The organism is Janthinobacterium sp. HH104 (genome assembly GCF_001758715.1).
Lineage (GTDB): Bacteria > Pseudomonadota > Gammaproteobacteria > Burkholderiales > Burkholderiaceae_D > Janthinobacterium > Janthinobacterium aestuarii.
On record NZ_LRIB01000013.1, the window covers coordinates 456,722 to 514,392 of the forward strand.

A 57,671-nucleotide genomic window follows, 5' to 3' on the forward strand; every position below is an offset into this window, starting at 1 on the left:
AGTACCGCAGCCTGATTTCCGCAGCGGGCGAGAAGGAAGTGTTCGAGCGCTTCCTGGCGCTCAACGATGAATTCATGCGTCTGCATGCAACCATGCTGAGCCTGTCGCGCGAGATGAAAAAGGAAGAGGCGCGCGCGCTGGCTGTGGGGCCGTCGGCCAAGGTCATGACGGACATGATGGCGGCCCTCGATAAACTGGTGTCGATTAACACGGACGGCGGCGTGCGCTCGAGCGCCAGCGCCGATGCAACCTATGCGGCCTCGCGCGCCAGCCTGATCGGCTTGGTGGTAGGTATCGTCGTCATCGGCATGTTGCTGGCGCTGTGGGTGGCGCGCAGCGTGGCGCGTCCGCTGATCGAGGCCGTCGGCGTGGCGCGCCAGGTGGCCGCTGGCGATCTGACCGCACAGATCGTTGTGCAATCGCAAGACGAAACGGGGCAGTTGATGCAGGCCCTGAAAGACATGAATGCCAGCCTGCAAAAGCTGGTGGGCCAGGTACGCAGCGGCACCGATACCATCGCCACGGCGTCGAGCCAGATCGCGGCCGGCAACCAGGATCTGTCGTCGCGCACGGAAGAGCAGGCCAGTTCGCTGGAAGAAACAGCTTCGTCGATGGAAGAGCTGACGTCGACCGTGAAGCAGAATGCGGACAATGCGCGCCAGGCCAACACCATGGCGCAGACCTCGTCGAGCATCGCCATCGAGGGCGGCAAGGTCGTCGGCGAAGTGGTGGGCACGATGGCGTCGATCAACGAATCGTCGCGCAAGATTGTCGACATCATCGCCGTCATCGACGGCATTGCTTTCCAGACCAATATCCTGGCCCTGAATGCGGCCGTCGAGGCGGCGCGTGCGGGTGAGCAGGGGCGCGGCTTTGCCGTCGTGGCCACGGAAGTGCGCAACCTGGCGCAACGCTCGGCCGCGGCAGCCAAGGATATCAAGGTCCTGATCGGCGATTCGGTCGAGAAAGTCGAGGCGGGCTCGAAACTGGTGGACCAGGCGGGCCGCACGATGGATGACATCGTTGCCAGCATCACCCGCGTGACGGACATCATGAGCGAGATCACGGCCGCCAGCAGCGAGCAGAGCGCCGGTATTGAGCAAGTTAACCAGGCCATCGCCCAGATGGACCAGGTGACGCAGCAAAATGCGGCCCTGGTGGAAGAGGCGGCCGCGGCAGCCGAATCGATGCAGGAACAGGCTGCCAGCCTGAGCGCCGTCGTCAGCGTCTTCAAGCTTGACGTGGCCAGCGCCGCCGCGAACCGGCCGCGCGCACCCGTCACCGTCACCGTCAAGACGCCGGCAACCGTGACGCCGGCACCGGCGCCGCGTCAACTGGCCAGCACGGCGCGTTGCGCGGCACCAGTCGATGAGTGGGAAAGCTTTTAAGTGAATGAAGTCAAGCGCGCTTGCGCGGCTTCTTGACGCCTGGGGCCGCGGGCGCGGCAGCGGCTTGCTGGCGCTGTTGCCAGGCCCTCAGGGCCTCTTCGTAGGCGGCCAGGTCTTCCTGGTACATTTCCAGCACGCAAAAGGTGCAACCGCTATGGCAGCACTCGTCATTGCCCGGTTTGCTGGGTGGCTGCGGTTGCGGATCGTGGGCTAAGGGCGGGGTGGACATGGTGAGGGCAGGGGATGGAGCGGCAGGGATCGGAGCAGGCATTGGAACGGCATCATACGGCATTCCCGCAGGCCATTGCTGGAATGCTTTTTGCTCAAAAATCACGGTTTCCGTGTACAGTTGCGGTGAATTAGGGTATCGTTTACAGCACTGATATTGTATCTTCTGCGCGCGATGTTCCGCCGGCGCGATCTCCGCCGCCATCGCAGCACATCTCTTCGACGCTCCCGCATACGCCATCCAGCATGTCCCGGAGCACAGAGGTGCCGCAAGAACAATGATCCATGGCTTGCAAGACGGAGCTGCCTGTGCCCCGAAATGTTGTTTATTGAGAAAGCATGGCTTCCGCAGTGCGGAGGCACACCAGAAAATTTATGTCTGAAACCGAATCGACTCCTACGCCCAGCCCGGCGATTGCCCCTGAAGCGGCGCCCGTCGCCGCTGCGCCTGCACCAGCACCTGCCGCATCCGCTGCTCCCAGCCTGACCTTTGCCGACTTCGGCCTCGCGCCTGAAATCCAGCGCGCACTGACCGACCAGGGCTACACCCATCCGACACCGATCCAGGAACAAGCGATCCCCGTGGTGCTGCAAGGCCGCGATGTGATGGGTGCCGCGCAAACGGGCACCGGCAAGACGGCCGGTTTTTCCTTGCCGATCATCCAGTTGCTGATGGCGCATGCCAGCAGCAGCATGTCGCCGGCACGCCACCCGGTGCGTGCGCTGATCCTCACGCCGACGCGTGAACTGGCGGTGCAGGTGGCCGAAAACGTCAAGGCCTACGCCCAGCACACGCCGCTGCGTTCGACCGTCGTCTTCGGCGGCATGGACATGAAGCCGCAAACCGTCATCCTGCGCGGCGGCGTGGAAATCGTCATCGCCACGCCAGGCCGCCTGCTCGACCATATTGAGCAAAAGAACATCAGCCTGAGCCAGGTGCAGATGCTGGTCATGGATGAGGCGGACCGCATGCTGGACATGGGCTTCTTGCCGGACTTGCAACGCATCATCAACTTGCTGCCGAAGCAACGCCAGAACCTGATGTTCTCGGCGACGTTCTCGCCAGAAATCAAGAAGCTGGCGGCGACCTTCCTCAACGATCCGCTGACGATCGAAGTGGCGCGCAGCAACCAGACGGCCGACAAGGTCACGCAAGTGGTCTACAAGGTCACGGAAGACCAGAAGCATGCCCTGGTCGCCCATCTGCTGCGCCAGCGCGACCTGAAGCAGGTTATCGTCTTCTCGAACACCAAGATCGGTGCCTCGCGCCTGGCCCGCGTGCTGGAACAGGAAGGCATGAGCGCCACGGCGATTCACGGCGACAAGAGCCAGCAGGAACGCATGGCGGCGCTGGAAGCGTTCAAGAAGGGCGAGATCGACGTGCTGGTGGCCACCGACGTGGCGGCGCGCGGCCTGGATATTTCCGACTTGCCTTGCGTCATCAACTTCGACTTGCCGTACAACGCGGAAGACTATGTGCACCGTATCGGCCGCACGGGCCGTGCCGGCGCCTCGGGCGACGCCATCTCGATCTACTCGGATAAAGACGAGCGCTTGCTGGCCGATATCGAGAAACTCATCAAGCAAAGCATCAAGCGCGGCGAATTGACGGGCTTCAATCCCGCTCCTGCCCGCAGCAGCGACAGCGAGCGCCGCCCACCGCGCCGCACCGAAGGTGGCGAGGCGCGTCCCGCACGCGCCCCGGAGAGCCGCCATGCCGGCGAGAGCCGCGACAGCCGTTCCGCCGAGCGCGGTGCGCGTCCCGCCTTTGGTCCTGGCGCCCGCCGCGAGAAGGCCGATCCCTGGTTCCTGAAGCCATATGAGCCCGCCAAAGCAGCCGCTCCCGCTGCCGCCAGCATGGCGCCTGCCGCGGCCAAGCCGAAGCAGAAAATTGCTGCTTTGCTTGGTGGACTAGTCAAACATTAAACGTGGATGGCATGGGGTTGGACAAGTACTAACGTTTTACAGAGAAATGATGAACAGCCAGGTTTTACCTGGCTGTTTTTTTGCTGGGGCGGAAGCTACATGCATCAGGCAGCTTACGCATTTCCTCGGCATGAGCGAGGCACTGTTGTGCATCTGTCGGCGACTGTTTTGTCTAAAGTATATCTCGCAGAATACAGGCATGACATAGGGCGCTTACTTGAGCAGACTGAGGTTGTTTTCGCGCCACCAGTTGCGGCCAATAACAAATATCAGGGAAAGGAGCAGGCCGAAAAGTGCGGCCTTACCGACGACATGCGAGAGTCGGTCGGCACGATTTTCTGGCAAGCTTGGACCTGCAATGAAGCGGCTCTTTTCCAAGTAAATATTCAGTGCATTTTGATTGTCGATCGTGATGGAGTTGTAAACTTGCTTGATCACTTCGTCATCCATATTTTTTCCCTTGAATACTTCGATTTTCAGGGGTTCCAGTCCACGCAGCACTTCCTCCCCTGAGCGGGTGTTGTCGATCAGGTCTTTGGCCTTTTTATAGTATTCGAGGAGCAAGACATTTTTACTTTGTTCCGTTTTTGCCTGCAGAATGGCTTCGTTGGCCTCTGAAATCTCTACTTCGCTGGTCATTAATTGCGTGACTGGCGACAGATAGCGGGCATTGTCATCATTGATCGTGACGATCTGGCGTGATGGCTGACTGGCAGGCTCGGGATAGCGGTTGACGATCTGCTTCAGGTCACCACCCTTGCGCTTGAATTTTTCCAGCCGTTCTTTTTCCTCGATGATATCGTTATCCAGCTTGGTGATTTTTGTGGTAATTTCGGTTTGCTTGAAGCGCAAATTATCTGAATAAATCAGGTAAATGATCGTATCGATCGTATAGCGCCCCATCAGCGCAACCATGCGCTGGGCTCCCTCTGGAGTATCGTTGATTGCGCTGATCCGCAGGCCGATGACATTGTTATTTCCGTCCTTTACTTCACCGGCTAATTCCTTGGCATCGAGCTTGGTAAACGGAAAAACAGGTTCGATCATTTGGCCAATGCCTTCGCGCGCAGAGAATACGCGGCGCATTTTTTCGAAATCCTTCGCATCAAGCGTTTTGTTTTTTTCCGAAAATTCGCTAAAGCGTCCGCTGGTATTGAACGCGGCAGCATAGCGTTTGTAGTTCGCCAAGCTGATGCCAGGGTTGGGTTCTGAATCTTTGATGCTCTTTTGTACGGTAACGGGAATTGGGCCGCCAAATTGAAAGAATCCTTCGCTGCGATACTTTGGGAAAGCATACACAGTGGCAGCGCCAATGGCGGCACTTAATATGGTAATGCCAAGAATGATGCGGCGGGAATGCCACAGGGAAGCCAGGAAATCGTTGAAATTAATGCTTTCGTCTGCAGGATGATTCCCTTTTTCCCTTAGTTGCGAAGATTGGTCCATGAAATTTTCTTTAATAAAAACGTTTGAGGTGAGCTGGGGGCGCAGAGGTCCAATGCAGCTGGCAAAAATGATCATTCAGTGACCTTGCTGACTTGCGGGCCTTCCCGTCGGAGCCAAGTCTGGCAGTCAAGCGACTGCTCTGCGCAGTCCTGCGTGGCAGTGAGAGACGCAATATGGACGTACTATCCATGAATACCGCAAGCGCACATTATAAATGGCGCTGGCAGGGACAGGATGCCAAATTGTGAGGATTTGTTAGGCCGCCGGGTGAGCTCGGCGGTGCCGTGTGCCATGTCCCACTGAAAAGGCTTATTTTTTCTTGCGTAAACGCTGCCTTAGAATCATCCATTGCGGCGATTTAAAACGCACAATTTGCGTATACAGCCACACGTAGGTGACGATAAACAGCATTGAAAAGGCGACTAGTACCCATTGGTAGCGCCAGAAGAGCGTAGCAGGGATCACGGCAGTCAGTGACAGCAGCCACAGGTAGGGAGCCGTCAATGAGTTGCGGCGCGTCAGCGCATGAGCGTCGCGCTTGCCTATCGTCCAACGCACTAGACGCTTAAATACCAGCATGTGCAGGTGGATACCATCGGGTAATCCAGGCGAGACGCCGCGAATGAATTTCCGGCGGTAGATCGAAAAGATGGTCTCAAAGACGGGATAAATCATCAGCAAGACCGCATACCAGGCAGAAACTTCTTTGTTGCGCACAACCAGCAATACCGCCAGTTCGCCGAGCATGAAGCCGATGAAATACGCGCCCCCATCGCCCAAGAAAATCAGTCCGTTCGGATAATTCCATACGAAGAAGCCTGCAATCGCGCCAATCAGTATCAGGCAGGCTGCCATGACATGAAAGTCCCCGACCAGAAATGCGACATACGCCATGGAAAGAAGCATGAAAATAGACACGACACTTGCCAGGCCATTAAAGCCATCGATGATGTTGATGGCATTTGCGATGCCGGCCACCGCAAGCACTGTCAACGGCAATGCAATCCAGGCATATTTGAGCCAGGCATCCACCAGAGGAATGTCGATACGGACGATCTTCGCATCCATTACATAATAACCAATGACGACGGATATCATCGTCAGCAGCAACCGGCGGAATGCACTGACTTGCTTGGTGAAGTCTTCGACAATGCCGCAGCCAAATGCCAGACTGGCACACAGGACCAACAGAAACACCCATGCGCCCACCTCTGGTGTTCTCCAGAAAGTGACCGCAGTGCCTGTTAGTGTCGCCGCATAAATTGCCAGCCCACCGATACGTGGCACGGGTCTGGCATGAATTTTTTGCACACTGGCCAGGTCATGATCCAGCATCTTCTTCATGTTTCTGGATAGCTTAACAATAAAGAGTGTTGCAAAGAATGCGGTGATGAAACTGACTACAACTGAAAGCATAATATCCAATTAAAAAATGACTAAGAACCCCGGCTGGGAGCGCCTGTTGCAACTTGCTGCGGACCTTTGTTCCGTTACGCTGTTACCGCAACATCTCTGCACGCTACGGTTTGTCAGGCGTTATAACTTTATGGAGCGGACTAAATCAATAAATCTGCTTGCCGTACCGGCCACGCGGCGCAGTTTGCGACTGTGGCGGGGAGCTGACTTGAGGTAGGCAAGGCCCGCGCTGTGAGATGGGTAGCTAACGTCGCATCTGTTTGCCTCGTTCCCTGCATCGGTTCCAGGGCCTGCGTGTTCATGACGGTGACTGCCTGTTCGGGCGCATGCGACAGATTGATCTGTTCCCGGAAACAGTCAAAGCGCAGCCACGCCAGGCCTGGTATCCGAAGTTCGGGATTGAAAAAATACCATGCCCCAGTCAGTCCTGATCATAGCCGATTCTACGGTTGAGCAGAAGAACTGTAAAACAGATAGTGCCGATAGTGTGTAATTTATTTTATTTCTTCATTTCTAAAAATATTTAATTGGATACAGTTGTTACTGGACGTAACCAAGCTTTTATTTTATTTAAAAATGTTGTAAATTCCGTAAAATTTTTTTGAGTTATCAGGTGGTAAATTGCGTCGATGTGAAAAAAGCAACCGCCTGGATTGATCAAGTATATATTTTACGCTATGCGAAGTGTTCTGCTGCGGATGATTCCGCAAGATATTGTGCGCAGGATCGCTGTTCATCTGAATGAGCGTACTTTTGCAGGGTAAGTATATTTTCTTTTTGGAATTATTGCTTTGGATGTGGCATTTTCTTTGGCCATGTCTGCGCAAGTATTTGCCGCAACTCCATGTGGCTGCGTAAAATGTGGGGTCGGCCCTAGAGGGCCTGATGAAGCCGTGGAAATATTGCAGTCGTCCGGGGGCGGCGTAATTCCAGTAGGTGTCATGAGATCGCAGTATTTTGCTTGAAAAGACACTTCCATGTATTAAAATTGTTGTATTTTTCTGACGTATGGGGTATAGAGATGATTGTAGTGACCGGCGGTGCTGGCTTTATAGGATCAAATTTCGTAAATGACTGGCTTGCCTTCAGCGACGAGCCGATTCTTAATCTGGATAAGCTAACTTATGCAGGAAATTTGAATAATCTAAATGCACTGAGCGATGATGCCCGGCACGTGTTTGTGCAAGCCGATATTTGCGATCGCGCTCAGCTCGAGGCGTTGTTTTTTAACAACATGCCGCGCGCCATTGTTCATTTCGCTGCAGAAAGCCATGTGGATCGGTCCATTCTCGGCCCTGGTGAGTTTATCAATACAAATATTAACGGCACATTCAGCTTGCTCGAAGCCGCACGCACCTATTGGTCTGGCCTGCCTGACGAGGAGCGTGCCACTTTCCGCTTTCTGCACGTCTCAACCGATGAGGTCTACGGTACGCTGGGACCAGATGATGCGCCCTTCAGCGAGACGACCCCGTATGCGCCCAATAGTCCTTATTCAGCCTCCAAGGCCGCGTCGGATCACCTCGTTCGCGCCTATCATCATACGTATGGCTTGCCGACGCTGACTACAAATTGTTCGAATAACTATGGACCGTATCACTTCCCCGAGAAGTTGGTTCCCTTGATCATTGCAAATGCGCGGGCAGGCAAACCCCTGCCGATTTATGGTGATGGACAGCAGATTCGCGACTGGTTGTATGTCAGTGATCATTGTGCCGCCATTCGCCGCGTACTCGAGGACGGGCGTTTGGGGGAGACTTATAATATTGGCGGATGGAACGAGAAAGCCAATATGGATGTCGTACATACTCTATGCGACATGCTCGATGAGCTGTCGCCGAAGGCGGCTGGCGGATCGTACCGGGAGCAAATCACGTATGTGGCGGATCGTCCCGGCCATGATCGCCGCTATGCCATTGATGCTCGTAAAATCGAGCGGGAATTAGGTTGGCGGCCGGCGGAAACGTTTGAGAGCGGCATCAAAAAAACGGTGCAGTGGTATCTGGCTAATCAGGAATGGGTGGCCGATGTGCAATCGGGTGCTTATCTGAACTGGATGGAAAAGAATTATGCGGCGCGCAAGGAGGCGCCATGAGCGCGCCAGCGTTGGCGCGCAAGGGCATTATCCTTGCAGGCGGTTCCGGCACCCGCTTGTATCCCGTGACGATGGCCGTGTCCAAGCAGTTACTGCCTGTTTATGACAAGCCGATGATTTATTATCCGCTGACCACCTTGATGTTGGCGGGCATTAAAGAAATATTGATCATTTCAACGCCGCAGGATACGCCGCGCTTTCAAGAGCTGCTGGGAGATGGCAGCCAGTGGGGCATCAGCTTGAGCTATGCGGTGCAGCCTACGCCTGATGGCCTGGCGCAGGCATTCATCATTGGCCGCGACTTCATCGGCGATGCGCCGTCGGCACTCATATTGGGCGATAATATTTATTATGGTCATGATTTTGAGGCGCAGCTGTGTGCAGCGAGCAACCGTCATGAAGGCGCCACGGTGTTTGCCTACCATGTGCACGATCCGGAGCGCTACGGCGTGGTGGAATTTGATGCGCAGCGCCGGGCAATCAGCATTGTGGAAAAGCCAACGGCGCCGAAGTCTTCCTATGCGGTAACCGGCTTATATTTTTATGACAAGCAGATTTGTGATATCGCCGCTGAGATCAGGCCGTCGGAGCGGGGTGAATTGGAAATTACCGATGTCAATCGGGTCTATCTGGAACGCGCCCAGCTCAATGTCGAACGCATGGGACGTGGCATGGCCTGGCTGGATACCGGTACACATGAATCCCTGCTGGAAGCGGGCCAATTCATCGCCACCATCGAAAATCGCCAGGGTTTGAAAGTGGCTTGTCCTGAAGAAATCGCGTATCGCAAGGGGTATATCGATGCGGAGCAATTGCTTCAGCTTGCCCAGCCCCTCAAGAAAAATGCATACGGGCAGTATCTCTTGCGTTTATTAAATGAAAAGATCTTCTGATTATGCAAATCCATACGACTGCAATACCCGATGTACTGATTATTGAACCCAAGGTGTTTGGCGACGACCGGGGATTCTTCTTCGAGAGCTACAATGCCGCCCAGTTTGAAAAACTGACGGGAATTGCGCCCCATTTCGTGCAAGACAATCATTCCAAGTCCGCAAAAAACGTACTGCGCGGTTTGCATTACCAAATCCGCCAGCCACAAGGCAAACTAGTTCGCGTGACTGCGGGCAGCGTCTACGATGTTGCAGTCGACCTGCGCAAGAACTCGCCCACTTTCAGTCAATCTGTTGGCGTAGTCTTGTCTGCGGAGAACAAGCGGCAGTTATGGATACCGGCTGGCTTTGCACATGGCTTCATGGTGACCAGCGAAAGCGCGGAATTTCTCTACAAGACGACGGATTACTGGGCGCCTGAATTCGAGCGCTGTATTTTATGGAATGATCCTGCACTGAACATCGTATGGCCACTCCATGAGGGAGAAGTTCCTCTCTTGTCCGCCAAGGATCAACTTGGCAAGTTGTTGGTTGATGCCGAGGTATTTGAGTGAAGATTTTGCTTACGGGAAATACGGGCCAGTTGGGCTATGAGCTTGAGCGCAGCTTGCAGGGGCTTGGCGAGATCGTAGCCCTGGGACGCGGCAAACTTGATTTGTCGAATCTCGACCAGATCCGCGATGTCATTCGCACGGTAAAGCCTGGGTTGATCGTCAATCCTGCCGCATATACGGCGGTTGACAAGGCGGAAACCGAGTTTGAACTGGCCATGCGCATCAATGCGGAAGCTCCGGCCGTCATGGCGCAGGAGGCGAGGAAGCTTGGCGCGGCAATGATCCATTACTCGACCGATTATGTCTTTGACGGCACTAAATGCAGCCCGTACGTGGAAGATGACCCGACTTGCCCGATTAATGTGTACGGCCGCAGCAAGCTTGCTGGTGAACAAGCTATCCAGGCCGCTGGCATCCCCCATTTGACCTTCCGCACGAGCTGGGTCTATGGCATGCGCGGAAAGAATTTTTTGCTGACCGTGCTGCGTCTTGCGCAGGAGCGCGAGGAATTGCGTATTGTTGGCGACCAGCATGGATCGCCAACATGGTGCCGCTCCATCGCCGATACGACAGCGCATATTCTCGCCCAAACACAGGCCAGTGACGATCTGCAGTCCTGGTGGCAGCGGCATTCCGGCGTTTATCATCTGACGGCACAGGGGCAAACAACGTGGGCTGGTTTTACACAGGAAATTCTGAACAATGCCGCATTGCCCAAGTCGCCAATTGTCACGGCAATCACGACCGATGCGTATCCGTTGCCAGCGTCTCGCCCAGCGTACTCTGTCTTGTCTTGCGAGCGCCTGAAACAGGCATTTTGTGATTTGCCAGCATGGGACGATGCTCTAAGATTGTGCATGCATTGATGCCCACAAGGCCGTCCGCGTGCGAGTGGCGGCCGTATTGGGTAGATACGAATCGAAGTGGCATTTTTGACAACCATGATTGCAAGGCCTTTAATGACTGAAAAAAAACATATCCATTCCCACGCGATTGTCGAGCCAGGAGCGTCGATTGGCACCGCGACCAATGTATGGGCGTTTGCGCATGTATTGGGCGGTGCGCGCATTGGTGCCGAGTGCAATATCTGCGATCATGTGTTCATTGAAAATGACGTGGTGCTAGGGGATCGGGTCACCATCAAATGTGGCGTGCAATTATGGGATGGGATCACCATTGGCGACGATGTCTTCATCGGCCCGAACGCGACCTTTGCCAATGATAAATTCCCCAGGAGCAAACAATATCTGGCAGAAGTCGCGCGGACAAGCATTCGCCGTGGCGCCTCCATTGGCGCCGGCGCTGTCATCCTGCCAGGTATCGTCATTGCCGAAAATGCGATGGTGGGTGCCGGTGCGGTCGTGACCAAGAACGTCCCGCCCCATGCCATCGTTGTGGGCAACCCTGCGCGCGTGGTCGGATATACAAACGCTAGTCCGAATGCAGTGCAAGCGCCGTTGCTTGGCACCGCTGGCGCGTCGGAATTTACCAAGGACGGAGCGCCTTCTCACGTCAATGGTGTGCGTCTGTACAAGTTTCCTTTGATTAAGGACATTCGCGGCTCCTTGTCGGTGGGTGAATTCCAGAAGGAAATCCCCTTTGATGCTGCACGCTATTTCCTTGTCTTTGACGTTCCCAGCAAGGAGCTGCGCGGCGAACACGCACACCATGCATGCCATCAATTCCTCATTTGCGTTCATGGGTCTTGCGCTGTCGTCGCAGATGATGGCAATGTGCGCCAGGAATACATGCTGGACGCTCCCAACCTGGGTATTTATTTACCGCCGCTGACGTGGGGGGTGCAATACAAATACTCTCCGGACGCCGTGTTACTGGTTTTCGCATCCCATGTGTATGATGCAGACGACTATATTCGCGATTACAGCGATTTCCTTTGCATTACCGCATCCTTATCCGGTGCGGATCCGATATCTTCACTGATTGAGCAGAAAAAATAATAATGGCTATCCCCTTCCTTGATTTAAAAGCAATTAATCTTGAACACGCAGCAGCACTTGAAAGCGCATTTCACCGTGTGCTGCATTCCGGCTGGTATGTGCTGGGCAAAGAAGTCGAGGCTTTCGAGCAGGAGTTTGCTCGTTATTGCCAAGCGGACCACACGGTCGGCGTGGCCAATGGCCTTGATGCCATCTTCCTGATCCTCAAGGCATACGGCATCGGGCCTGGCGACGAGGTGATCGTTCCCAGCAATACCTATGTGGCTACCTGGCTGGCGGCGACGCATTGTGGCGCCGTTCCTGTGCCAGTCGAGCCGGACGCGCGTACCTACAACATCGATCCGGCGAAAATTGAAGCGGCCATTACCGCGAATACCAAGGCCATCATTGCCGTCCACCTGTACGGACAGCCTGCCGACATGGATGCCATCAATGCCATTGCGCAGAAGCATGACTTGAAAGTGATCGAGGATGCGGCCCAGGCGCATGGCGCGTTATACAAGGGCCGCCGTGTGGGCAGCCTGGGCGATGCCGCTGCATTCAGTTTCTATCCGGGGAAAAATCTCGGCGCGCTGGGCGATGCGGGCGCGGTGACGACCAATGATGCCGTCCTTGCGGACAATCTGCGCGTGTATCGGAACTACGGCTCGCGTATCAAATATCACAATGAAGTGGCGGGCTTCAATTCGCGTCTTGATGAGTTGCAGGCGGCACTATTGCGCGTCAAATTACCGGATCTTGATGCGTCGAACAGCAAGCGTGGCGAGATTGCCCGCATGTACAATGACAAATTGAAGGATGTTCCCGGCATCGTCCTACCCCATGTGCCCGAGTGGTGCGACCCCATCTGGCATCTGTATGTCATTTGCACGCCAGAACGCGGCGCCTTGCAAGCGGCATTGGGCGAGGAGTCCATCGGCACCATGATTCATTACCCGGTACCGCCGCATCTGCAGCCCGCCTATGCCGAGCTGGGTTACAAGACTGGCGATTTCCCTATCGCGGAACAGGTGCACCAGCAGATTATCAGCTTGCCCATGGGGCCAACCATGTCGGAAACGGATGTTCAGCAAGTCGTCGATGCCGTGATCAGCAGTTTGAAATGATCCAGTAGTGAAGAAATTACTGACGGTCACTTTGTTCAGTGGCTTGCTGACGTTGCTGCGCATGGCCAGCGGTTTTGTCATTGCCAAGGTTGTTGCGGTGTACACAGGACCGAGCGGCATCGCCATGCTCGGGCAAGTTCAAAGCCTCATCGCCGCTCTCAATGGCGTGGTGGCGGCGCCTGCGGGCAACGGTGTCGTGCGCTATACGGCTCAGCACCATGAAGCTGGTCCGCAGGCATGCGCACCGTGGTGGAAGGCGGCGCTGAACTGGATCTGCTTGTTGATGGCCGTCATGATTCCTGTGATTTGCCTGTGCGCGCAGCCATTGGCCATCTTGGTGTTCGGCGAGGCGCGCTATTTCTGGCTGGTTATCATGGCGGCCCTGGCTTTGCCATTTTCTGCTGCGAATACCTTGATCGCGTCGATTCTCAACGGCCAGCAGCAATATCGTCGCTACGTGGGCTTGGGCATTGTTTCCGTGATGATTGCCACGGTGATTATGGTTGTGCTGGTGGTACACGAGAACCTGAATGGCGCCCTGATTGCGGCAGTTTTATTTTCCGGCATATCCGGCCTTATCATGTTGCTCGGTGTAGTACGGCAGCCATGGTGCCGCCTGCGATTCTGGTGGGGCCGGGCCAGCAAGGCTGAGTTACGTGGTATTGGCGCCTATGTGGTGATGGCGGTGACAACGGCATTGACCATGCCGATGGCCTTGCTTGTAGTACGTAACATTCTGGTCAGCAAAACGGGATGGGAGCAAGCCGGCCAATGGCAGGCGGTGTGGAAGATCTCCGAAGTGTATCTTGGGGTGATCACAATGGCGCTGAGCACGTATTTCTTGCCGAAGCTGGTGTCACTCACCGGTAGTGATGCCATCTTGAAAGAGATCCGCAGCACCGCCAAGATCGTCATGCCGATCGTTGCGCTGCTTGCGCTGAGCGTCTATGTGTTGCGCGATGTCGCGCTCTCCTTGTTGTTTACCGAAGCATTCCGTGCTGCACGTGATCTTTTCGCCATTCAGCTTGTCGGCGACGTGTTAAAAATACTGTCTTTTCTGTATGCCTATCCTATGGTATCGAGAGGCGCCACACGTTGGTTCATGGCTGCCGAAGTGATTTTTGCCCTGCTTTTTATCGTGTTGTCCTATTTTTTGATTGGCCAATATGGCGCGCATGGCGCAAACATTGCCTATGCGGTCAGCTATTTTTTTTACCTGATATTTGCCTGGGCAAACGTTCGGAATTTTTCCCGCTGAGAGGCACTGCGCCGCTCAATTGAAAGCGGACGGTTCCGAAGACCGCGCCGCTGGAGCGTAATACCAGGTAGTGCATTTTCATTCGTTCGTATATATATACCCTGAGAAAGTTACATGAAGATTCTGATTCCTATTTTGATTTTTGCCCGTTCAGGCGGTAGCAGGGTATTGTCCGAGCTGGCGAATGAATGGGTCAAATCAGGAAACGACGTGGCGTTCTTGTGTCCCGACAGTAGCGACGCCCCCTACTTTCCCACCATTGCCCGCATCCTGTGGGTGAATGACAAAGGACAGATTGCGGCCGAGCGCAATCCACTGGCCAAGCCAAGTGGCCGCTATCATTTGCAAGCGCTGTATGCGGGACTGAAGGCCGTGGGGGCGGAATACGAGCTGATTCTGGCTAATCAATCGCTAACGGCATGGCCCGTGGCGCTGGCATCGTGCGGCAACGCCAGGAAGGCCTACTACGTCCAAGCGTATGAGGCGGAATACTATGTCAACATGAAGACCGCCAAGGACCTGGTTTTGGCAGCGATTTCCGCCCTGTCATACCAGTTGCCACTCAAGAAAATCGTGAATGCGCCGGTGTATTTTCGTTATAAAAATCTGCGGGCCAGCGATTTTGTTCCACCTGGAATGGATCTTGACGTCTTTAAACCTTTGGCGGCGCCCCGCGATATCGATAGCACCGAGACCATCATCATCGGCTGTATTGGGCGCCATGAACCTGAAAAAGGCACCATTTACGTATTGCGGGCATTTGAGCAACTGGCGAAACTCGATCCGCGTTTCCGCTTGCGCGTAGCGTATGGAAATTTGCCACAAGGATGGCAGCACGAAAAATGTGAAGTCGTTGTGCCAAAAAGCGATGCGGAGCTGGCCGACTATTACCGCAGCGTCGATATTCTTGTTTCTCCTGGTACGGTCCAGCATGGCGCGCCGCATTATCCCGTGCTGGAGGCACTGGCAACGGGCGCGGCCGTCGTGACAACCGGCTATATGGGTGCGACGCAAGATACTGCCTGGCTTGTGAAAAACAAGGATGTGCAAACCATTGTCGAGCGCATACAGGAATTGGTCCGGGATGGCGCCGCGCGCCGGGCGAAGATCGCCGCCGGATTGCTGACTGCACAGGCGTTTTCGTGGAAAGCCGTTTCGGCCAAGATGATGGCGATTTTCGTGCGTACCCTGTTTGGCGACAACGCGAAAAAATGAAGCCAATACGTTTGACGGACAAATCGCAAATCCGCCTGCTGCTGGGAATTGCATTTTTGCTGGTATGCATCGCCGGTTTTCGGCAAGTGGGATTTGACCGTGATTCCCTGCAATATTTGGAGAGCTACCAAGAATTTGCAGGACTGCTGGGCGCTGACTTGCGGACCCGGGAGCCAACCTTCTGGCTGATCACGGCGATAGCCAAGATGTTGCCCGGCGATGGATTCCGCTGGGTCCTGTTGGCGTATGCTGTTTTGGGAATGGCGATCAACGTCAAGGCCATCCAGAAAATCTCGCCATATCCCATCATGGCGCTGATTTGCTTTGCCTTTTTGTACTTCCCGTTGCATACCATGACACAAATTCGGGCCAGCATCGCTTGTGGCCTGTTGTTGCTGGCGATCCCCGATATTGCGGATCGCCGTCTCAAGGATTTTCTCATCAAGGTGGGGATGGCAACCTTGTTCCATTATTCGGCGATTATTCTGGTTCCCCTTTACCTGATCCGCTTGAACAGGCTCGACTTCAAGCTGTATGCGATTCTGCCGCTGGCCACGCTGGCATTTTCACTGGTGAATGGTTTGCTGTTGCAGGCAATGGCTTTTCTCGCGCTGGCGCTGCCGGAAGTGCTGGGTTACAAGATTTCGATCTATCTGACATTATTGGAGAGCGAGGAAAAGGCGCCCATTAACCTTTTCAGCCTGTACTACCTGAGCGTGCTTTTTGTTTATTATTTGTGCATTTTTAATATAAATAAATTCAGTTCGAAATATGAAGTGCTTTGCATAAAAATACTGGGCTGGTCACTGGGGATTTATTATGCGATGTCTTTCCTGCCGGTAGTCGCTGTGCGTATCTCGGAAATGCTGGGAGTGGTGATTGTCATTGTCATCCCGGCGCTGGTGCACAAGATCAAGGGACGCAATGAGGTGTTGTTGATTACTTATGCATGGCTTTTTGCCATATTTTTCAATAATGTCATCTTGCATGAATTATTCAATTTTTAGGAAAATCGATGGTTTATGATATCGATGCTGTCTTTGTAACATATAGGCCGGATTTTTCTGTCTTTGAACAGGCATTGGATAGTATAAAAAACCAGGTCCGCACAGTTTATATCGTCGATAATTCGGCAAGTGCTGACGTGGCCAACAGATTGCGGGCGCTGGAAACCAGGGTGCCGAATGTGCGCCTGTTGCTGCTGGAGCGTAATGCCGGCATTGCCAAGGCCCAGAACATGGGCATAGCCAAGGCCATGGAGGAGGGCGCGCAGCTGTCCTTGCTGAGCGACCAGGACACTATCTATCCGCATGATTATGTGGCAAACATGCTTGAGAACTACCGCGGTCTTGGCCACGCTGACCGCCTGGGGGCGATTGCCCCGGATTTTCAGGAGGAAAACAAGGCCAGCGGCGAGGGAGAAGGTTTTTTCGAGCTTCAGGGAGTCAACTCGGTCAAGGTGGCGTCTACCCAGTCCTTGGTCGAGGTTGCGCAGGTGATTGCCTCGGGGATGATCATCAATAATGCGGCCCTGGCCCACGTGGGCATGATGGACGAGGAGCTGTTTATCGATTGGGTCGATTTTGAGTGGTGCTGGCGCGCGCGTGCGCATGGCTATCGTATCATCGGCTGCCGCAATGTGGTCATCCGCCATACCTTGGGTGACGGCGCCGTGAAGGTGGGAGCTAAGACGTATTCGCTGCATACACCGCAGCGCAATTATTATATTGTCAGGAATGGTATTGCCATTGCATTGGGCAAGAAATATCTGGGAGCGGGTGTGCGCCTGGGGATTTTTCTCAAATCGTTACGCTATATGGTGGCGTTCAGTATGTTTGGTGATCAGCATCTGAAAAATCTTGTGTATTGTTGCCGGGGCTTTGCGCATGGTGTCATTGGCCGCCTGGGACCGCTTGAAAATTAGAATAAGATGATAGCCGTATGCCGAAAATAAGCGTTTGCATGGCCGTATATAACGGCGAAAAATATATTCTGGAGCAAATTGAATCGATACTCGGACAACTGTCCGCTGACGACGAATTGATTGTATCGGATGACGGGTCGACCGACTTGACGCTGGAGAAGATCCGCTCATGTGGCGATGCACGCATTCGTATGATTGCCAATGAGCTCGACAAGGGGTATAGCGGCAATTTTGAACATGCCATTCGGCACGCGACAGGCGAGGTGATCTTTCTGTCCGACCAGGATGATGTCTGGCTTGCCGGCCGGGTACAGAAAATGTTGGCCGCTCTGGAACGTTGCGACATGGTGGTGTGCAACGCGCAGTTTACGGACGATGTATTGACACCACTGGATACGACTTTGTTTTCCCTGCGTGGCGGCGGCCAGGGGTTCTGGAAAAATCTGTTTAAATCCCGGTATCTGGGCGCTTGCATGGCCTTTAAGCGTAGCATTCTGCGCAAGGCGCTGCCCTTTCCCGGCAATCGAAAACTGTGCCCGCACGACCTGTGGCTGACCCTTGTCGCCGAACTTTATTATCGGGTCGAACTTATTGAGGAGCCGTTGATCCTGTATCGCCGTCACGGTGCGAACGTCTCGAGTGGCGGTAGTGCCAGTACTAATAGTTTCTTTAACAAAATGCAGTTCCGGGCATATTGCCTGTTGAAAGTGCTCGGCAGGGCATAATTCCAACCATCAGATTCATTACGTAAGAAAGAAGAATGGCATGAACCAAACAGTACTCATTACGGGCGGCGCGGGTTTTATCGGACAACGCTTGTGCCGCGCCTTCCTTGGCCAGGGTATGCAGGTGCGCGTGCTGGACAATTTCAGCCCGCAGATTCATGCGAGCGATGTCCTGCCTGACGATCTGGCCGGGAAGGTTGAACTGATCAAGGCCGACGTACGTGACCGCGATGCGATGAAACAGGCACTGACAGGTGTCCATGCCATCGTGCACCTGGCTGCGGAAACAGGCACCGGTCAATCCATGTATGAAATCGACCGTTATTTCAGCGTTAACGTGCAGGGGACCGCCACGATGCTCGATCTATTGCAGAACGAAGATTGCACCAAGGATTTGCGCTCCATCGTCGTCGCCTCGAGTCGCGCCGTATATGGAGAAGGTGCTTACCAGTGCGCATCGCATGGCACCGTGTTCCCGCACCAGCGTACGCGCGAACACCTGTCGGCTGGGATGTTTGAGCCTGTCTGCCCTGTCTGCGTCAAGCCGGTGGCGCTGCTGCCGACGACGGAGACGGCACCGTTCCTGCCGATGTCGATGTATGGCCTGACCAAACAGGTACAGGAACAGGCCGTGCTGTTATTTGCGCGTACCCGCGGCATCAACGGTTTTGGTCTGCGCTATCAGAATGTGTATGGCCCGGGCCAGTCGTTGAAGAACCCGTATACCGGGATCCTGGCGGTGTTTTCGAATCTGGCGCGGCAGAATCAACTGATCGAAATCTATGAAGATGGCGAAGAGTCGCGCGACTTTGTGTATATCGACGATGTTGTTGAAGCAACCGTGCGTAGTGTCAACCACGCTGGCCCTTTTGTCGGCGCGCTCAATGTCGGTTCCGGACAAGCCACCAGCGTGATGACCGTCGCGCAAGAGATCAAGCAATTCTTTAACAGCGATAGCGAGATCACCGTCACTGGCGCATTCCGCGTCGGCGACATTCGCCATAATATCGCTGATGTTTCGGTTGCCGCTGATGTCCTGGGCTTTACGCCGGGCGTGCAGTTCAAGGATGGCCTGAAGCATTTCCTGACCTGGGCCTCGCAGCAGCCGGCAGAAGACAAGGCCGCCTATGCGCGTTCGGTCAGTGAACTTGCCGACAAGGGGCTGATGGGCTCCAGCCGTCAACCATGACGTTAAAAAAAACCTTGCTGGCCGATCTGGCACGGCAATATGCGGCCAATGGCCAGCCTGGCCGCGTGCCGGGCATCATGGGCGTGATGCTGGGGGCCCTGTCGCCCCGCTTCGCGCCGGTGGTGATTTTTCGGCTGTCCCACTGGTTTTATCAGCATAAGCTGTCACCGCTGGCCAAGCTGTTCTCGTTGCTGAATTTTGTCGTGTTCGGTCTTGAAATCGCCATTCGCTGCGATATTGGCAAAGGCTTGTATCTTCCGCATACCCAAGGCACGGTGATCGGTGTGAACAGTATTGGAGAAAATGCCACGATTTATCATAATGTCACCTTTGGCGCGCGAGAAATCGATGTGAATTTCTCCGAGCAGTCGCGTCCCACGGTGGGCGATAACGTGATCGTCGGTTCCGGCGCCAAGATTCTTGGCGGCGTCATGATCGGTAATGGTGCCCGCGTGGGCGCCAATGCCGTGGTGCTTGCCGATGTACCAGCAGGCGCCACCGTCGGCGGTATTCCAGCAAAAATTCTCAGGCAAGGCGAAGTCACATGATTCAACAGGGAGCGCGCGTTTTATTTATTTCTCCGCGGACGTTCGATTACGAGAAAGAAATCAAGGCTGAATTGGAACTGGCGGGCTGTCAAGTCGACTGGCATGATGACCGTCCAGCATCGACGCCGCTGGTAAAGGCATTGATACGTTTTCGGCCAGAGTTGGTGGCCACCATGTGCGACCGTTATTTCGACCGTATCATTCATGACGCACGTGGCATTGTCTATGATGTCGTGTTTGTCATCAAGGGCGAAGCTATCTCTGCGGAGCGGCTCAGGATGCTGCGCGAAAGCCAACCAACAGCACGGTTCCTTTACTATTCGTGGGATTCCTTAAAAAATTTCAAGAATGGCGAAGTCAAGCTATCGTACTTTGACAAGGCATACAGTTTCGACCGGCTAGACACCATCAATATCCGGCACGTGCGGCACCTGCCCCTGTTTTATATCAGTGTCTATGAAGCGATGGCGGCCAAACAGGCGGAAAAAAACACCAACGATATTGGCATGCTGTTTCTTGGCACCGTGCATTCCGACCGCTACGCCGTAGTCCGGCGCATTGTGGCGGCGGCGCAACGCGTGGGCATGACGCTGCCCGTCTACACGCATTTTTATTATCAAAGCAAATGGGTGATGGCGGTCCGAAAATTGTTTGACCGGGATTTTCGCGCCATACCGTGGAAAGATGTCCAATGGCACTCGCTGAACAAGCAACAGATTCTCGACTTGTTTTCGCGTAGCGAGATCGTGCTCGACATTCATCATCCTGGCCAGACGGGTTTGACGATGCGTACAATCGAATGTCTGGGGGCCGGTAAAAAAATGATCACGACGAATGCCGATGTCGTCAGTTATGATTTTTACCGCCCCGAGAATATCTTGGTGGTGGATCGCCAAGCGACCGACTTGCCCGTAGATTTCTTGCGCACACCCTGCGTCCGCTTGCCTGAAGATATGTACCGCCGCTATAGCCTAAGAAGTTGGTTGGCTGAAATTTTTGCCTAGTCAGGCTGAGATTGCTACGGCCAGCTTGGGGCCGTAGCGATCTCAGCTCGTCTTTTCCCCGTAACAATGCGGGCAAGACACCTCATACACATATTCCGGCGCCAGTTGCTGGCGCGGGGTGACGACGGCGCGGCAGACGAAACATTGCACGGTTTCCGTCGGTTCCAGTTTCGGGTTCAGGGCCGTGCGGTAGTCGAACACGAAGCAGTCGCCCGTGTAGTGCTCGCCGCCCACTTCTTCGAAATACTTGAGGATGCCGCCGTCGAGCTGGTACACGCTGTCGTAGCCGATTTCCTTCATGTGGATGGCGGCCTTTTCGCAGCGGATGCCGCCCGTGCAGAAGGTGACGACGGTCTTGCCTTCCAGCTCGTCCTTGTGGGCGGCGGCCACGGCCGGGAATTCCGTAAACTTGTCGATCCGGTAATCGAGCGTGTTGTTGAACGTGCCCACGTCCACTTCAAAGGCGTTGCGCGTTTCCATCATGACCACGGGTTTGCCCGTATCGTCGACGCCGGCGTCCAACCAGCGCTTGAGCGTGTGCGCGTCGACGGACGGGGCGCGGCCCAGTTCCGGCTTGATCAGCGGCATGCGCATGGTGATGATTTCTTTTTTCAGCTTGACTAGCATGCGCTTGTGCGATTGCTCGTTCGACAAGCTTTCCTTCCATTCCAGATCGGCCAGACGCTCATCGCTGCGCACCCAGGCGAGGAAGCTGTCGATATGCTCGCGCGTACCCGACAGGAACATATTGATGCCTTCCGGCGTCAGCAGGATCGTGCCCTTCAGCTCCAGCGCCAGGCATTGCTCCTGATACAAGGGGCGCATGGCTTCCGTATCGTCGAGCGTGATGAATTTATACGCGGCGATATTGACAAACGTGGCGGCCAGCGGGCTGGCGGCGGCGGAAACAGCGGGTGTTGCTGGGGTGATGGCTTGCATGATGGCGATCGGCTTAGACTGAACAGCCGATATTATAAGCCCGACAGGCCTGGCAGGATACCCGGTCCGCACGCGCGACGCGGTAGAATAGACCCCATTGAATTTTGCACGAAACGGTACACAGGATGGAAATGGTAATGCAAGAGGCCGGCGCTCCGGCAGGTTCACAGCAAGCGATGCAGCCCGGTCCTGCTTTCGTCCATTTGCGCGTGCACTCGGAGTACTCGATCGTCGATGGCCTGGTGCGCATCGACGACGTCGTCAAGGCGGCGGCGAAGGACAAGCAGGTGGCGCTGGCCGTCACCGACCTGTCGAACCTGTTTGGCATGGTCAAGTTCTACAAGGAAGCGCGCGGCAAGGGCATCAAGCCCATCGTCGGCGTCGACGTGTGGATCACGAATGACGATAACCGCGAAAAACCGTCGCGCTTGCTGTTGCTGGCGAAAAACCGCATGGGCTATCTGCAGCTGTGCGAACTGCTGTCGACGGCCTGGCTGACGAACCAGTACAAGGGCCGCGCCGAGTTGCGCATCGAGTGGCTGCAGGCGCTGGCGACGAATACCTACGACCTGTACCCGGGCGAAAGCGCGGCCAATGGCTTGATCGTGCTGTCCGGCGCGCACTTCGGCGATGTCGGTACCGCCATCGAGAATGGCAACCTGGCCCTGGCCGAGCGCAATGCGCAGCGCTGGGCCGAGATTTTCCCCGGGCATTTCTATATCGAAATCCAGCGCGGCGGCCAGGCCAACCAGGAAGCGCAGGTGCGCCATGCGGTGGCCCTGGCGGCCAAGCTGGGCCTGCCAGTGGTGGCCACGCATCCCGTGCAATTCATTTCCCCTGAAGAATTTATTGCCCACGAAGCCAGGACCTGTATCGCCGAAGGCGAAATGCTGGCCAACGCCAAGCGCGTGAAACGGTTTAACGACAGCCAGCGCTTCCTGTCGCAGGCCGACATGGCGGAACTGTTTGCCGACTTGCCGGCCGCGCTGGCCAATTCCGTGGAAATCGCCAAGCGCTGCAATCTGACCCTGACCCTGGGCAAGCCGCAACTGCCGAACTTCCCCACGCCGGACGGCATGACGATCGACCAGTTCCTCGTCGCCGAATCGCAGGCGGGCCTGGAAAAACGCTTGTTGCAGCTGTATCCCGACCCCGAGCGCCGTGAAAAGGAGCGTCCGCGCTACGAGTCGCGCCTGAAATTCGAGACGGATACGATTTGCAACATGAAATTCCCCGGCTACTTCCTCATCGTGGCCGAGTTTATCCAGTGGGCCAAGGAAAACGGCGTGCCCGTCGGTCCGGGCCGCGGTTCGGGCGCGGGTTCGCTGGTCGCGTATTCGCTGCTCATTACCGACCTTGATCCATTGCAGTACAACCTGCTGTTCGAGCGCTTTTTGAATCCCGAACGCGTCTCGATGCCCGACTTCGATATCGACTTTTGCCAGGAAGGGCGCGACCGCGTCATTCAGCACGTCAAGGATTTGTATGGCAAGGAGGCGGTCTCGCAGATCGCCACCTTCGGTACCATGGCGGCCAAGGGCGCGATCCGCGACGTGGGCCGCGTGATGGATTTCGGCTATAACTTCTGCGACGGCATCTCGAAGCTGATCCCGTTCAAGCCGGGCAAACCCGTGTCGATCGCCGACGCCATCGAGGAAGAACCGCTGCTCAAGGAGCGCCTGGAAAACGAGGAAGAGGTCAAGCAGCTGCTGGACCTGGCGCAGCAAGTCGAAGGCATCACGCGCAATATCGGCATGCACGCGGGGGGCGTGTTGATTGCTCCCGGCAAGCTGACGGATTTCTGCCCGCTGTACACGCAGGGCGGCGATTCCGGCGTCGTGTCGCAGTATGACAAGGATGACGTGGAGGCCGTCGGCCTCGTGAAGTTCGACTTCTTGGGTCTGACGACCCTGACGATTCTCGACCGCGCCGTGCGCTACATCAAGCAGCTCGATCCCGCGCAGGCGAATTTCGACCTGGCGACCTTGCCGCTGAACGACAAACCGTCGTACGACTTGCTGACCAAGGCCAAGACCGTGGCCGTGTTCCAGCTTGAGTCGCGCGGCATGCAGGGCATGCTGAAAGACGCGCGTCCCGACCGTTTCGAAGACATTATTGCGCTCGTGGCTTTGTATCGTCCGGGCCCGATGGACCTGATTCCCGATTTCTGCAAGCGCAAGCACGGCGAACGCTTCGATTATCCCGATCCGCGCACGGAATCGATTCTGTCCGAAACCTACGGCATCATGGTGTATCAGGAGCAGGTGATGCAGATGGCGCAGATCGTCGGCGGCTACTCGCTGGGCGGCGCCGACATGCTGCGCCGCGCCATGGGTAAGAAGAAGGCCGAAGAGATGGCCGAGCACCGCGAGATCTTCCGCGCCGGTGCGGCGAAAGATGGCTTGACGGCGGAAAAGGCCGACGAGATCTTCGACTTGATGGAAAAGTTCGCCGGCTACGGTTTCAACAAATCGCACGCCGCCGCCTACGCCTTGCTGTCGTACCACACGGCTTACCTGAAGGCGCACCACACGGCCGCCTTCATGGCCGCCAACTTGTCGCTGGCCATGGACGACACGGACAAGATCAAGATCCTGGTGGAAGACTCGCTGGAAATCTGCAAGCTGACCTTGTTGCCGCCGGATATCAACGAATCCGATTACCGCTTCACGCCGAGCGGCGCGCCGCCGTCCGTGAGCGGCAAGAAAGTCACGCAGATCCGCTACGGCCTGGGTGCCGTGAAAGGCTCGGGCCAGAACGCCATCGAAGCCATCATCGCCGCGCGCGAAGCGGGTGGACCCTTCACGAGCCTGTTCGATTTCTGCAAGCGCGTGGATAAAAAACAGATCAACCGCCGCACCATCGAGTCGCTGATCCGCAGCGGCGCCTTCGATTGCCTGAAGGTCGACCGCGCCATCCTGCTCGCATCCGTCGCGTTCGCCATGGAATGCGCCGACCAGGCCGCCAAGGCGGCCAACCAGGTGAGCCTGTTCGGCGGCGACGACAGCGACATGGTGGCGCCGCCCGAGTACGTCAAGGTACCCGTGTGGACCGATAAACAGCGATTGACGGAAGAAAAGATCGCACTGGGCTTCTACCTGTCCGGCCACCTGTTCGATTCGTATGCGCCCGAGGCGCGCCGTTTTGCTCGCACGAAATTGTCGGAACTGTCGCCGTCGCGCGAACCGCGCATGATGGCCGGCGTCATCACGGGCTTGCGCACGCAGATGACGCAGCGCGGCAAGATCCTCATCGTCACCCTGGACGACAAGAGCGGCACGGTGGAAGTGACGGTGTATGGCGAATTATTTGACTCCAACCGGAAAATCTTCAAGGAAGATGAATTCCTGGCCGTCGTGGGCAAGGTGTCGGAAGACCGTTTTTCGGGCGGTTTGCGCATCACGGCCGAGAGCGCCTTCGACATCATCGCCGCGCGCGTGCAGTATGGCCGCCAGCTGGGCCTGACCTTGCCGGCCACCCTGGATGCCAAGCGCATCCGCGACGTGATCATGCCGCACCGCGCCGAGACGGGATTGCCGATCGCCGCGCGGGTCAGCCCGCAAGGCGTCAGTTGCGTGCTGCAGTTTGGTGACGAGTGGAAAGTGGCGCCATCGGATGAGCTGCAGATGGCGCTCGAGCAAATGCTGGGCGCACAAGAGGTGGCGGTCGAATACTGACCGGCACCGTCTGGCGCATACAACAAAGCCAAACCGCAGACATGCTGGTTTGGCTTTTTTCGTTTACATGTCTTTCAGGCCCGTGATCGCATAGCCTTTGGCGGCGATCTGCTGGTGCGGCTGTTCGATATGGTAGTCGGGCAAGATCTCGGCATCGTCGGCCACTTCGCTGGCGCGTGTTTCGAGCTGCCAGTCGGTATTGGTTACTTCTTCCGGAATGAGCTTTCCTTCCGGCACGGCGAGGTAGGAAAAAATGCCGTCGTGCTCGGCCCGGCGGTAGATGTCTACGCGCATGAATGCCTCCTAGTAAGCGTTGGGGGAACCGGTGCACCGCAGTGCATGCCGATAGCGCTAGCGTAACAGGATTGTGCCGTGCACGGGTTGTAGCGTGTGCCGCAGGAGCAGGGACGCTCAGGCGATGGCGGAAGCGTAGTCGTCGTCTTCGCCGAGCATGGCCGATTGCCGCACCCCGCCGGCGGCGGCCGCAGCGTTTGCCGTGGCGACTCGCAACGGGCTGCGATGGGCGTCGAGGCCGCTGCGCAGGCTGGCGATCATGGCCAGTGTCAGTTCGTGGCGCTTGCGTGCTTCCGAGCGTTTTTTGGAAGGAATGTCTTGCAGCGCAGGCAAGGGCAGGTTTTCGCACGCTAATTCAAAATCGCCATCCTGGCGCACTTGCGCGCCCAGTTCTTGCCATAGCGCATTGTAGTCGGCGAATAGACGGCCTTTCTTGGCGGAATGATGCACGGCGCGGTTGATATTGCCGACAAGCAGCATCTTGCGGCAGCCGTGTTCGTATCCCAGCTGGCGCACCAAGCGCACCATCAGGGTCTTCGGACGCATGCCGTGCAAGTCGCGCGTTGCCTCGCGCACGCGGTGCGCGCTGTCCTCGCCCTTCGGGCCTTGCAGGCAGCCGATGCGCATGCCCAGGGTGGCGCGCAGCTGGCTGCCGAAGAAGGAAAAGGCGATCGAATACAGCACGTCGTCGTCATGCATCAGCTGCAGCACCATCTCGCCTTCGCGGTCCATCGGATGCAGCGAACACAGTTGCAAATGGTAGGGTGCACCCGACTTGCCCGCCACCGTGCCCAGGCGTACGGGCCCGTGCGCCGCTTGGCTCATCAGCTTGCCCCAGCCCTGCTGCAAGATGAAATGGTAGTGCTCGGTCAGCAATTCCACGCGCTGCTGGCAATTCAAGGTCAGGCTCAGGTACGGGCGGTAGACCTTGTGGATCATGTGCGGATAGGCTTGCACCAGATCATGAAACACCGGATGCGAGTTCAGCAGTTGTAGCCAGCGGCGGGTCTGGCGCTGTTGCACGCGGGCGCGCAGATGCAGCTTGAGCAGTTCGCGCCAGCGGCGCATGCCACTCGGCATCGCCATCAAGCCGTCAGACAGGGTAATAGTTGGCATCATCGTGGCGTGGAGTTACAAGGCAAGGCGTGCCGCATGCATGGGAGGGATGGTCATGGTCGGAAAACCATGTCATCTTATGCACGCCATCTCCTCCTGTAAATTGGCGAAACAGCGTACGGGTTCCCCTTATGCCAGCCCTGTTTTAATAGCGGTAGGTGACATACACGGCGCCGATTGGCGAGGTCTTGCGCTGCACGATGGGGCTCTTGGCCGCGTCGCCCAGGCGGCTCTCGACGCCGATCAGCGTATTGATACCCCAGCGCGCATCGAAGCGGTGCTCCCAGTTGACGGTGGCTTGCGCTTCATAGAAACCGGCCTTGGGCGTATATTGCTTGAACGAGGTGTTCGCGGCCTGGGTGGCCGTGACGCCATACATGGTCTGCACGTATTTGCGCTCGCCCCAGGCCAACTGGCCGCCGATGGTTACGCTATCCTTTTGCATGCCCTTGGCATCGGACCTGCCGTAGACCTGGCCCGTCGCTTCGAAATGCACGTTCGCACCGTTTTCGCGGTTCGACAGGGGAATGTCGCTCGACACGCTCAGCGACAGGCCCGGCAATGGCGAATAGCCCACGCTGAGCAGGGCGCTGGCGTTGCCCTTGACTTCGCCCATGCCCTTCAGATAATCGCTGCCGCCCCAGCCGTTGGCGCCATTGCGTTTGTGGTCTTCGCGGTTGCCGCGGTAGCCCAGCGCCGCGCTGTAGCTGAGGGGGCCTGCCTGGCCGCCATAGCCGATGCCGCGCGACGTGCTGAAGAACAGGCCATTGGCCATGGCGTAATCGAGAATGATCAGCGGCGAGGCCGACAGCTTGTCGGCGCCGGAATAGCTGGACACGGCGGCAACACCGCCGCCGATGGTGAAGACATTTTCCGCAGCTGGTTCGGCCGCCGCGGCAGCCAGGGGATTCAAGCTCAGGCCGCAGGCCAGCGCCAGCGAGGTCAACAAGGTTGTAGATGCGTGCATGGAGTTTTCCGTCAGGTGGAGAACCGAGTCCGGAGTGGCTCGATTGACTGCCGACAGTATCTGTCCTTGCCATGAAGGAAAAATGAGCCTTTTATTAAGATTGCATGAAGAGTGCTTCTTTACCCTTTCTTCAGCTTGCGGTGGTTTAATACTGACCATGAAGATACTGCTGATTGAAGACGATATGGACCTGGGCAATGGCGTGCGGATCGCCTTGCGCGACCAGGGCATGCAAGTGGTCTGGGTGCGCAGCCTCGAGGATGCGGCGCGCAGCATCGAGCACGACAGTTGCGAGCTGGTGCTGCTGGACCTGGGCTTGCCCGATGGCGATGGCCTCGATTTGCTGGCCCGGCTGCGCGCGGCTCGCCTGCCGGTGCTGATCCTCAGCGCCCGCGACACGCTGGAACAGCGCTTGCGCGGCCTCGACGGCGGCGCCGACGATTACCTGGTCAAGCCCTTCGTGCTGGCCGAGCTGCTGTCGCGCGTGCGCGCGCTGGCGCGCCGCAGCTATGGCTTTGACGGCGACACCATCGAGTTGCGCGGCCTGCTGCTGCAGGTACCCACGCGCCGTGTCAGCGTGCATGGCCGGCCTGTGGAACTTACCGCCAGTGAATATGCGCTGCTGAAGACCTTGCTGATGCGCGCCAACCGGGTCATCACGCGCCGCGTGCTGGAAGAACATATCCTGCCCGGCGGGCTGGCCAATGCCAGCAATACCCTCGATGTGCACATGGGCAACCTGCGCCGCAAGATAGGCGAAGGGTATATCCGTACCGTGCGCGGCGTCGGCTATGTCATCGACCAGCAGGGCGAACCTTCCACCGCGCCAGGTGCTGGCGCATGATGGGGCGTTTCTGGGCCATGCTGCGCCGGCCTACCCTGGTGCGCCGCCTGATGATGGCGCAAATGCTGATGCTGACCATGGTGTGGAGCCTGGCCGTGGCGTATGTGATGGTCGAGGGGGCGGACGAAGCGAGCAATGTGAGCCGCGGCGTCCTGCACGCCATTATCAGCGTGGCCGATAACCTGGCCGAGCAGCCGCAGCGCCAGGAACAAAGCTTGCGCGCCATCGACGAAGCCTTGCGCGAAGAGTTTGAAACGGGACAGGTGCCGGAACTGGCGCCGCGCATCCTGGTCTGGCGCGAAGGCAAGCTGGTCTACAAGTCGCCCGATGCGCCCAGCGGTATCCGCAGCGCCGGCCCGGAGCAGATGGAAGTGGTGTACATCAAGGGCCAGGCCTGGCGCAGCCGCAGCCTGGCCGAGGGCAACACGCGCGTGACGGTGCTGGAAGCGGGAGGCGCATGGCAATTGTTCATCACGATCAATTCACGCGGTTACTACCTGCTGCCGTTGCTGATCAGTCTGCCGTTCCTGCTGGTGCCGGCCTGGCTCTCGATCCGCCTTGCCATGCGCCCGTGGCGCAAGCTGGCGCAGGAGGTGGCGGCGCGCGGGCCGCAGGATTTGCGGCCGCTGGCGTTCAAGCCGCCGCATGGCGAACTGGCGGCACTGGTCGACAATATCAATGCACTGCTGCAGCGGGTCGACGCCAGCGCCGCGCGCGAACGCAGCTTCATCGCCGATGCCACGCATGAGCTGCGCACGCCTCTGGCTGCCATGCGCGTGAATGTCGAGGCCTTGCAGGGCCAGGTACATGATGCGCGCCAGCAAGAGCTGCTGGACGGTATCTTGAATAGCGGCAACCGGGCCGCGCGCCTGGTGGGCCAGCTGCTGCAGCTGACGCGCAGCGAAGTGCAGGCGGGCGCGGGCGAGTTGCCGCGGCGGCAGGCGCTCGATACCTTGCTGCAAGACCGCCTGGCGGCCCTGTCCGGACTGGCCCAGGCGGGCGAGATCGAGCTTGAGTTGCAAGCCAGCGTCTCGCTCAGCGTGCCGGGACAGCGCGAGAGCCTCGTTTCGCTGATCGACAACCTGGTGGAAAACGCCATCAAGTACAGCCCGCGCGGCAGCAGCGTGACGGTGTCGCTGCATGCGGAACGAGGCCAGGCCGTGTTGCATGTGGCGGACCAGGGACCGGGCATCGCGCCGGCCCTGTATGAGCGCGTGTTCGACCGCTTTTTCCGCGCGCCGCAGCAGGTGCAGCCAGGCAGTGGCCTGGGCTTATCCATCGTCGCTTCCGTCGTGCGCCAGCATGGCGGCACGATTCAGCTGCACAGAGGGAATGGTGGCCTGGGCTTGCTGGTGGAGGTGCGCTTGCCCTTGGCCGTGGCCTGACTGCGCTGATAGGTCTTGCGATATTGCATGAAAATTATTTCATGTGCATATAACGCAAGATGGCATGGCGTGGCGCACGCTTGCGATGCATAATGCGGGACAGTTAAAAAAACACCGTTATGCGTCCATTCCTGTCCCGCTACCTGCCGTATCCCGCCTTTGTCGGCCTGTATCTGCTGTTTGACTGGGCCACGTATATCGACCCGATGTACGGGCTGAACATTACCCCGTGGAATCCCGATCCCGCGCTGGGCCTCGTGTTTTGGCTGATCCATGGCCGCAAGGCGGCGCTGCCATGGTTCATCGCCCTGGTGGCCGGCGAGGTGCTGGTGCGCGGCATGCCGGCAGGCCTGCCCCTGACCTTGCTCTGTTCGGCGTGGCTGGTGCTCGGCTATGGCGGTATCGGCGCAGTCCTGCGCCGCAGTTTCAGCAGCAGCGACATCTTCGACAACCGGCGCCGCCTGAGCGCCTGGGTCCTCATCGTGCTGCTGGGCACCGCGCTCAATGCGCTCGGCTATATTTCATTGCTGTCGCTCACGGGACGCATACCGGCCGGCGAATGGGGCACGGCCGTCTGGCGTTTCGGCATCGGCGACACGGTCGGCATGTTGGTGTCGATGCCGCTGATCTGGGTGCTGTTCAGCGAGCGCGGGCGCGAACGCCTGCATGCCGCCGTCTGGCGCTGGGAAACCCTGGCCTACCTGGCCCTGGCCAGCTTCGTGCTGTGGAGCCTCTTCGGTTCCATCGTGCGTTCCGAATACAAGCATTTCTACTTCCTGTTTCTTCCCGTCATCTGGGCCGCCTCGCGCCAGGGCTTGCATGGCGCCATGCTGGCCGTGTTTGTATTGCAGCTATGCATCATCACTCTGGTGAAATGGACGCATGCCGTCGATATCCAGTTTTATGAATTGCAGTTGCTCGACGCCGTGCTGGCGCTGGTGGGCTTTTTTATCGGTATCGTCGTCGATGAAATGCGGCAAGTGGCCGACGAACTGAAACACACGCTTCGCCTGGCGGCCGCCGGCGAAATGGCGGCCGCCCTGGCGCACGAGCTGAACCAGCCACTGACGGCCTTGTCGACCTATGGCAAGGCATGTGAATACCTGCTGGAACGGGGCGAGAGCGGCGCCTTGCTGCAAGGCGCCATCGGGCACATGATCGTCGAATCGGGACGCGCCGCGGACGTGGTGCGCCGCCTGCGCGACTTTTTCCGCACGGGCGCGATGCAGCTCGAGGCGGTGCGGGCGAGTGAGCTGATCGAGGGCCTGGCACGCCAGTTCACGCCGCTGTTCCATGAACACGGTATCGAGCTGGCGCTTGCGCCGCCGTCGCCGCTGGCCGTCAACGCGGACCGCCTGCAAATCGAACTGGTATTGCGTAACCTGCTGGCCAATGCACAGGATGCGGTGATGGGCCAGCCGCGCGGCCAGCGCCGCATCACGGTCTCGGCCGAGCCGCTAGAGGGCGGGCGGCTGCGCCTGTCCGTGGAAGATAGCGGGCCCGGCATTTCCAACAGCCTGGCCGCGCGCCTGTTCGAACCGTTCGTTTCGACCAAGGCCAGCGGCCTGGGGCTGGGCCTGGTGCTCAGCCGCAGCATCGTCGAAGCGCATGGCGGCCAGCTCTGGGCCGAAGTGGGCAAGCATGGCATGTTTCGTTTTATCCTGCCCCTGGCACACGCCGGTGCAGGCGCTACGGGAGGGTATGGTGACAAGTAATTTGACGGTGTTTATCGTGGACGACGATCCCGCCGTGCGCGATGCGCTGGGTTTGCTGTTGGGCATACGCGGCTACCGCACGGCCCTGTTTTCCTGCGGCGAGGATTTCCTGCACAGCTGGCGGCCCGAGTGGGCCGGCTGTCTGCTGATCGATATCCGCATGTCGGGCATGGATGGCCTGAGCCTGCAGCGCCGCTTGCTGGAGCGCAAATGCCTGCTGCCCATCATCATCATTACGGGGCACGGCGACGTGGCGCTGGCACGCCAGGCCTTCAAGGCGCAAGCCAGCGATTTCCTGGAAAAACCATTTGATCACGACAAGCTGCTGGCCGCTATCGATGAAGCGTTTTCGCACGAGGCGCATGCGCGCGGCCAGTTGCAGCGCCAGGTGGACGGGCTGGCCTTGCTGCGCGCCTTGACGCCGCGCGAGCGCGAAGTGATGCAACTGGTGGTAACGGGCCAGCACAACCGCGATATCGCCCCGGCGCTGGGGATTTCCGTGCGCACAGTGGAAGTGCACAAGGCGCGCCTGATGGACAAGCTGGGCGTCGATAATGTGGCCGACCTGGTGCGCATCAGCATGCTGGGCACTGGTTAGCCACTGAAGCGTTCTCTAGGCGATGGTCTGCAATACCTGATCGCTTGAAATCGCCTTGACCCAGTCGCTGCGCCGCGCCACCGTGATGACGGTGCTGTTGGCGCTGTCAAAGGGAGCCCATTCGGGATTCTTCTTGCGCATCAATGCCACCACGGGCACATGCACGGCGTTCGCCAGATGCATGATTGATGTTTCCACCGAAATAATCAGGTCGCATTGCGCCAGCATGGCCGGCAACTGGAAAAAGTTGTCGACGGCACTGAAGGCCTGCGTGCGCGGCAAATTGTGCGCCTGCACGACGGCATTCACCTTGGCTAGTTCCTGCGGCATGGCATTGATCAGGAAGCAGGCATTTTTCCACTTCGGCATTGCTTGCATGCGCGCGATCAGCTCGGCAATGCGTTCCAGGGGCCAGCCACGCTTGTGCGACTTGGCAAACGGATTCAAGAGCACGAGCGGACCCTGGCGCGGGGCAAACCCCCAGCTGGCCAGTTGCTCCTGTGCCTGCTGCAGCGCTTGCTCGGGAATGTGCACGAAGGGATAGCGTTCGGCCACGGGAATGTCGAGTCCCGTCAATTGATGGAACCAGTCCGCATACACGCTGCTGATATGGTGTTCGCCGGCATCCTGTCCCGCATACGAGGCCAGCACGGCATCGATCTTGCGGTACGCTAGATAATGCCAGGGGCGAAGCGGACTGAACGGCTTGCGCGTACCGATCACGAGCCCGTGCGGGCTGATTGCGCGGGCAAGGTCCGCATATTGCTGCGGCCGTACGTGGGCCAGCGACACGACCACAGGATAGTGCTCGGCCTTGGCTTCGCGCAGTGACTCTTCGTACAGCGCGGGGCTGTAGGTCTTGCGGTACACCTTGGAAAACAGGCCCGACTGTTCGACCCAGTCGTACAGCGAATAGGTGCGCAAGCTTTCCCATTGTTTGGCGTCGGACGTGCGCCGTACTTCGTCGACCCACAGATGGATCTGGATATGCGGGTAAGCCGCGGCAAAGGCGCGGAAACCGTTTTGCAGGTAGGTAAAGTCTCCCAGCGCCAGATGGGCGATGAACAGAATTTTCTCCGACTTTTGTAGAAGTTCGGCGGGAATCAAAGGCGTCATGTATCAGTACGATTTCAGGTATTCATTCGGTGGTGTCATAGCACTTGCTGGGAAAATTGCAGGCGATGGAGGTTGGCATACGCGCCGTTGGCATCCAACAATTGCTGGTGACTGCCGGTTTCCATTATTTTCCCATGTGACAATACCACGATACGGTCCGCACGTTCAATTGTTGACAGCCGATGAGCAATAACTAAGGTGGTTTTCCCTTGCATCAGGTGCTCGAGTGCCGCTTGCACGGCCCGTTCCGCCTCCGTATCCAGTGCCGAAGTGGCTTCATCGAGAATCAGGATGGGCGCATCCTTGTAGATCGCGCGGGCGATGGCCACGCGCTGGCGCTGGCCGCCGGACAAGCGCGAACCGTTATCGCCCAGGCGCGTTTCCAGGCCGTCGGGCAAACCGTCGATGACGTCCGACAGGAAGGCGGCTGCTGCGGCCGCTTCGACGCGCTGCCGGTCCGGGGCCGCATCGCCATACGCGATGTTGGCGGCCAGGGTATCGTCGAACAACACCACCTGCTGGCTGACCATGGCGATCTGGCTGCGCAGGCTGGTCAGGGCGATGGCATCGATATTCTGTCCATCGAGCAAGATTTCACCGCTGCTGGCCGAGTAAAAGCCGGGCAGCAGGCTGACCAGCGTCGATTTGCCGCCGCCGGACATGCCCACAAAGGCGACCGTTTGTCCGGGCGCGATGTTCAGGTCGATGTGTTGCAGGGCCGGCTCCGGATGTCCGGGGTAGGCGAAACTCACGTCCTTGAACTCGATGCGGCCGTTGCTGCGGCCAGCGAGCGGCTTGCCGCCCGTGCGTTCCGGTGTCTTGTCGATCAGCTGGAAGACTTCCTCGGCGGCGGCCATGCCGCGCTGCAGGGGGCCGTTGACTTCGGCCAGCTGCTTCAAGGGCGTCAGCAGCATCAGCATGGCCGTGATGAAGGAAACAAAGCCACCGACCGTGATTTGCCCCTGTTCCGACTGGAACAGTGCCATCACGATGACCAGGGCCACGGCGGCGGCCGTGATCACCTGCGTGATGGGCACGGTGGCGGAAAAGGTGGTCGTCATGCGCATGCTGTAGCGGCGCAATTGTTCGGCGCGTTCTTCGAAACGGGCTTTCTCGTAGGTCTGGCCGCCGAAGATCTTGATCACTTGCTGGGCGCGCGTGGTTTCCTCGATGACCTGGGTCAGCTCGGCATTGACGGCCAGCGAGTCGCGGTTGAGTTTTTTCAGGCGCTTGCCCGTGGTGCGCACGACGATGGTCAGCAGGGGCAGCAGCACCAGGGTCACCAGGGTCAGCACCCAGTTCAGGTACAGCAGCCATGCCAGCAGGCCCAGCACCGTGAGCGAGGAGCGCACGATCGAGGTAAATACCTTGGTCACCATTTCGATAATCTGCTGCACTTCAAACATGATGGAGTTGATGACTTTGCCCACCGTGTGCGTGTTGTAGAAGTCGATGGGCAAGTTCAGCATGCTGGCAAACATCCTGCGCCGCAATTCGTTGAGGATGCGCGTGGAGACATAGCTCATCAGGTAGCTGCTGGCAAACGTCGAGGCGCCGCGCATGGCAAAGATGCCGATGACGATCAGCGGCACGAGCCAGAAGGAAAAACTCACCTTGCCGCCAAAACCATTGTCGAGTAGCAACTTGAGCGCATACGGCAGCAGCGGCTCCGTGGCCGCCGTGACGACCATCGCCAGCAGGGCCAGGGCCAGATGTTTCTTATAGGGCGCGTGCAGCGCGGTGAGGCGCTTCAGGTCGGGCGTCAGCATCGATATGGTTCCTTGCAGGGATAGCAAAAACGGTCAGGCGGAAAACAAGCTCAAGCAGTGCGCTCTTGCTGGCGCAACATGGCCCACAGTATCACCATCGGAAAGACCAGCATGATGATGCCGATATTCAGGGTAAGCGAGCTCGTCGTCAGACCGAAAATCATATAGCAAGTGCACAGCACCACGCCGGCCAGCGCATAGGGCTGCGCCGCAGCGCTACCGCGCCGTAAGATGCGGGTGAAGAGTACCAGCGGTACCAGGAACAGGGCCAGCAGTGCCAGTACGCCAGTGATGCCGCGTTTGACCAGCGTGTCGAGATAGTCGTTATGCGCATTCGTGTAGTCGCTGATGATATTGCTCATCTTGCCTTCCGCCACCAGTACGCGCTTCGCTTCCAGATAACCGGTACGGCCGATGCCTACCATCAAATGGTCGCGGGATATAAGCAAGGCAGTGCGCCACATTTCCAGGCGCTGTCCGACGGATGACCATTTGAGATCGGCGCCATGTTCAAAATTCTGGGTCTCCTCGACAGCGGCATGCATGCGCTTGCGTATCTGAGAATCAGGCAAGGAATAACTGACTGCACCCAGGGCGATGATCGCGATGGCGGCGCTGGCAATATAGCGTTTGCCATCTCTTTTCGCGTAATGCAGGGCGATGATGCCAGCGCAAACAGGCAAGGCCAGCCAGCCGCTGCGGCTGCCGCTGATGACAGAGCCGAGGATGCCGGCCAGGCCGCCGGCTAGCAAGAGTGTTGACCATGCCGCGCGGTAGCGTTGTTCGCGGGCCCAGACCAGGCCGCACAGCGATAGCATGCCCAGCAACATGCTCACATTGCCGTAATGGATGGCGTTGCTTGTTGCCGCTTGGGGGCGTTCCAGATTCAATACGGTGAGTTGCCAAAACGCCAGTGCGGCACCGCCGATTGCGCCAATGGCGACACCACTCCACCAGGCCGCCGGCCGCGGCGGATAGGCGAGCAGCAGCAGCAGCACGGGCACCGCCAGCAATGCCCGCAATGGCATGTCGAGTTCGCGTGCCGGATCGCCGTGATACAGCATATTGGCGGTGAAGATGGCGAAGTACAGCAGCAGGGTGCCCAGCAGCAGATAATCGCGCCGCTGCAGATTCAGACGGGGGCGTTTCCATAACAGCCAACTGCTGGCCAGCAGCAGCACCAGCGCGCCAAGGGAATATCCGCTGTTGACAGCCAGCGCCAATGCCGAAAAGAGAAAAACACAAACAGAGGTCAGGCCGAGCATAATATCCTTGGTAACGCACGTGTCGCCATTATGGCAACTGTAGCAACATAAAGTAGGCGTCATTGTAATCGAAGGTGGCTGCAAAAACGGCTCTCTGGAATTAACTCTTCGATAACTATGTAGACGGTCTCAAGGGGAAGAATGAAAAAAACCATGGTTTTTAGCCATGGTTTTTTTGTAAGCAATGGTAACTTGCTGTTATTTTGCCAAGGCCGCAAGGCCTGTCATGCGTCTCAGGCGGTGGCTGGCACGCGCGTGGCGACGCCGGTGGCGATGGCCGCTTGCGATACGGCAGGCGCGACCCAGCTGCGCAGACGTTCGTCGAACGGCGACGGTATCAGTTGCAGCGGGCTCAAGGCGCTGCTCTCGTGGCCCGGCAGCGGCTCCTTGGCCAGCGCGGCGATGGCGCGCACGCAGGCCAGCTTCATTTCTTCGTTGATGGTGGTGGCGCCCACGTCGAGCGCGCCGCGGAAGATGTACGGGAAGCACAGCACGTTGTTGATCTGGTTCGGGTAGTCCGAGCGGCCCGTGGCGACGATGGCGTCGTCACGCACGGCATGCACTTTTTCCGGGGCGATTTCCGGATGCGGATTGGCCAGGGCAAAGATCAACGGCTTGGCGGCCATCGATTCGACCATCTGTGCGCTGACCACGCCGCCCTTCGAGACGCCGATGAAGATGTCGGCGCCGGCCATGGCATCGGCCAGGTCGCGGTCGCTCGTGTCGTTCGCGTAGCGCGCCTTGTTCTCTTCCATGTTGGCATCGCGGCCCGGGTAGATCACGCCCTGGCTGTCGCACACTTTCAGCAGCGACTTGTTCAGGCCCAGCGAGACGAGCAAGTCCAGGCAGGCGATCGAGGCCGCGCCGGCGCCCGACACGGCCACCTTGACGTTGCCGATATCCTTGCCCACCAGTTCCAGGCCGTTCAGGATGCCGGCCGCGACGATGATGGCCGTGCCGTGCTGGTCGTCGTGGAAGACGGGAATGTTCATGCGCTTGCGCAATTGCTGTTCGATGTAGAAGCAGTCGGGCGCCTTGATGTCTTCCAGGTTGATGCCGCCGAAGGTCGGCTCCATGCGCACCACGGTGTCGATGAACAGGTCGGGATCATTCTCGGCCAATTCGATGTCGAACACATCAACGTCGGCGAACTGCTTGAACAGGCAAGCCTTGCCTTCCATGACCGGTTTGCTGGCCAGCGGACCGATATCGCCCAGGCCCAGCACGGCCGTGCCGTTGGTGATCACGGCCACCAGGTTGCTGCGCGACGTGTAGATGCCGGCCGTGCGCGGATCTTCCACGATGGCTTCGCAGGCAAACGCCACGCCCGGCGAGTACGCCAGGGTCAGGGCGCGGGCGTCGCCCAGCGGTTTGGTGGGCGTCACGGAAATCTTGCCTGCGCGGGGTTCCGCGTGATAGGCGAGGGCGGCTTCTTTCAGGTTGAAGGTTTCGCCGTTCTGTTCGGCGTGCTTGCTGTGCGAAGTAGACATAGGAATTCTGGGAAGGGCATGCATGGCCCGAGTGGTAAGTCCGAGCCATGGTATGCAAGCGTTTGCACGCTGTCAAGGCTGAATTGTACTTAAGCGTAACAAAACCGCTTTGGCCAGCGGCATTATTTCAATGCAAGCGTTTGCTCGGTTTTTGACGGAATGGGCATTTTTTGCGATAAAATCACGGTATTGCGATCCGGGAAGCCCATGACAAACAAGAACCCCACCTTAAGTGACGTTGCGCGGGCCAGCGGCGTACACTTTTCCACCGTATCGCGCGTGATGAACCCGGCAACGCGGCAAATGGTCAGCGCCGAGGTGGCTGCGCGCGTGCTGGCCGAGGCAGGCCGGCTCGGCTACCGGCCCAACCGCGCCGCCTCCACCTTGGTTACGCGCAAGTCGCGCATCATCGGCGTGGTCTTGCCCGACATTACCAACGCGGTTTTTCCGCCGATTCTGCTGGGCATCGAGGAAGGCTTGCGCAAACATGGCTACCTGGCCATCGTCGCCAATGTGGGCGCCGACGAGGAAGAACAGCTGTTCGTCATCAATCGCCTGCTGGGGCAGCAGGTCGATGGCCTGATCCTGGCCACGGCGCGCCGCGACGATCCCGTCATCAAGATGTGCATCGACCAGAACGTGCCTGTCGTGACCGTCAACCGCAGCGATGAAAACGGCGTGGCGTCCTGCGTCGTCAGCGACGACGTGGTCGGCATGCGCCTGGCCGTCGAGCACTTGCTGGCGCTGGGCCACCGGCACATCGCGCACATCGCGGGTCCGGAAAATTTGTCCACGGGCCACGTGCGCCGCCTCGGTTTCCTGGCCGCCATCCAGGCCAGCGAACTCGCTCCTTCGCAAGCGTTCGTGTTTGAAAGCAGCGGCTATTCGCGCGAATGCGGCAAGGCGGCCCTGCTGGAACTGCTGAGCCAGTCGCCGCAAACGACGGCCGTGGTGACGGGCAGCGACCTGGTGGCCCTCGGCTGCTACGACGCCATCCGCGAACTGGGCTTGAGCTGCCCCGAAGATATTTCCGTCGTGGGCCACAACGATATGCCGTACATGGACATGATCCGCCCGCCTCTCACCACCATCCGCATCCGCCACCACGGCATCGGCACGGAAGCGGCCCGGCTGATCCTGCAAACCATCGCCTCGCCCGATTCCCCGGTGCTTGACGTGCGCCTGAAACCCGAACTGGTGGTGCGCGAATCGACGGCGGCGCCACGCGCCTGACACCTTCTTGCCCTTCTTTCTGCCGAGTATGTTTAAATCTTGATATTGATAATGATCAAGGCAACGCCATGCAGACGAGAGCCAAGCAAGCACAGCAGGGAGGCCGCTGATGCCGAAGAATTTCGGCATGCCCGGCAACGCCTGGCGCTATGCGCTGGACAGCGACTATGGCTATTGCTCGCCCTTGCTTGACGGCATAGAGTTTGAAAACGAGTGGGTCACCATCCGCGAATCGGCGATCCGCATCCGCGCCGGCTATGCCTGGGATGGCTGTTCGCCCTGTATCAGCGTGCTCGGCCTGTTTTATGTGGGCACGCCCGATGGCGCGCAGCACCTGGGCTTACCGGCGACCTATCACGCCAGCCTCGTGCATGACGTGCTGTGCCAGTGGCGCGCCGACATTCCCGTCACCCGCGCGCAGTCGATCGCCATTTTCCAGCAGTTGCTCAGGGAGGTGCGCTTCCCCCTGGCGGGACTGTATGCGGGCGCCGTCTTCCTGTTCGGGCCACGGCGTGGCTTCATGCGGCCTGTCGCGCGCACCGCGGTGGCCGCCCCGCACCCGCCGGGCGCAACATTAAAGCGGCGCTAACGCCGCCGCCGATGCGCCATGATGTTAAACTGGCGCCCCTCATCGTTTCTCTTGCCCTCTACCGCCATGACCAAAACCAACACGCCTTCCCCAAAACGCCGCGAAGAGGGCGTCGCCAAGCTGACCGTCAATCCCTTCCTCGACGCCGAGTTTTACGCACGCATGCGCGACTACACGGAGCGCGATGCGGCCATCATCAAGGAATTGAAGGCGATCGCCGAGATCCGCGCCGGCAACAAGCAGCCCGATCCCCGCCTGGCGCCGTCGTTGCAAGCACTGCGCGATACCGTCAAGAAAGGTTTGACCTTTGGCGAGATGCTCGACCGCATGGCGGCCGGCAAGGAAAAAGGCTTGTGGGAACCGTGGATGACGACCTTCGGCATCGAGATCCGCGCCGTCAACTACGGCGCCGGCCCGCGCAATGCCTGCCTGGTGCTGGACCTGGCCGCGAACGCCCCCGCGCACGCCATGTTCGCCAAGGCCGGCATTCAGAACTGGCGCAGCCTGGCCGCCGACGACTGCTCCGTCGTGCGCTCGGAAAAAGCCACGGAAACGACGCCCTTGAAGGTGTATGCCGTGTTTTACCTGGATCCGCTGCCGGCCTGAACCAGTAGCCCTATCGCCAACGCAATCAGCATCACGCCCGACAGCCGTTCCAGCAACGGTAGCGCGCGGGCAAAGCGCTGCCGCAGGACGCTGCTGCCGATGGCCAGCGCCACCGCCATATCCCACGCCAGCACGGCAAAGACCATCCACGCGCCATACGCCGCCATCGCAGCGGGGCTCGTTTGCCTGGCGGCCAGCACGGTGGCCAGGCTGACGTAGAACAGCGCATTCTTCGGATTCAGGATGGCCGAGACAAACCCCACCACCATACCGCCGCGCCAGCGCGCCTTGCCGGTGGCGGGCGCGGCTTCCAGGCTGCTCTTGCCCGCATGGCGCAGGAACAGCCAGCCCAGATACAGCAGATAGGCGCATCCCGCCAGCCGCACCACCATGAATGCCGTACTGCCCGCCTTCAGGACCGACAGTCCGCCAAACGCCGCCACGATAAACACGGCATTGGCCACGGTAATGCCCACGCACGTGCCGGCGGCGGCGCGCCAGCCGTGGGCCAGCGAGGTGCGCGCGATCAGGAAAAAATCGGGGCCGGGCGACAGCAAGGACAGAAAGTGGGCGGCGGCGATGAAGAGGAAATCCTGCATATAAGTCGGCTTCGGCAATGGCGATGCGCGAGTATGCAGGGGCAGGCGGCAGCCTGTATTGAAGAAAATTGCTGCTTAGCGGTAGCGTCCCGGCGTGATGCCCGTATGGGCTTTGAACACGCGCTGAAAATGGCTCTGGTCGGCAAAGCCCAGCTCATGCGCCAGTTGCGCCAACGCCGTCCCCGCCTGCAAGCCGCTGCGCGCGCGGTTCACGTGCGCGTTCAACTGGTAGGCATGCGGCGTCATGCCCGTGGCGGCGCGAAAGGCGCGGATCAATTGATACGGGCTCAGGCCCGCCACTTGCGCCAGTTGCCGCAGGCTGGCCGAGGGTCGCGCCTGCAGCGTTGCGAGCACGGGCGCCAGCCGTTGCGGCACGGGCTTGCGTTCCGAAGGCAGCAAGTCTGCACGGGCGCTGGCGCAAGCGTCCAGGAACGCCAGCAGCGCCGCATTTTTTTCGCCTGTGCTGGCCGTGGAAAACAGCAGCGCATTCATGGCGCAAAACTGCGCATACAGCAGCGGGCAGTGCAGCACCGTCGCCGTGTCGCCATCGAGCGCCGGCGCGTGTGCCTGCAGCCACTGTGCATCGAGATGCAGCATCTGGTAGCTCCACAGGGCGTCAGGCAGGGGATTGCAGGCATGTACGCAGCCGGCCGGCACCAGCACCAGGCTGCCATTGGCGAGCACGGCCTGGCCGTCCTGGCTGCCCGTAAAGACGCTGCCACCAGCGTCGACGGCGCCGATGGAAAACGTGGGATGACTGTGCGGCTTGTAGCACGCCCGGCTGTGGCAGGCGCGCCGGCTTTCCACGTGGGGCAGAGCCGGGTCGCGCCAGAAGGCGGTGGTGCCCGTCATGGCTACATCAAAATCACGTCGTATTGTTTTTTTAATGTCTAGCATCATCCATTGGAGTCTGTGTTTTAAGTATAAGTATTTGATTTAATTGGATTTTTGTCTTTATTCATCTATTGACGTCTATCAACGTTGCTAATATTATGTGTAGCTAATTGCGTAGCTACACATAATGGATGGAATATGACACTAAAAATCAGGAAGCGAGATGGTCTCGATGCCATGCAGTTGCAACACTGGCTCAGAGCCGTGGAAAATGATGAGGCACCGACTGTACGCGATCCTGAAACCCAGGAAGTTACAGTGCTTCCTGTGCCTTTGGCAAGGTCTGACGGAGATGGTTTGACTTTTACCCTCTCCAAAAGTGGCACGGCCTCATGGATCTTGCGTTATCGATATGGTGGGAGGGTTCGAGAACTTACTCTCGGCAACTATCCTGATCTCGGCTTGGCCGCCGCAAGGAAGATTGCCAGGGAAAAGCGCGTGGAAATAGATCGAGGTGGCGACCCTGCGGCGGATAAGCGTCGCGCCGTTTCCATGACCTTGAAGGACTGGACAGTTCGCCGCCTTATAGAAGACTATCGCGACAAAATCTTGGCAGATCTCGGCAAGAGTACGCAAAGCGGCTATGGACGGAATTTGCTCAGGATAGAAAACCGCTTGGGAGCTTTGGCAGTATCTCAGGTTTCATCAATGGACATAGTTGAGCTGATCGAATACGTTGACGCCCCTTGGAATGAGTCTCGCATGCTTTTGTCGACAGCCAGGATGCTGTTTAGGCACGCCGCGGGTAGAAAGCTGGTGCCGGCAAATCCATGTGCCGGTATCGAACTAGCAGCCTTACTCGGGCGACGCCCGCCGGTTCGACTCAGGTTGATGCTCTCCGAAGCTGAGCTGACGATACTTTTTAGTGCAGAAATGAATCGTGAAAATTGCCTGGCAGTCAGATTGTTGCTAGGGACAGCTGTACGTTCAGACGAACTCCGTAATGCTCGATGGGAGCAGTTTGATTTTGCTGCCTCGGTGTGGAGTGTACCGTCAACAAAGACAGGGCCAGGGATGCAAATTCCATTGTCGGAACCTGTTGTGACCTGGCTGAAAGAACTCAAGACATTGAGTGGTGATTCGGCATACATTCTGCCCAGCAGAGCCGAACGGCGCAAAGCCAAGTTTGGTGGTGATGCCCCGATCAATCCCAACACGATTGGAGCAGCGATCGAGTTCTGGATTACTGAACATAAGCCCGCAATCAGGCGGTTTACTCCCCATGATCTGCGCTCGACGGCGAAAAGTCACATGCGCGCGTTGGGTATCGGGCGCGATATCACCGAGATGTGCCTCAATCACAAGCTTCCTGGCATCGAAGGAATTTATGATGTCCATACTTATTTCTCCGAGCGTAGAGAAGCGCTTGCCATCTGGGGAGCATATCTGCAACGCCTCGAATCGCACCAGAGCTAGGTTCGGGAAATCCCGCGTGTGTGGCGTTTGGCAGCGCCGATGCTATCAAGTATCACATCATGCGCGTTATGCGCTTGTCTGGCCGTTTAAGCGCTTCTCTGGCATCTTGCGCACGAATACTCAGCCGCTGTTCGCCGATATGCATGGCAAATTCCTTCTGATGGTTAGAGCAGCAGCGAAGGCGGCAAAGTTATTTGCTTTATTGTAAATATTATCTTTATGGTAAAATGTTGATATTGAGTTCAAACTGTGCACCGCTCATGGCGCAGAACTCGATTCATCGCGCAGTGCCGCAAGTCTGAGCAAGTCGCCTCCGAAACAAGGACGGTGGATCGATGCTTCAGCAATCCCCCTACGTCATTACAGCCTGATCTTGGTTGCCGCTTGTTCGTCAGGCGTTGCTGCGCGCTTCTTTTATCATTTCAAGGAACAATATGAACCCCCTACCAACCCTCCCAAGCGTAGTGACCTCCAGCGCCGCAGGCTTCCAACCGGCATTCAAGCATGTCGGCACAAAGGATCGTCATGCATATGCATTCGCATCGATTGCGATCATTGCCTCCACCACGATTGAGGATGTTTTTAAAAAGGCGGAGGAGCTAGGCATGCCGGCAACTGGGCCCTATAGCCACTGGATCGATGCCGATTTTCTCGCGAGTATCTTCGCAAAGTATGGCTGGGTCGCAACAGTGTGGAAAGAATGCACCGGCCCAGCAACCTTGCCGGATCTCTGCATGGCACTGGTGGACTACGACACTGATTGGGAGATGGGCCGCTTCGTTGTCGTTCATAAGGCCAAGGGGAGTCACGACGCGAAGTTTGTCACCTATGCTATTGACCCTGCGGCATCAGATGTGAAGTTTCACGTCCGTACTGATCTCGATGTGCTACAGCCCGCTTGGTATATCGGGGTGCATCCGATGGGGAAGATTGCTTCATCGACGAAGAAGTGACATAACGTTCGTCTATTTAGCTGGGTAAAGCGTTCGGCTTTAGCTACCCCTGCAGCGGTGGGGGAGACAGCAACTCTGCCATGGGTACACCCAGGGCGCGTGCGATGCGCTCGATATTGCAGATTGAAATGTTTCTCTCACCGCGTTCAACGGAAGAGATGTAATTTTTGTGGAGTTCGGCATACTCGGCGACCTTCTCTTGAGTCAGAGACTTGGCGAGGCGTATGCGTCTCATATTGGCAGCGAAGAGGAGCTGCGCGTCACATTTTTTGGGTTGGATGCTTGTCACACGGCGAAGCATCCATTTTTTTGATACGTAATTCCACCCACTTTGAGTTTGCTTAAAATAATTTCCGTGAGACAATTGCCAAACTCAAAGTGTTATTCCGTAGCTTGGTTATTCTTGTGCTCTTCATTAGGGAGATTCAATTGGCAGCAAAAAAGAAAGACGATAGTGATGCGTATATCGCATTGGGAGTGATCCTCTTCATCCCGTTCCTTGTCTTTGCATGGAGACACTACAGTCGGCTTAAAAGGGATTTCGCCGCAAACGCTTCATCACAGAGGATTTTCGATACTGCAAACCTTTGGTATCCGCTGGGTGTTGGGGGCGGTATCAGCATTGTGTCGGCATACCTGATCTTTTGGTTTGCACATTGGCAGTGGTACTTCAGCATTGTCTTAGTGCCATGCATTGGGCTACTTTGCCTCTACCTAGGCCGTCAAGTTGCTCGCTGGCTCGCAGCAACCTATTTCGGCGTTCTTGTAGACCCATTGCAAGACCGGGTGCTGCTCCCATGCGACATGGCCAGCTACGACGTCGCTGACTACCTGAGTTTTCGCTTCCTACAGGATATGGGCGTCGTAGACAGCATTCCATTGTCCGGGATTACAAAAATCACACGTGAAGCTGGCAAGAGCCTGTACGTACATGGCGCATTTGGTTCGCGGGCAATGACCTTCACCAACAAGCAAAAACGGGACGAATGCATCGCGGCTATCGAATCGGCCTCCCGCAGATCCATCAGGGCGGGTGGGTTTGAATAGGATCGAAGGCCAATTCGCCAGCCGTTTTCTCAACGTTATCTATGAGGGGCATCATGCAACTGAACACGACGAAGGGTCGGCTAAACTGTCGGACACTTCCATTTTTACCAGCCATGAATAAAGTCATGGGGATAGCGATTATGCTCGGCTCGATCTGCATACTTTCTGCATGCGGCCAGTCGAAGCCAGGTGCATCGGATATAGAACCGTATGTAATGGCTGAGCTTTCGAACTGCCCATTATGGTCAGTAAGTGATGTCCGCAAGGTGGACGGAATTGCAACTGAGGATTCGTACCAAGTAGATTTTTCAGCTAAATTAACTCTAAGGGCTACGCCAGAGCAAACACTGCGCAGGTATGTGGATCATGGAAAAGAAGCAGCCTATCTCGGCTGCCATTTCGTCATTGCGCAATTATCAGATACGCGTATTCGGGGCTTACCAACGAGAAAGTATGAAATCTCGGGTGCTGGTGAGCTAGTCAAATCAGAAAGCGGCTGGCGGTTAAGGGGGGAGTTGGGGCAGATGGCATTTATGCGTGATGCCAATGAGTGGGCCTCAATTCGCGAGGAAGTCAATCGCCCGGAATCTGCATCTTCTACTGTTGCAGTAAGACCGTCAGCAGCAAGTGAAGAGGAGGTCAAAGGTCAAAACGCCTCACCTAACTTGTCACCTTGCGTCGAAACGAAACTGATGGCTTGGGAGAAGCAGCATTCCAATGAAGTTGAACAGGCTGCAGCAAGTGCCCGAGCCGCTGGTGAAGAATTTCGTTCCAGCTCTGGAATGGAGGAGCTGATGCGGCAAGAGGCCTTGGCCACAGCCACCTCTGAGTGCAAGTAATCCCACTTCGCTTACCAATCCCTACAATCCCTTTCGCCTAACGGCATCTTTGCTTAAATCGATGCCTGCAACCAAGTTGCAAGCAGGTTAGAAAACACTCTGACCTGCTGTATTTCCCACCTCCAAATTCAGTGAACACGTGAACCTCATCTTCTATCGAGGTTGGTGTGCACACGCGCGTAACTTCTTACTCTCAAAGGATGATATGAAAATTTTTTGCAATGGAAGCTTGCCACCAGACAATGCAGGACAAGCAGTCACATACCGCTGCCCTATCTTTGCCCTGGGTGTGACGGTAGCTACACCTGGGGCACTGGATCTACTTGACCGAGCGGGGACGAATGCTTCTACCTATTTGGCCCGGCATCAGTCGGGGGATTTCGGATCGGTATGTTTGGATGATGAGCAAGCAAATCGTATTGCAATTCTTCATGGATTCCGGATATTGTCAGCGTACAAAATCTCTGACGAAAAGCTCTGGGTTATCACGGAGGCCGACTGTTCTGCGACAACGTTACTTCTACCCTCTGAGTATTAAAACAATGCCAGGGGCTTGATCCCTTGTACATTGTTCAACAGGTAAATTCTGTGGGTAGGGGACTGTCCCACGCCACAGTACCTAACGGCACCCTTTGTGGTGCCGTTTTTTGTTCCTGCAACTATCGCTAACGCTATTTGTCACTAACCGAAAGCAATCATGAAGCCCTCTACAAAACCTACCGCGCACTTGCAGCAAGCTGTGAATGCCAAGACTCAGCATAAACCGTCGCAGGTGATGCCATCGGCGCTTGTGGCTAGCTACTCAGCGGCGGCACAGTCGAGTGCCACCACACGGTCATACGACGCGGACATTCGTCATTTCAAACAGCACGGCGGCACGATCCCCGCGACAGCTGCCGTAGTCGCCGAATACTTAGCCAAGTTTGCCGGGACCCTTGCGGTCGCCACGCTTCAACATCGCCTGATCGCAATTCATCGAGCGCATGCGGACAAGGGCCTTCGATCGCCGGCCATAGATCAAGTTGTTAAGCGAACCATGCAAGGCATCCGCCGCACGTTTGGTATTAAGCAGCGGCGCGTGACAGCCCTGATAAAGGACGATCTGCTTGAAATGATGGTTCACATCGATCAGCAATTGCCCATGAAGGCAGCACGCGATAGGGCGCTTATACTTGTTGGATTCGCAGGGGCGTTTCGGCGCTCCGAACTCGTGGGTTTAAGATATGAGGATATAACCCATTACGACAACGGCCTGGAGTTTCTGATTCGGCGGTCGAAAACCGATCAGGAGGGTGTAGGGCGTACCGTGTTTATCCCCTATGCGCGAGGCAGTCGCTGCCCCGTGAAGGCGTTGCTGACCTGGCTCGAATTGGCTGGGATTGTAGTAGGTCCACTGTTTATGCCCGTCAATCGGCACGACCAAGTAGTGGGAACCAAAGCGCTGACACCGCAGGCCGTGGCGCTCATTGTAAAGTCATCTGTGCGGATGATGTCGGGTGACGAAGCGGCGAAGATGGTCGCGGGGCACAGCCTGCGCGCTGGCTATTGTACTGAAGCGGCAACTGTCGGGCTGCAGCCTTACCAAATCCGTGAGCAGACCGGCCACAAATCGGACGTGACGCTTGCTCGTTACATTCGTCCAGTTTCCAAGCGTAAGATTCCCAGTTTGTTGTAATCAACAAGAATGCATCATAAACCTTTCGATAGGGCCTTGATGAGTGTGTGGAAAAGCTCAACCGTGAGATGCGGAGGCTTGCACGGAAAATTCCTGTACCCGTGCGTTTGCAGAAGGTGCGTGGTATCGGCCCTTTCACCGCGACGGCGCTGGTAGCTACGGTCGGTGATGGCCGCACCAAAACCTCGCAATATCCAGTGCGATTCAAGCTCTGCCCGTCATGCCGGAGCCATCGTCTGAGATGACGATGGGCGCATAGGTCATCGGCGCCGGAAGCGAGATGTGAACGTTCTCGGCATCCGCATCCCACGCGTTGCCGACCAGTTCCTTGAGCACGTTCTTAGTCGACGGGTACTCCTAGCTCAGCAGGCGGGCCAATCTCCGATCGACTTGAAAGCGTACAGTCTTTGCTCCCATACTTTGCTCCCTTTAGTTTCGCAATTACTTCGCGTGCCCTTCGATCCTTATCTCACCAAGCACGATATCGATGCCAGCCTTATCAACATACTGTTTATGCCGCTCGTTGTACATGCCCTTTGGCATCGGGGTTAGATCATCCTTGGCATCATGTGCTTCGCCACGCTTGTACTCAGCCAAACCATAGGGCGCAATCACGCCGCCTATGTCCGTCAAGACATACCGGTTGTGAAGCGGGTCTCCAGCGTCCGGGTGCTTCAGACAATAGAAGCTAACGCTCATCCCGGTAGGTAGGAACTTCGGAAGTTCTCGCTGAGCCTTTACGCGTAGATCATCAGCGACGCGGGTCATTGCCTCCCGTGTAAACTCGCCCTCATGAGATTTGTGCTTTTGCTCAATGCCAGTCATTACGACGAGCTCAGGCAAGCCGCTTCCGCCACCTCTTGCCCCACAAGCAGCCCGAACCAATGCGGAGAAACTGGCCTGATACCGGACATCGGAGGCATCGAAATATGGATCTACCAACACGATATATTTTGCTTTCCGCAACATCGGCTCCATAGCTGCAGCCAAATCGTCAGCGGACTTCTTAGTCGCTGTAATGGTCGGCAGATACCAGCGCGAATCTCGAAGGTTGTCCAACGCTTCGGGGGTTATGACTTCATGGCACTCAACGCCATCTCCAGTAGTTGTCATGATAGCGTGAAATGGCCGCCTACTATGCTCGGCAACCGCACCCTGAAGCCATGTATGTTCTGCGGCCCGCTTCACACCTCTCTGAACCGTAAATTCAGAAAGCCACTGAACATAGGACTGCAGTTCTGGCTGTGCATTCTGGAATTCCAACGAGCTGTCGTCATAGCCAAAATGCTTATAGAACGCCCCATATACTTCGCCCACCCAATCTTTTGGATAGTCGGAGACGATGCGGCGTTGATCCATGCCGAACTGCCCGACAATGCGCCCGTGGCCGCCAATCGCCCAGTTCACAACAAGAATTGGATCTAAGGCGTACTCGTAAATCATGTCGCTTTACCCTCGGCCGCCGCAAGACGCTCCCGAACGTCCTTTGGAAGAGCTTCACGCATGCGTTCAGGGAAGAATCCCCGTGGCCACCGATTGGTGAATTTGCCATTGGCATCTAGTCCAACCTCGACGGCACGTACTGTACCGGACTCATCACGGTCAAGGTAAATGATGTTGACTTCGGCCTCTGACAGAGGTGTCTGCTCAGGTGGCAAGTCACCTTCGCTCGTTTCTCGAATGCGGCGCTGCAAGCGCATCACCAAATGCTCACTATGGGTCTCTATCAAGAACGACAAGCGTTTGTCTTGTGCGCCATCGATGAACAAGTCACCAAGCCCTACTTGTACAGACGGATGAATGTGCAGCTCAGGCTGCTCTATGCACACAATGCTCGCGTTTCCGTCCTGGGCTGCCACGACAACAGGCAGGACCTGCGAGATGCCCACACCCACGTCTTGCGGTTGATGGGCGAGGTCAGTCGCATCGATAAGCGAGAGGCGGCTGCGTACTCGGCCATTGGCGGTGATGTGAGGCCCGTTCAGTTCGAACTCTTGCACGCGCTTGCGGGTAATGCCATAGCCGGTGTTCAGCTTGTCTTCGCCGCTCATCCATTCACTGCAGCTATTCACCAGACTTTGCGGCCCACTGAGGAGCGTCTCCCAGCCAGCCATGCCATCTGACCAAGCCGCGTCACTCTTGGTTAGCGAGACGTCGAAGCCGCGCGGTGGGATGCGGCGTAAGGGGCCGATGTACCGCAGCATGCGCAGTTGCTCGCGCAGCAAGAGGGCGGGGCCAATCGTCAACCATGACAGGAATGCAGTGAACTCGCGAGCGATGTAGACGTTCGCAGCCCCCTTTGCTCCCGGCGCGGGAATGAACAGCATTTGGTCCAAACGCGGCAAGGCGCCGTTGAAGCCATTTAGCCAGGAGCGTAAGCCGTCGCCGGGGCGCTCCATGCCAGCCGCTTGAACGGCAAGGAAAACCTCCGAGAGCACAGATATCTTCCGTTGCGGTGCCTTGGTGTCGGAGCTCGCACTCGGTTCACTCATATGCCGTCCCGGTGCGCCCGTGTCTCCCAAGTCACGCGGGCTAATCCAGTCATCTAGTTCCGCCAGCAGCGTATCGCTGTCAGTAGACTCAACCATGAAGATTGAGTTCTCACGATTGATGCGCATGCGGGTGTCGCGCCCGTCTGATGAGGCTTCCAGCTTTACGCACCAATCGCCGTTCGTACCGATTTCGTAGCCCACCACGACCGGCTCTTCACGCAAGCTGTTCCATCCGATGATCAGCCGCACGCTGACAGTGCTGACTTGCCGCCGAATGGTTTGCAGCGCTTCGTAGAAAGACCAAACTTCGCCGTCGTTGGTCTGCCAGTCTTCAAAGGCGTCTGGCACCAGTTCTGGGATGTAGGCGTCGCCTAGGACCATCTCCACCTCAATCTCGATCTTGCGATCAGACATTCCTTCTGCAGCCCCAGCACGCCCGTGCAGTACGTTTAGGAAGCCCCCTAGGTCTATGGAATCGCCGCCATTCAACGTACGATCGGCATTTGCGTTGTTGCGTTCCAGAATCTCGCGGACGTACTGCAGCGCATGCAGCACACTGCTCTTGCCAGCACTGTTGGCACCGAAGAGTAGGGTAATGGGGCGCAGCTCAATCCGAACTTCCTCGGAGAAGCCTTTGAAGTTCTTGAGCGAAAGCGACTTGATCAGTGAGGTCATGAACGTGGATGCCTTATCAAACCGTAGCTGGGGAGCAGAGGTACTTCGAAGAAAGTGAGGCAATCATTGCATCTGTCTCATCTGCACCTTTGCTGGCGCTCTTGGAAATTTTTTCGATCTGCGTCAGAAGCGTCTCAAACTTCAATTGCACGTCCATAGGTGGCTGACTGACCATCAAGCTCTTAACAATGCCCATGTTCCACCCCTCCATGATGGCGCCCTTTGATTCGCGCTGAGTCTGCGATCGTACTTCCGGGTCCCAGCGTAAGCAAGCCCATAAATAAGATGGTCGCATCTTCCGCTGATCCAAGGATAAGGTACACAGATGCTTGGTACTGATGCAAAGAGGCAAGTCGCTTGGTGCTATGGCCACCCTTCCTGTGGTACCCATGATGGTGACCATTACATCGCCAGGGAGAACGGTGTACCGTTTCAACTCAGCGTACTTCTCTGGCGAGACGAATCGACGCGCGCCCCAGGTGAAAGAGTTGGAGACTACGTTGTCAATTCCGAGGACCGGAATGCCAGTTTCGGTAAATTCCGAAACGAGCAATTGACTGCCGAATGGGCCGGTTCTCGCTGCGTTGGGAATACTTGCCAAGATACTTTCAATCGAAGCTCGGTTGGAGTGCTTCTTAGCTAGATCAAGGTAGATGGAGCGAAGGAACTCGTCGGCGAGGGGGACTGCTTCCCTGCGTTTCCGGCGCAGGCTTTCGGCTTTGCCGAGTATGTTGGCGATTCGGTCCTGATCTTTTGGGTCTGGCACCATGATCGGTAGATCCAGAAATCTAGGAACGGAAAGGTTTGAAATGTTGGTTGTCTGTCGGCCGCATGCGCGTACGGAGGCCTGAACTGAGTCTGAAGCCAGCCAACGGTACAAATATTCTGAGTCAATCTTCCCCGGTTTGGCACGGACGATGGCGATAAATCCGCCTGCTGTTGCCCGGTACGGAAGGTTCGGCACCTGAACCACCTTGCCAACTAGGTTCCAGCTGTTGGCGCTGGAGATGAGGATGTCCCCTTTTCGAAGGTATAGCTCGTCACGTCTAACAAGAGTGTCTGGTACTGCGATGACATCATCCACCTCTAACTGCTGCTGGATGTTCTTCGTTCTCATGCAGATAACAGCATCGGGCTCGTCCGAACTTACGAGTTCCTCTGGCTTGAATGTGATCCCTCGAATGAACTCGGCGACATCACCAAGCTTTTTGGGTTGGAGGCTCAAAGTAACTCCTTTAGTGCTGTCGCCTCTTTGAGGATGTCATGCTCAAGCTCAATCAGGCGATTGAGAATATCCAGAGGTCTATCGTGCTGAATCTCTTGGTTGCGGGTTTCCTTGTACCTGCTGAGTGACAAATCATAGCCATTGCCGCGAATCTCCTCAGCGGCCACTTCGAAAGCTGAAACCGTTCGATCGGTGAAATCCCCCGCGCCATCGCACCATTGCTGGTACTTCATCAGAACGGCCGGCAAATCCCCCTTCCCATCGCCAATCTTGGCTCGCTTATCATCCAGTGTGAAGCCATCTGACTGCACGTCGTAAAAGAACACGTTTTCGGTCTTGCCGCCCTTGGCAAAAATGATGATGGCGGTGGATACACCGGCGTAAGGCTTGAACACGCCCGAAGGCAGCGAGATCACGGCCTCCAGCTGGTTGTTCTCAATCAGGTGTTGGCGTAGCTGTACGTGAGCCTTGCTAGAACCAAAGAGTACGCCATCTGGCACAATGGTGGCGCTGCGGCCGCCCACTTTAAGCATGCGCAGGATCAGGCCAATGAAGAGCAGCTCGGTCTTCTTGGTCTTGACAGTGCGCAGGATGTCTGGGGCAACGTCCTGCTCGTCCAGGCTACCCTTGAACGGTGGGTTGGCGAGAATGAGGTCAAAGGCGTTTTTGGAGCCTTTGGGGTGGCGCTCTTCGAAGCTCTGGCTCAGAGTATCTTGGTAATGCACGTCTGGCTGCTTCACGCCATGCATCACCAGGTTCATGGTCGCGATGCGCAACATGGTTGCGTCGAAGTCGTAGGCGTGGAACATGTCGGTGTCCACATGCGCGCGGTGTTCTCCGAGCAGGTCGCCGCTATAGCTGATATGTTCCTCGCCGTCTCTCAGGTCCTTATGCGTGCCGGCTGCGCTGCTGTATTGGCGCATGAGGTAGTCGTAGGACTCGATCAAGAAGCCGGCGGTGCCGCAGGACGGGTCGCAGATGCGATCGGTAGGCTGGGGCTGCATCAGCTCCACGATCATTCGGATGATATGGCGGGGTGTGCGGAACTGGCCATTGATGCCGGCGGTGGTGAGCTTGCTGAGCAAGTACTCATAGAGGTCACCTTTGGTGTCGCCTCTTTCTAGCGGTAGTTCGTGCACTGCGTTGACGGCCTTCACCAGCAGCGATTCCTTTTGAATCATCAGCTGGGCATCTTTCATGAAGGCGGCGAAGTGACTACCGTCGCCACTGCTGCGCTCGGCCAAGCGACGGAAGTGGGGGAACACACGGTCACGCACATGGGGCAGCATTTCAGGGCCGCCGTAATGTCGCCAGCTTTCCCAGCGGCAGTCTTGATCTGCATCGCCGAACAGACTGGGTTCGCGGTTGCCGGTAACGGCCGCGCGCTTCTCTTGGGCGCGCTCCTGCATGTCCAGCAGGCGACTGTACATCAGGAAGGTGATCTGCTCGATGACGGTGAGCGGGTTGGTTATGCCGCCGGTCCAGAAATCGGTCCAGAGGCTGTCGATGCGGCTTCGTAGTGCGCCTGTGATCATATGCGTGCTTCTTCTTGTTTGTTGAGGTGTTAGTGTACAGCAAGGGGCTGCAGCGGCTCTCCGAAGGTACGTACCAGGCGCACCACTTCATCAAGTTGCATGGGGTTGGGGAAGACGCCACCCAGGCCTTCGGCGTGGACCGTGTTGAACGGTGCGTCGAATAACTGCCCAACTGCAATGGCGCCGAACTGGCGGATGTGGTCCTTCAGCAGGGCGAGGAAGCGCAGCTGTTGACTGTTGAGTGCATGGGCTTGCGCGAAGGCCGAGAACTGCACATCCACGGCTGCGTGGTCCAGGCCGACGATGCCGCGCAGGATTTGCGTTAGCTGCACGGCGGTGTCGGGGTAAAACTCACGCAGGGTGGCAAGATCGACATCGGGGTTGCGGGTGAGTAGCAAGCTGTTGAGCTTGTCCAGCTCTTCGGGCGTGATGCGCTCGCCACGGCGCAGCTTGAGCAGGACCGGGTCGGTTTCGAACAGCGGCTCTAGAGCGGACTGTACGGCTTTACGGTAGATGCTGAAGTCGACCGACTTGATCTTGCTCGGGCGTACGTGAACTTGGTATTCGGCTTCGTCCTCGCGAATGTCCAAATGAGGTTTGGGCATTGGCGGTGGGAACGCGGGACGATCGGCTAGCCCCATCACGTCGCGCAAGGCGGTTCGCATGGCATCAAGCTGGGCGAAGCTGGGGGCTTGCCAGAAGACGTCGGTGCGCAGGGCTTGCAGTTCTTTGGCCTTGGCGCGAACGGGGTTGAGATGAGGGGGCAGGCGGCCGACCCATTCCAGAATGGCTTCTCGGTGAGCATTGGGCTGGCCGGGTTCTGCGATGGCGGCGGTTTCGGCCTTGGCGAGCAACAGGTCCCAGCGCAGTGCATCGCCCTGGCCGCGCACATCCAGAGCACTCATAAGTGGCGCGACGGTGTCGGTCAGCACTTGGCGGGTGATGGGGGCGAACTGGTGGACCAACTTGGCGTCGCGCGCCAGGTTCACTGCTTGCCAGTTCTCGCGCACTGATATGCCGCCATCGGGCAGCGCGACAGCGTCTTGCTGGATCTGCAGCGCTAGAACATCAAAGGCTGGGATATCGGAGCGCGCTAGCGCTAGGGCCGCGAGCTCGATGCGGGCCTCGTAGCGGCGCTGCGTTAGTGGTTTGGGAATACTGGGCTCAACCTCTTCGGCATTCAGATCGTGAAAGGCGAAATTATCCCAGTGGTCAAAGATCCTGAACTCGCTTTTGTCGAGGTCAAGACCGAACAAGTCTTTGCAGAGGCGCGTACCGCGGCCGATCATCTGCCAGAACTTCACCTTGCTCTTGACTGGTTTGGCGAAGACAAGGTTGACCACTTCGGGTACGTCGATGCCGGTGTCCAGCATATCCACGGAGACGGCAACGCGCAGCTCGCCGTTGGGCTCCTTGAACTGGTCGATCAGCTCTTCGGCGCGGGGCTCTTTGGAGTGAATCACGCGGCAGAACTTGCCGGCGAACTGCGGGTACATCTCGTTGAAGAGTTCTGCCAGCAGGCGGGCATGGTCGATGTTGCGGGCGAAGACTATGGTCTTTCCGGGGAGTTGGCCGTCGGCATCGCGGATTCCGTTGTCCATTAGGTTGCGAAGGATGATGCGATTGGTGTCTTTGTTGAAGACGGCGTCATCAATCTCCTTGGCGTCGAAGTCCAAGGTGTTGGGATCGATACCTTGATCTTCCAATTGTGCAATCTGCTCATTCGTCAGGTGCGTTGCTTTTATGCCATCGCGCAGGAATTTGGTCGTGTGGGCGACCACCCGGAAGGGCACGAGCTTACGATCGGCAATGGCCTGTTCCAGCGGATAGTTGGCTGTAGGCAGTTTGTAGTCGCACCCAAAGAGCTGGCAGGTACTGCGGCTGACCATCTCCACCGGCGTGGCGGTCAGGCCAACCTGGAGGGCGTCAAAGTATTTGAAAAGGTCACCGTAGAGGTTGTAGATCGAACGATGCGATTCATCGGCAATGATAAGGTCGAAAAATCCGACGTCGAAGGACTCGTAATCGTTGATCAGCCCTTGGTAGATGCCGATATAGATGCGTGCATCCATCTTGCCCAAATTGTTGGCCTGGCCGATGACGTAGATCGGCTCACGAACGAAGTCATTGAAGGCGTTTTTGGCCTGCTTGCGCAGTTCCTTGCGATCACAAAGAAAAAGCACGCGCTTTACCCAGCGCGCATCGATCAGCAGCTTGGCCAGCGAGATGGCGACGCGCGTCTTACCGGTGCCCGTAGCTTGCACGACCAAGGCGCGGCGGTGGCGTTGCGTGAAGCGCTCGGCGACACGGGTGATGCTTTCGGTCTGGTGCAGGTAGCCAGCGATGTTGGCGTCGGGTCTAACGTCCTTCAGCAGATCGAGCTTCTCGCGCCGCTGGAAGCCGATACGATACTGCAGCGTGTCTTTGGAATAGAAGCCATACACATTGCGCGGAGGATAGCCGCCAGCGTCGTCCCAGACCCAGATATCGTGCCCATTGGTGAAGAAAATCATTGGACGCTGGCCGTGATGCTTCTCCAAAGCGTCGGCGTACTGTTTGGCCTGCTCCTGACCAGCGCGAGCATCGACCAATGTTTTCTTGGCCTCGACAACAGCCAGTGGTTTGCCATTGTCATCCCACAGCACATAATCGCAGTAACCTTTACCCGTCGTGGTGGATTGATGTAGAACCTCGACTTCTTGGCCAACTGAATGATTGCTGGCGGTTCCCATCGGTACATCCCACCCAGCCATGCGCAGGTCACGGTCGATTAACCACTTGCGGGTATTGTCTTCTGTGAAGCGAAGCTGGTTGGCTGTTGCCACCGAGAGTTGGCTAGCTTGTGCTAAAGCTTGGGCCAATGATGGGGTAAAAGCGGCGACGGCAGGCGCTGTTGCCCGGTCGGCAGCCCTTAGTTCGGCGAGTTCCTGCAGCGCAATTCTAAGGCGTTCCTCCTTGAGGCTGTTTTCCTCGGCTAGAGCCTTGGCCTTGCGTTTGAACTCTGCCTTGCTATCGATGCCTTCAGCAGGAGGCTGCTTGAATGCCTCGAAGTCCTCGACCTTGCCGCCGAGGAATGTGACATGAAGCCAGCGAGCGAGCTGCCAGGCTTCTTGGATGCAGCGAACTGCATCGGAAACCTCAACGTCTTCTCCGTGGGCGCCGCGATTGCCTAGACGCCGTAACAAGTGCAACTTGTCTAGCACCAGAGGCTGGGCAATAGTCTTAAAACTGGCATCGTGCAGCAGGTCCACGAAGTTGGACTGCGGCACTCGTTCAAGCTTCAACTTGATATAGAGACGATCAACCAGGCGCTCAGCAAAATTTCGGAGCTTGACCAGCGCACTCTCCGGGTCCGTATGTGCATAGTGCTCCGCATAGCCACCCATATTAGCAAGCTCGGGATACACCGCCCGCAAGGGCTCGAAGTTCATCGACTTAATTTCTTGCATCGACACCTGTTCGGCTTTCGTAGAGTTCATGCCCATAACCGTGCGAAAGCCGTGCCAGCCCCCTATTCGTTTCGATGTTGTATTAAGGCATACATAATAAAAGATTTTTCAACCAGGCAGGAGTATTTATGACCCAATGGCCAGCCTCTCACTTGCTGGCAGCCACAATGCAGTTAGGCTATCGCGTAGGTCCTAGCCCCAGAATCGTGCTGAAGCTATGCTCGCTCCGTTTATCTTCCCCTGAATCGCTATCTGGTCAGGATCGAGGTGCCGGACGATGCGTACGATGCGCGCCGTGTCATCGCCCCGCCGCCTGTGGGTTTGCGATGCCGAACCTCACGGCCTGCACAGCGTCGCGGGTGGGCGATGACTGGGCTGCCAGCAACAGCGCCGTTC

48 protein-coding genes and 1 pseudogene (1 of these 49 cut by a window edge) are annotated in these 57,671 nt (G+C 57.3%); 29 read left to right on the forward strand and 20 right to left on the reverse strand.

Going from position 1 to position 57,671, the window contains the following annotated elements; genetic code table 11:
* Nucleotides 1-1,388: the 3' portion of a methyl-accepting chemotaxis protein gene (locus JAB6_RS02940; RefSeq protein WP_070301298.1), read on the forward strand. 304 nt of this gene lie to the left of the window's left edge; only the last 1,388 of its 1,692 coding nucleotides appear in the window; the start codon falls outside the window, past its left edge; the stop codon is at nt 1,386-1,388.
* 10 nt (nt 1,389-1,398) lie between these two features.
* On the opposite strand, the gene JAB6_RS28305 is transcribed toward JAB6_RS02940, so the two are convergent.
* Entirely contained in the window at nt 1,399-1,617 is a 219-nt protein-coding gene (locus JAB6_RS28305) for an oxidoreductase-like domain-containing protein (protein ID WP_083292492.1), read from the reverse strand.
* Between the two features lie 374 nt (nt 1,618-1,991).
* Here JAB6_RS28305 and JAB6_RS02945 point away from each other — a divergent pair, with 374 nt between their 5' ends.
* Nucleotides 1,992-3,542 carry a DEAD/DEAH box helicase gene (locus JAB6_RS02945; protein ID WP_070301299.1) on the forward strand — a complete coding sequence of 517 codons (1,551 nt, stop codon included), beginning with the start codon at nt 1,992-1,994 and terminating at the stop codon, nt 3,540-3,542.
* Between the two features lie 213 nt (nt 3,543-3,755).
* Here the strand turns inward: JAB6_RS02945 and JAB6_RS02950 are convergent, their stop codons facing one another.
* Nucleotides 3,756-5,063, reverse strand: a complete 1,308-nt coding sequence (locus JAB6_RS02950; protein ID WP_139143259.1) for a lipopolysaccharide biosynthesis protein — start codon at nt 5,061-5,063, stop codon at nt 3,756-3,758.
* 234 nt (nt 5,064-5,297) lie between these two features.
* Nucleotides 5,298-6,404 carry a glycosyltransferase gene (locus JAB6_RS02955; protein ID WP_070301301.1) on the reverse strand — a complete coding sequence of 369 codons (1,107 nt, stop codon included), beginning with the start codon at nt 6,402-6,404 and terminating at the stop codon, nt 5,298-5,300.
* A 1,021-nt stretch (nt 6,405-7,425) separates the two neighbouring features.
* Here JAB6_RS02955 and rfbB point away from each other — a divergent pair.
* From rfbB to JAB6_RS03025, 14 genes are all read left to right on the forward strand, one after another.
* A complete protein-coding gene (rfbB, locus tag JAB6_RS02960; protein ID WP_070301482.1) occupies nt 7,426-8,499 on the forward strand; it encodes a dTDP-glucose 4,6-dehydratase in 1,074 nt (357 codons plus the stop codon).
* A complete protein-coding gene (gene rfbA, locus JAB6_RS02965; RefSeq protein ID WP_070301302.1) occupies nt 8,496-9,392 on the forward strand; it encodes a glucose-1-phosphate thymidylyltransferase RfbA in 897 nt (298 codons plus the stop codon). The genes rfbB and rfbA overlap by 4 nt, the downstream gene beginning before the upstream one ends.
* A 2-nt stretch (nt 9,393-9,394) precedes the next feature.
* A complete protein-coding gene (gene rfbC, locus JAB6_RS02970; protein ID WP_070301303.1) occupies nt 9,395-9,946 on the forward strand; it encodes a dTDP-4-dehydrorhamnose 3,5-epimerase in 552 nt (183 codons plus the stop codon).
* Complete coding sequence (rfbD, locus tag JAB6_RS02975; protein WP_070301304.1) at nt 9,943-10,812, forward strand: dTDP-4-dehydrorhamnose reductase; 870 nt, start codon at nt 9,943-9,945, stop codon at nt 10,810-10,812. Before rfbC ends, rfbD begins: the two co-directional genes overlap by 4 nt.
* A gap of 93 nt (nt 10,813-10,905) precedes the next feature.
* Nucleotides 10,906-11,904 (forward strand): WxcM-like domain-containing protein, encoded by a 999-nt coding sequence (locus JAB6_RS02980; RefSeq protein WP_070301305.1) that lies wholly within the window; start codon nt 10,906-10,908, stop codon nt 11,902-11,904.
* A gap of 2 nt (nt 11,905-11,906) precedes the next feature.
* Nucleotides 11,907-13,010 carry a DegT/DnrJ/EryC1/StrS aminotransferase family protein gene (locus JAB6_RS02985; RefSeq protein ID WP_070301306.1) on the forward strand — a complete coding sequence of 368 codons (1,104 nt, stop codon included), beginning with the start codon at nt 11,907-11,909 and terminating at the stop codon, nt 13,008-13,010.
* Nucleotides 13,011-13,017: 7 nt separating this feature from the next.
* Nucleotides 13,018-14,268 carry an O-antigen translocase gene (locus JAB6_RS02990; protein ID WP_070301307.1) on the forward strand — a complete coding sequence of 417 codons (1,251 nt, stop codon included), beginning with the start codon at nt 13,018-13,020 and terminating at the stop codon, nt 14,266-14,268.
* Between the two features lie 114 nt (nt 14,269-14,382).
* Nucleotides 14,383-15,483 carry a glycosyltransferase family 4 protein gene (locus tag JAB6_RS02995; protein WP_083292493.1) on the forward strand — a complete coding sequence of 367 codons (1,101 nt, stop codon included), beginning with the start codon at nt 14,383-14,385 and terminating at the stop codon, nt 15,481-15,483.
* Nucleotides 15,411-16,490, forward strand: a complete 1,080-nt coding sequence (locus JAB6_RS03000; RefSeq protein WP_139143260.1) for an EpsG family protein — start codon at nt 15,411-15,413, stop codon at nt 16,488-16,490. Before JAB6_RS02995 ends, JAB6_RS03000 begins: the two co-directional genes overlap by 73 nt.
* An 8-nt stretch (nt 16,491-16,498) precedes the next feature.
* Nucleotides 16,499-17,407 carry a glycosyltransferase family 2 protein gene (locus JAB6_RS03005; protein WP_070301310.1) on the forward strand — a complete coding sequence of 303 codons (909 nt, stop codon included), beginning with the start codon at nt 16,499-16,501 and terminating at the stop codon, nt 17,405-17,407.
* 17 nt (nt 17,408-17,424) lie between these two features.
* A complete protein-coding gene (locus tag JAB6_RS03010) occupies nt 17,425-18,132 on the forward strand; it encodes a glycosyltransferase family 2 protein (RefSeq protein ID WP_070301311.1) in 708 nt (235 codons plus the stop codon).
* 40 nt (nt 18,133-18,172) lie between these two features.
* Nucleotides 18,173-19,321, forward strand: a complete 1,149-nt coding sequence (locus JAB6_RS03015) for an NAD(P)-dependent oxidoreductase (RefSeq protein WP_070301312.1) — start codon at nt 18,173-18,175, stop codon at nt 19,319-19,321.
* Nucleotides 19,318-19,869 (forward strand): serine O-acetyltransferase, encoded by a 552-nt coding sequence (locus JAB6_RS03020; protein WP_070301313.1) that lies wholly within the window; start codon nt 19,318-19,320, stop codon nt 19,867-19,869. The genes JAB6_RS03015 and JAB6_RS03020 overlap by 4 nt, the downstream gene beginning before the upstream one ends.
* Nucleotides 19,866-20,873: a hypothetical protein gene (locus JAB6_RS03025; protein ID WP_070301314.1), complete on the forward strand. Its 1,008-nt coding sequence runs from the start codon at nt 19,866-19,868 to the stop codon at nt 20,871-20,873. Before JAB6_RS03020 ends, JAB6_RS03025 begins: the two co-directional genes overlap by 4 nt.
* Nucleotides 20,874-20,915: 42 nt before the next feature.
* Here the strand turns inward: JAB6_RS03025 and JAB6_RS03030 are convergent, their stop codons facing one another.
* Entirely contained in the window at nt 20,916-21,812 is an 897-nt protein-coding gene (locus tag JAB6_RS03030) for a sulfurtransferase (protein ID WP_070301315.1), read from the reverse strand.
* 137 nt (nt 21,813-21,949) lie between these two features.
* Here JAB6_RS03030 and dnaE point away from each other — a divergent pair, with 137 nt between their 5' ends.
* A complete protein-coding gene (gene dnaE / locus JAB6_RS03035; RefSeq protein ID WP_070301316.1) occupies nt 21,950-25,489 on the forward strand; it encodes a DNA polymerase III subunit alpha in 3,540 nt (1,179 codons plus the stop codon).
* A gap of 63 nt (nt 25,490-25,552) precedes the next feature.
* Here dnaE and JAB6_RS03040 read toward each other — a convergent pair whose 3' ends face one another.
* The 3 genes from JAB6_RS03040 to JAB6_RS03050 form a co-directional block, all read right to left on the reverse strand.
* Nucleotides 25,553-25,783, reverse strand: coding sequence for a DUF6139 family protein (locus JAB6_RS03040; protein ID WP_034747058.1), 231 nt, complete (start codon nt 25,781-25,783; stop codon nt 25,553-25,555).
* A gap of 117 nt (nt 25,784-25,900) precedes the next feature.
* The gene (locus JAB6_RS03045) at nt 25,901-26,902 is read right to left on the reverse strand and encodes a VirK/YbjX family protein (protein ID WP_070301317.1); all 1,002 of its coding nucleotides are present in this window, start codon (nt 26,900-26,902) and stop codon (nt 25,901-25,903) included.
* 142 nt (nt 26,903-27,044) lie between these two features.
* On the reverse strand, nt 27,045-27,866 hold the full coding sequence (locus JAB6_RS03050) for a MipA/OmpV family protein (protein ID WP_070301318.1): 822 nt from the start codon (nt 27,864-27,866) through the stop codon (nt 27,045-27,047).
* A gap of 157 nt (nt 27,867-28,023) precedes the next feature.
* Here JAB6_RS03050 and JAB6_RS03055 point away from each other — a divergent pair, with 157 nt between their 5' ends.
* The 4 genes from JAB6_RS03055 (at nt 28,024) to JAB6_RS03070 (ending at nt 32,408) form a co-directional block, all read left to right on the forward strand.
* On the forward strand, nt 28,024-28,710 hold the full coding sequence (locus tag JAB6_RS03055) for a response regulator (protein WP_034747063.1): 687 nt from the start codon (nt 28,024-28,026) through the stop codon (nt 28,708-28,710).
* Nucleotides 28,707-30,095, forward strand: a complete 1,389-nt coding sequence (locus tag JAB6_RS03060; protein ID WP_083292495.1) for an ATP-binding protein — start codon at nt 28,707-28,709, stop codon at nt 30,093-30,095. The genes JAB6_RS03055 and JAB6_RS03060 overlap by 4 nt, the downstream gene beginning before the upstream one ends.
* Before the next feature lie 119 nt (nt 30,096-30,214).
* Nucleotides 30,215-31,810 (forward strand): ATP-binding protein, encoded by a 1,596-nt coding sequence (locus JAB6_RS03065; protein ID WP_070301320.1) that lies wholly within the window; start codon nt 30,215-30,217, stop codon nt 31,808-31,810.
* Nucleotides 31,797-32,408, forward strand: a complete 612-nt coding sequence (locus JAB6_RS03070) for a response regulator transcription factor (protein ID WP_070301321.1) — start codon at nt 31,797-31,799, stop codon at nt 32,406-32,408. Before JAB6_RS03065 ends, JAB6_RS03070 begins: the two co-directional genes overlap by 14 nt.
* Before the next feature lie 15 nt (nt 32,409-32,423).
* Here the strand turns inward: JAB6_RS03070 and JAB6_RS03075 are convergent, their stop codons facing one another.
* The 4 genes and pseudogenes from JAB6_RS03075 to JAB6_RS03090 form a co-directional block, all read right to left on the reverse strand.
* A complete protein-coding gene (locus tag JAB6_RS03075) occupies nt 32,424-33,524 on the reverse strand; it encodes a glycosyltransferase family 9 protein (protein WP_070301322.1) in 1,101 nt (366 codons plus the stop codon).
* 35 nt (nt 33,525-33,559) lie between these two features.
* On the reverse strand, nt 33,560-35,293 hold the full coding sequence (msbA, locus tag JAB6_RS03080; protein WP_070301323.1) for a lipid A export permease/ATP-binding protein MsbA: 1,734 nt from the start codon (nt 35,291-35,293) through the stop codon (nt 33,560-33,562).
* 50 nt (nt 35,294-35,343) lie between these two features.
* On the reverse strand, nt 35,344-36,558 hold the full coding sequence (locus JAB6_RS03085; RefSeq protein WP_070301324.1) for an O-antigen ligase: 1,215 nt from the start codon (nt 36,556-36,558) through the stop codon (nt 35,344-35,346).
* A gap of 251 nt (nt 36,559-36,809) precedes the next feature.
* Nucleotides 36,810-38,048, reverse strand: a pseudogene (locus JAB6_RS03090) (malic enzyme-like NAD(P)-binding protein); the annotation flags it as partial.
* A 207-nt stretch (nt 38,049-38,255) separates the two neighbouring features.
* Between JAB6_RS03090 and JAB6_RS03095 the strand changes: the two are divergent.
* The 3 genes from JAB6_RS03095 to JAB6_RS03105 all read left to right on the forward strand — a co-directional run bounded on the left by JAB6_RS03095 (nt 38,256) and on the right by JAB6_RS03105 (nt 40,476).
* Nucleotides 38,256-39,281, forward strand: a complete 1,026-nt coding sequence (locus JAB6_RS03095) for a LacI family DNA-binding transcriptional regulator (protein WP_051990818.1) — start codon at nt 38,256-38,258, stop codon at nt 39,279-39,281.
* 109 nt (nt 39,282-39,390) lie between these two features.
* The gene (locus tag JAB6_RS03100) at nt 39,391-39,870 is read left to right on the forward strand and encodes a hypothetical protein (RefSeq protein ID WP_051990820.1); all 480 of its coding nucleotides are present in this window, start codon (nt 39,391-39,393) and stop codon (nt 39,868-39,870) included.
* 66 nt (nt 39,871-39,936) lie between these two features.
* Entirely contained in the window at nt 39,937-40,476 is a 540-nt protein-coding gene (locus tag JAB6_RS03105; RefSeq protein WP_230518487.1) for a hypothetical protein, read from the forward strand.
* Here the strand turns inward: JAB6_RS03105 and JAB6_RS03110 are convergent.
* Together JAB6_RS03110 and JAB6_RS03115 are read right to left on the reverse strand one after the other, a co-directional pair.
* Nucleotides 40,452-41,075 (reverse strand): LysE family translocator, encoded by a 624-nt coding sequence (locus JAB6_RS03110; protein WP_034747092.1) that lies wholly within the window; start codon nt 41,073-41,075, stop codon nt 40,452-40,454. The two genes, JAB6_RS03105 and JAB6_RS03110, sit on opposite strands and share 25 nt — an antisense overlap.
* 75 nt (nt 41,076-41,150) lie before the next feature.
* Nucleotides 41,151-41,927: an AraC family transcriptional regulator gene (locus JAB6_RS03115; protein ID WP_070301327.1), complete on the reverse strand. Its 777-nt coding sequence runs from the start codon at nt 41,925-41,927 to the stop codon at nt 41,151-41,153.
* A 180-nt stretch (nt 41,928-42,107) separates the two neighbouring features.
* On the opposite strand from JAB6_RS03115, the gene JAB6_RS03120 reads away from it, so the two are divergent.
* Together JAB6_RS03120 and JAB6_RS03125 are read left to right on the forward strand one after the other, a co-directional pair.
* Entirely contained in the window at nt 42,108-43,385 is a 1,278-nt protein-coding gene (locus JAB6_RS03120; protein ID WP_254671430.1) for a site-specific integrase, read from the forward strand.
* Between the two features lie 434 nt (nt 43,386-43,819).
* Nucleotides 43,820-44,338 carry a hypothetical protein gene (locus JAB6_RS03125; protein WP_070301328.1) on the forward strand — a complete coding sequence of 173 codons (519 nt, stop codon included), beginning with the start codon at nt 43,820-43,822 and terminating at the stop codon, nt 44,336-44,338.
* Between the two features lie 43 nt (nt 44,339-44,381).
* On the opposite strand, the gene JAB6_RS03130 is transcribed toward JAB6_RS03125, so the two are convergent.
* Nucleotides 44,382-44,639, reverse strand: coding sequence for a helix-turn-helix domain-containing protein (locus tag JAB6_RS03130; RefSeq protein ID WP_070301329.1), 258 nt, complete (start codon nt 44,637-44,639; stop codon nt 44,382-44,384).
* A 128-nt stretch (nt 44,640-44,767) separates the two neighbouring features.
* Here JAB6_RS03130 and JAB6_RS03135 point away from each other — a divergent pair, with 128 nt between their 5' ends.
* The 3 genes from JAB6_RS03135 (at nt 44,768) to JAB6_RS03140 (ending at nt 47,899) form a co-directional block, all read left to right on the forward strand.
* Entirely contained in the window at nt 44,768-45,385 is a 618-nt protein-coding gene (locus JAB6_RS03135) for a hypothetical protein (protein ID WP_139143262.1), read from the forward strand.
* A gap of 53 nt (nt 45,386-45,438) precedes the next feature.
* Nucleotides 45,439-46,224: a hypothetical protein gene (locus tag JAB6_RS28830; RefSeq protein WP_139143263.1), complete on the forward strand. Its 786-nt coding sequence runs from the start codon at nt 45,439-45,441 to the stop codon at nt 46,222-46,224.
* Between the two features lie 697 nt (nt 46,225-46,921).
* A complete protein-coding gene (locus JAB6_RS03140) occupies nt 46,922-47,899 on the forward strand; it encodes a site-specific integrase (RefSeq protein WP_254671433.1) in 978 nt (325 codons plus the stop codon).
* Nucleotides 47,900-48,103: 204 nt separating this feature from the next.
* Here JAB6_RS03140 and JAB6_RS29660 read toward each other — a convergent pair whose 3' ends face one another.
* The 6 genes from JAB6_RS29660 to JAB6_RS03165 form a co-directional block, all read right to left on the reverse strand.
* The gene (locus JAB6_RS29660; protein ID WP_254671435.1) at nt 48,104-48,235 is read right to left on the reverse strand and encodes an ATP-binding protein; all 132 of its coding nucleotides are present in this window, start codon (nt 48,233-48,235) and stop codon (nt 48,104-48,106) included.
* A 105-nt stretch (nt 48,236-48,340) separates the two neighbouring features.
* A complete protein-coding gene (locus JAB6_RS03145; protein WP_070301331.1) occupies nt 48,341-49,342 on the reverse strand; it encodes a hypothetical protein in 1,002 nt (333 codons plus the stop codon).
* A complete protein-coding gene (locus JAB6_RS03150) occupies nt 49,339-51,066 on the reverse strand; it encodes an AAA family ATPase (protein WP_070301332.1) in 1,728 nt (575 codons plus the stop codon). The genes JAB6_RS03145 and JAB6_RS03150 overlap by 4 nt, the downstream gene beginning before the upstream one ends.
* 16 nt (nt 51,067-51,082) lie before the next feature.
* Complete coding sequence (locus tag JAB6_RS03155; RefSeq protein WP_070301333.1) at nt 51,083-52,291, reverse strand: restriction endonuclease subunit S; 1,209 nt, start codon at nt 52,289-52,291, stop codon at nt 51,083-51,085.
* Nucleotides 52,288-53,826, reverse strand: coding sequence for a class I SAM-dependent DNA methyltransferase (locus JAB6_RS03160; protein WP_070301334.1), 1,539 nt, complete (start codon nt 53,824-53,826; stop codon nt 52,288-52,290). Before JAB6_RS03160 ends, JAB6_RS03155 begins: the two co-directional genes overlap by 4 nt.
* A 29-nt stretch (nt 53,827-53,855) precedes the next feature.
* The gene (locus JAB6_RS03165) at nt 53,856-57,305 is read right to left on the reverse strand and encodes a DEAD/DEAH box helicase family protein (protein ID WP_083292525.1); all 3,450 of its coding nucleotides are present in this window, start codon (nt 57,303-57,305) and stop codon (nt 53,856-53,858) included.
* Nucleotides 57,306-57,671: the final 366 nt, after the last annotated feature.

Excerpts from the sequence above, each read along its gene's own strand:
- JAB6_RS28305 (WP_083292492.1), bottom strand. The coding sequence starts at position 1,617 with ATGTCCACCCCGCCCTTAGCCCACGATCCGCAACCGCAGCCACCCAGC.
- JAB6_RS02945 (WP_070301299.1), top strand. The coding sequence starts at position 1,992 with ATGTCTGAAACCGAATCGACTCCTACGCCCAGCCCGGCGATTGCCCCT.
- JAB6_RS02950 (WP_139143259.1), bottom strand. The coding sequence starts at position 5,063 with ATGATCATTTTTGCCAGCTGCATTGGACCTCTGCGCCCCCAGCTCACC.
- JAB6_RS02955 (WP_070301301.1), bottom strand. The coding sequence starts at position 6,404 with ATGCTTTCAGTTGTAGTCAGTTTCATCACCGCATTCTTTGCAACACTC.
- rfbB (WP_070301482.1), top strand. The coding sequence starts at position 7,426 with ATGATTGTAGTGACCGGCGGTGCTGGCTTTATAGGATCAAATTTCGTA.
- rfbA (WP_070301302.1), top strand. The coding sequence starts at position 8,496 with ATGAGCGCGCCAGCGTTGGCGCGCAAGGGCATTATCCTTGCAGGCGGT.
- rfbC (WP_070301303.1), top strand. The coding sequence starts at position 9,395 with ATGCAAATCCATACGACTGCAATACCCGATGTACTGATTATTGAACCC.
- JAB6_RS02980 (WP_070301305.1), top strand. The coding sequence starts at position 10,906 with ATGACTGAAAAAAAACATATCCATTCCCACGCGATTGTCGAGCCAGGA.
- JAB6_RS02985 (WP_070301306.1), top strand. The coding sequence starts at position 11,907 with ATGGCTATCCCCTTCCTTGATTTAAAAGCAATTAATCTTGAACACGCA.
- JAB6_RS02995 (WP_083292493.1), top strand. The coding sequence starts at position 14,383 with ATGAAGATTCTGATTCCTATTTTGATTTTTGCCCGTTCAGGCGGTAGC.
- JAB6_RS03005 (WP_070301310.1), top strand. The coding sequence starts at position 16,499 with ATGGTTTATGATATCGATGCTGTCTTTGTAACATATAGGCCGGATTTT.
- JAB6_RS03010 (WP_070301311.1), top strand. The coding sequence starts at position 17,425 with ATGCCGAAAATAAGCGTTTGCATGGCCGTATATAACGGCGAAAAATAT.
- JAB6_RS03015 (WP_070301312.1), top strand. The coding sequence starts at position 18,173 with ATGAACCAAACAGTACTCATTACGGGCGGCGCGGGTTTTATCGGACAA.
- JAB6_RS03020 (WP_070301313.1), top strand. The coding sequence starts at position 19,318 with ATGACGTTAAAAAAAACCTTGCTGGCCGATCTGGCACGGCAATATGCG.
- JAB6_RS03025 (WP_070301314.1), top strand. The coding sequence starts at position 19,866 with ATGATTCAACAGGGAGCGCGCGTTTTATTTATTTCTCCGCGGACGTTC.
- JAB6_RS03030 (WP_070301315.1), bottom strand. The coding sequence starts at position 21,812 with ATGCAAGCCATCACCCCAGCAACACCCGCTGTTTCCGCCGCCGCCAGC.
- dnaE (WP_070301316.1), top strand. The coding sequence starts at position 21,950 with ATGCAAGAGGCCGGCGCTCCGGCAGGTTCACAGCAAGCGATGCAGCCC.
- JAB6_RS03040 (WP_034747058.1), bottom strand. The coding sequence starts at position 25,783 with ATGCGCGTAGACATCTACCGCCGGGCCGAGCACGACGGCATTTTTTCC.
- JAB6_RS03045 (WP_070301317.1), bottom strand. The coding sequence starts at position 26,902 with ATGATGCCAACTATTACCCTGTCTGACGGCTTGATGGCGATGCCGAGT.
- JAB6_RS03050 (WP_070301318.1), bottom strand. The coding sequence starts at position 27,866 with ATGCACGCATCTACAACCTTGTTGACCTCGCTGGCGCTGGCCTGCGGC.
- JAB6_RS03055 (WP_034747063.1), top strand. The coding sequence starts at position 28,024 with ATGAAGATACTGCTGATTGAAGACGATATGGACCTGGGCAATGGCGTG.
- JAB6_RS03060 (WP_083292495.1), top strand. The coding sequence starts at position 28,707 with ATGATGGGGCGTTTCTGGGCCATGCTGCGCCGGCCTACCCTGGTGCGC.
- JAB6_RS03065 (WP_070301320.1), top strand. The coding sequence starts at position 30,215 with ATGCGTCCATTCCTGTCCCGCTACCTGCCGTATCCCGCCTTTGTCGGC.
- JAB6_RS03070 (WP_070301321.1), top strand. The coding sequence starts at position 31,797 with ATGGTGACAAGTAATTTGACGGTGTTTATCGTGGACGACGATCCCGCC.
- JAB6_RS03075 (WP_070301322.1), bottom strand. The coding sequence starts at position 33,524 with ATGACGCCTTTGATTCCCGCCGAACTTCTACAAAAGTCGGAGAAAATT.
- msbA (WP_070301323.1), bottom strand. The coding sequence starts at position 35,293 with ATGCTGACGCCCGACCTGAAGCGCCTCACCGCGCTGCACGCGCCCTAT.
- JAB6_RS03085 (WP_070301324.1), bottom strand. The coding sequence starts at position 36,558 with ATGCTCGGCCTGACCTCTGTTTGTGTTTTTCTCTTTTCGGCATTGGCG.
- JAB6_RS03095 (WP_051990818.1), top strand. The coding sequence starts at position 38,256 with ATGACAAACAAGAACCCCACCTTAAGTGACGTTGCGCGGGCCAGCGGC.
- JAB6_RS03100 (WP_051990820.1), top strand. The coding sequence starts at position 39,391 with ATGCCGAAGAATTTCGGCATGCCCGGCAACGCCTGGCGCTATGCGCTG.
- JAB6_RS03105 (WP_230518487.1), top strand. The coding sequence starts at position 39,937 with ATGACCAAAACCAACACGCCTTCCCCAAAACGCCGCGAAGAGGGCGTC.
- JAB6_RS03110 (WP_034747092.1), bottom strand. The coding sequence starts at position 41,075 with ATGCAGGATTTCCTCTTCATCGCCGCCGCCCACTTTCTGTCCTTGCTG.
- JAB6_RS03115 (WP_070301327.1), bottom strand. The coding sequence starts at position 41,927 with ATGACGGGCACCACCGCCTTCTGGCGCGACCCGGCTCTGCCCCACGTG.
- JAB6_RS03120 (WP_254671430.1), top strand. The coding sequence starts at position 42,108 with ATGACACTAAAAATCAGGAAGCGAGATGGTCTCGATGCCATGCAGTTG.
- JAB6_RS03125 (WP_070301328.1), top strand. The coding sequence starts at position 43,820 with ATGAACCCCCTACCAACCCTCCCAAGCGTAGTGACCTCCAGCGCCGCA.
- JAB6_RS03130 (WP_070301329.1), bottom strand. The coding sequence starts at position 44,639 with ATGCTTCGCCGTGTGACAAGCATCCAACCCAAAAAATGTGACGCGCAG.
- JAB6_RS28830 (WP_139143263.1), top strand. The coding sequence starts at position 45,439 with ATGCAACTGAACACGACGAAGGGTCGGCTAAACTGTCGGACACTTCCA.
- JAB6_RS03140 (WP_254671433.1), top strand. The coding sequence starts at position 46,922 with ATGAAGCCCTCTACAAAACCTACCGCGCACTTGCAGCAAGCTGTGAAT.
- JAB6_RS03145 (WP_070301331.1), bottom strand. The coding sequence starts at position 49,342 with ATGATTTACGAGTACGCCTTAGATCCAATTCTTGTTGTGAACTGGGCG.
- JAB6_RS03150 (WP_070301332.1), bottom strand. The coding sequence starts at position 51,066 with ATGACCTCACTGATCAAGTCGCTTTCGCTCAAGAACTTCAAAGGCTTC.
- JAB6_RS03160 (WP_070301334.1), bottom strand. The coding sequence starts at position 53,826 with ATGATCACAGGCGCACTACGAAGCCGCATCGACAGCCTCTGGACCGAT.
- JAB6_RS03165 (WP_083292525.1), bottom strand. The coding sequence starts at position 57,305 with ATGAACTCTACGAAAGCCGAACAGGTGTCGATGCAAGAAATTAAGTCG.